Origin of the sequence: Sphingomonas sp. CCH9-E2 (genome assembly GCF_001557215.1) — a bacterium.
In the GTDB taxonomy this organism is placed as follows: Bacteria; Pseudomonadota; Alphaproteobacteria; order Sphingomonadales; family Sphingomonadaceae; genus Sphingomonas.
On sequence record NZ_LSJM01000441.1, the window covers coordinates 1 to 45,958 of the forward strand.

Genomic DNA, 45,958 nt, shown 5'->3' on the forward strand with positions numbered 1-45,958 from the left:
CCCCCTGGCGGGGGAGGATTGAATGGTCAGGCCGCCTGCGTCCAGCGGCCAGTTTCGTCCTGTTTCCAGTAGCGGCGCTCGACGTCGTCGCGGTCGGCGAGGGTCTTCCACGCGATCCGCGCCGCGCCGATGCTGTCTTCGCCGAAGAAGTGGAAGGCGCGGTCGAAGGTCAGGGCTTCGTCGCGCCATTCGCCGTCGATCAGCGCGACGTGGCGCGCGCCGTTGCCGGGGGCGACCGCTTCGCCGATCAGGACGGGCTGAAGGCTGTCGTCCCCTGCCCCGGCCTGGGCGTGCGGCAGGAAGCTGTCGGGGCGGAAGGTCCACAGCAGCTGGTCGATCCGGCGGCGCTGCTCGGCGTCGGCGGAGACGATCAGCAGGCGCTGGCCGGTTTCCACCACCTTGGCCGCGATTTGCGGAAGCGCGCGGTCGAGGGGGGTGGCGGTCAGATGGTAGAAATCGACCTGCACGACCTTAATCCTCCCCTGCAAGGGGAGGTGGCATCGCGCAGCGATGACGGAGGGGTATCGCGCTATCGAGAGCGGGACACCCCTCCACCACGCGCTTCGCGCGCGGTCCCCCTCCCCTTGCAGGGGAGGATTGCAGAACCGCGTTTTGCGTCACCGCTCGAAATTGTCGCGGATATAGCGGTCGAGCAGGCGCACGCCGTAGCCGGTTGCGCCCTTGTCGTAGTTCGGGCCAGGCTTGTCGGCCCAGACCATGCCGGCGATGTCGAGATGGGCCCAGCGCACGCCGGGCTCCACGAAGCGCTGGATGAACTGCGCCGCGGTGATCGACCCCGCGCCGCGCGGGCCGACATTCTTCATGTCCGCGATCGGGCTGTCGATCAGCTTGTTATAGGCGTCGCCGAGCGGGAAGCGCCACAGCTGGTCGCCGGTCGCGCGGCCGGCCGACAGCAGCTCTTCGGCGAGACCATCGTCGTTCGCGAACAGGCCGCCATGCTCGCTGCCCAGGCTGATGATCATCGCGCCGGTGAGCGTGGCAAGGTCGACGATCGTCTTCGGGCCATGCGTGCGCTGGACCCAGGTGATCGCGTCGCACAGGACGAGGCGGCCTTCGGCGTCGGTGTTGATCACCTCGATCGTCTGGCCGGACATCGAGGTGACGACATCGCCCGGACGCTGGGCGTTGCCGTCGGGCATATTCTCGACCAGGCCGCACACGCCGATGACGTTCGCCTTGGCCTTGCGCAGCGCGAGCGCCTTCATCGCGCCGGCCACGGCACCCGCGCCGCCCATGTCCCACTTCATGTCTTCCATGCCGGCGGCGGGCTTGATCGAGATGCCGCCGGTGTCGAAGGTCACGCCCTTGCCGACGAAGGCAACATCGACGTCGCCCGACCCCTTGCCGTTCCAGCGCATGGCGAGTAGGCGTGCTTCACGGCGCGAGCCTTGTGCAACGCCGAGCAGCGCGCCCATGCCGAGCTTTTCCATGTCGGCGCGGTCGAGCACGGTGATTTCGATGCCCAGCTCCGCGAGGTGGCGGCAGCGCTCGACGAAGCTTTCAGGGTAGATGATGTTCGGCGGCTCGGACACAAGCGTGCGGGTCAGCTCCATCCCCTTGGTCACCGCGTCGAGGCTCGCCCAGCTCGACTCGCTGTCGGCGGGGGCGTTGGCGAGGGTGAGGGTGTCGAGCGTCGGCTTCTGTTTGTCGGTCAGCTTGGTGCGATAGACGTCGTGGCGCCAGCTGCGCTGCACCGCGGCGGCGGCGAAGCGCGCGACGGCACGCGCGGTCGGGGCGCCGCCGAGCGCTGCAAAGTCGACCGTCACGCCGGTTACGCCCGAGGTCAGGAAACGCGCGGTCAGCGCGCCACCAGCCCGCTCATAATCCGCCTCGCTGCCCGCACCGACGCCGAGCAGCAGGACGCGGTTCGCCGCTTCGCCGCCGGAGACGAAGATTTCGGCGATGCCGCCCGCCTCACCCTCGAACCGCCCGGCGCGGGCGGCGCCGCGCACCAACGCCAGCGTCGCGTCGTCGAGCGTACCGGCGGGCATGCGATCCAGCCCGTCCTTTTCAACCGGGAGCGCGAGCACGGCTGCATCGGCGGGGCGGGTGGCGGAAAAAATGACCTGCATGAAGCTTCCTGTTCCTGTGGGCGTTAGCGGTTCGGATGGGCCGCTGTTCCGGCCTATCTAGGCGCGGCATCCGACCGGGGCAACGCCGGGCGATTGCGAAGCGGGCCGCGCAGTGCGATAGGGCTGCTTCGGCCCTGCGCGGGCGAGTATTGGTTCAAAGGGGTTTTCAAGGAACGTGACGCGCAAGGCTCTGCTGCTCGCCGGGGTCGTCCCGCTGGCCCTGTGTCTGGTCCCGGGGGCCAGTGCGACCGGCGTTCAGGACCTGCAGGACCGCGCGGTCGAACCGCCGCCGCCGTCCGAAACCCCGCTGCCTGACGATCCCAACCAGATCCAGTTTTCCGCCGATCTCGCCGAATATGATTCGAACGGCGATGTCGTGACGGTCAGCGGCGACGTGCGCCTGTTCCGTGAGGGCAACCGGCTGCGCGCGGACAAGGTGGTGTGGAATCGCAAGACCGGACAGGTCGTGGCGAACGGCAATATCGCGGTCACCAATCCCGAGGGCGACACCGCCTATGGCGACCGGATCGAGCTGACCGATTCGCTCAAGGACGGCGTGATCGAGAATATGCTCGTCGTGCTGGAGCAGGGCGGGCGCATCGCGGCGGAGCGCGGGACGCGCGAGTCCGGGGGTGTGATCCGGGTGGATCGCGCGGCCTATACCCCCTGCGCCGTCGTCGATTCGGGCAATTGCCCCAAGGAGCCGTCGTGGAAGATCACGGCGGTGCGCGTCGTCTATGACCCGGCGACGCAGCGCATCCGCTACACCGGCGCGCGCGTGTCGCTGTTCGGCATCGCCAGCCTGCCGCTGCCGGTGTTTTCGCACTCGGTCGGCGAGGGCAATGCCAGCGGCCTGCTCGCGCCCGAGCTGCGGTACGATGCGGTCAACGGGTTCGAAGTGGCCCTGCCCTATTATTTCAGCCTCGCGCCCAATCGCGACCTGACCGTCACCCCGCGCCTGTTCACCGGCGCGCTGCCGATGCTGCAGGCGCAATATCGCCATCTGCTCGACAAGGGCGCGTTCAGCGTCACCGGCTATGGCACCTATAGCCGCCGCAGCGACGATTTCATTTCGCCCACCCCGGGCGTGTCGAGCGAGAATGCGTTTCGCGGCTATATCGACGCGGTCGGCCGTTATCAGTTCGACGCGAACTGGAGCACCAGCGGATCGGTGCGGCTGGTCAGCGACCGCACGTTCCTGCGCCGCTACGACATTTCCAGCGACGACCGGCTGCGCAACAATCTGCGGGTCGAGCGGATCGACCGCGATTCCTATTTTTCGGTCAATGGCTGGTTCGTCCAGACGCTGCGCCCGACCGAAAGCCAGGGGCTGCAGGCGGTGGCGTTGCCCGAGATCGATTACAGGCTGCGCTTCGGCCAGGACCTGATCCCCGGCGGGCGGTTCGAGCTGCAGGCCAACAGCCTGGCGATCGGGCGCAGCGCGGGACAGGATACGCAGCGCGCCTTTGCGTCGCTGCGCTATGACCTGCGCAAGCTGACCGCATGGGGGCAGGAGGTCACGCTGACCGCCTATGGCCGTGGCGACGTGTACAACACGCAACAGACGGCGGCGACCAGCGTGGTCAGCTATCGCGGGCTGGAGGGGTTCCGGGGCCGCGCCATCGGCGCGCTGGCGCTCGACATCAAATGGCCGCTGATCGGCGATGCCTTCGGCGGGACACAGCGCCTGACCCCGCGCTTCCAGATCGTCGCCGCGCCGCGCATCGACAATTTCGACGTGCCGAACGAGGACGCCCGCTCGGTCGATCTGGAGGATTCGAACCTCTTCGCGCTCAACCGCTTCCCCGGTTACGACCGGTTCGAGGATTCGACGCGCTTCACCTTCGGCGTCGATTATGCGCTGTACCTGCCCGGAATTTCGATCGAGGCGAATGTCGGGCAGAGCTATCGCCTGAACGCGCGCCCCACGATCCTGCCGAGCGGAACGGGCCTGGACGACCGGATGTCGGACATTGTCGGGCGAACCGTGGTGCGGTATCGCGACTTCCTGTCGTTCACCCACCGCTACCGCGTGGACAAAGACAATTTCGCGGTGCGCCGCAACGAGATCGACGCGACCGTGGGCTCGCGCACGACCTTTGTCACGCTCGGCTATCTGCGGCTCAACCGCAACATCCCGTTCGCGCTGGAGGATCTGCAGGACCGTGAGGAAGCGCGGGTCGGCGCACGCGTGCAGATCTCACGCTTCTGGTCGGCATTCGGGTCGGCGGTGATCGACCTGACCGATGCCGAGGAGGATCCGGCATCGATCGCCGACGGATTCGATCCGATCCGGCACCGGCTGGGTGTCGAATATGAGGATGACTGTATCCGCATCGGCGTAACCTGGAAGCGCGATTACCAGACCACCGGCGACGCGCGGCGGGGCAATTCGTACCTGTTCACGCTGGCGCTGAAGAATCTGGGGCGTTGAGTTCTGCTCATCCTCACCTGCCCCGCAGGGGAGGTGGCATTGCGAAGCAATGACGGGGGGGCGTAGCTGCGATCATCGATATGCCGGGGGCATATCGCGGCAGCGGAGCCGGCTTGCGAAGCAAGCCGTTGGCCGCAGAGGGCGGTGTTTTGCCGAGCCGTTCACGGCCGTCTGCGCGGCCGCCCCTCCACCACCGCCTTCGGCGGCGGTCCCCCTACCCTGGGCAAGCTCAGGGGAGGAATGCGCCCCACCCCATCATGACCATTGCGGCCACGGATTACAGGCCGTAAGCCCCAGTTCAGGCACAATTGGCTAATAAGACGGCTCCGGTCACGAACATCGGACAGGTTTCAGGCACAGGTGAAGATGACGAACGTCGCGCGTTTCGGCCGTTTTGCGGCCCTTGTTCTGGGTATTGCGGGCAGCACCGCCATTGCGGCGCAGACCGTCGACGGCGGGGCGGTTCCGTCCACGGCGAACCTCAACCTGCCGGAAAATCTGCAGCTGTTCAGCAAGGCCGATCCCAATGTGCGCAAGCCCACAGCGATCGTGAACGGCTATGTGCTGACACGCACCGATGTCGATCATCGCGTCAATCTGGCGATCGCGATCAACCAGTGGAAGCTGTCCGACGAAGAGAAGGACCAGCTGCGCATGCAGGTGCTGCGCCTGTTGATCGACGAGACGATCCAGATCCAGCACGCCAAGGCCGAGAATGTGTCGATCGCCGCCGAGCAGATCGAGCGCAGCTTTGCCGGGATTTCGCGTCGCTATGGCCGTTCGCCCGATCAGATGCGCGCCTGGCTCAGGGAAATCGGATCGTCGGAACGTTCGTTCCGCCGCCAGATCGAGGGTGAATTGGCGTGGCAGGCGGTGATCCGCCGCAGCGTCGGCCCGTTCATCAACGTCGGCGATTATGAAATCCAGCAGATCATCGACACGATCGAGGCATCGAAGGGCACCAACGAATATCATCTGCGCGAAATCTATATCTCGGCGACGCCGGAGCGCGCAGGCGAGGTGTTCCAGGCGATGCAGCAGATGATCCAGCAAATGCAGCAGGGTCGCCCGTTCGAATATTTTGCGCGCTTCTCCGAAGCGACGACGAGTTCGCAGGGCGGCGATCTCGGCTGGGTCCGCACCGAAATGCTGCCCGCCGCGCTGTCGCAGGCGGCGCAGCAGATGCAGGTCGGTCAGGTCGCCGGCCCGATCGAAGTGCCGGGCGGCTTTTCGATCCTGTACCTCGTCGACAAGCGCCAGGTCGGTATGCCCGATCCGCGCGACGCGAAGCTGAGCCTGCGTCAGCTGACGGTGAAGTTCCCCGCCGGCATCACCCAGGCCCAGGCCACCGCCAAGGTCGCCGAATTCGCCGCGGTGCTGAAGTCGACCAATGGCTGTGGCGCGGTGGGCAAGGCGGCCGAGACGCTGGGCGCCGATGTCATCGACAATGATTCGGTGGTCGCGCGCGACCTGCCGCCGCAGTTGCAGGACCTGATCCTCAACCTGCAGGTCGGTCAGGCGACCCCGCCCTTCGGTTCGCCGACCGATGGCATTCGCGCACTGGTGCTGTGCGGTCGCGACGATCCCAAGACGGCCGCGGCACCTTCACCCGAGCAGATTCGCGACGGACTGGAAGAGCGCCGTACCAATTTGCGCGCCGCGCGGCTGCTCAAGGATCTGCGCCGCGACGCGATCATCGAGTATCGCTGAGCCGTGAGCGGCGCGCTGCGCCCGCTTGCGGTTGCGATGGGCGATCCCGCGGGGATCGGGCCGGAGATTATCGGCAAGGCGTGGCGCGCGCGCGAATTGCATGCGCTCGCGCCGTTCTTCGCGGTCGGCGAACCCGCCGCGATTTCGGCGGTATGGGACGGGCCAGTGGCGCGGATCGGCAGCCCGGACGAAGCGCTGCGCGTTTTCGATGACGCTCTGCCGGTGCTGGCGGTCGATTGCTCGGCGGCGGTGCAGCCGGGGGCTCCCGATGTCGCGGGCGCGCGCTGTGCGTTGAGCAGCCTGGAGCTGGCGACGGGGCTGGCGCGATCGGGCGCGGCGGGGGGCGTCGTAACCGGACCGGTGTCGAAGGCGCAGCTCTATGCGATCGGCTTCACCCATCCGGGACAGACCGAGTTCGTTGCGGAACGCTGCGGCGTCGCGCCGGAAAACGCCGTGATGATGCTGGCCGGGCCGACGCTGCGCGTCGTGCCGGTGACGACGCATATCGCGCTGGCGGAGGTCGCGCCGACGATCACGATTCCCTTGATCCTGGCCAAGGCGCGGGCGACCGCGCGCGGCCTTGCCCGCAATTTCGGGATCAGCGCACCGCGCCTGGCCTTTGCCGGGCTGAACCCGCATGCGGGCGAAGGTGGCGCGATCGGGCGCGAGGAGATCGAGTTGCTGATCCCGGCGATACAGCAGCTCCGCGCCGAGGGGATCGACGCGACCGGACCGTTTGCGGGCGACACGATGTTTCATGCGCGGGCGCGCGCGACCTATGACGCTGCGATCTGCCTGTATCACGATCAGGCGCTGATCCCGCTCAAGACGCTGCATTTCGACGAAGGGGTCAATCTGACCCTCGGCCTGCCGATCGTGCGCACCTCCCCCGATCATGGCACCGCATTCGGCATTGCCGGAAAGGACATGGCGGAACCCGGCGCGATGATCGCGGCGATCCGCATGGCGGCGCAGGCCGCCACGCATCGCGCCGCCTATGACGCCGAGCAGGCCGCGACCGCGTGACCAAGCTGCCCCCGCTGCGTGAGGTGATTGCGAAACACGGGCTCTCCGCCAGCAAGGCGTTGGGCCAGAATTTCCTGTTCGATTCGCAATTGCTCGACCGGATCGCGCGTGTGCCGGGCGATCTGAACGGCGCCGAGGTGTTCGAGGTCGGTCCGGGTCCGGGCGGCCTCACGCGCGCGCTGCTCGGCGCAGGGGCACTGGTGACGGCGGTCGAGCGCGACCGGCGCTGCATCCCCGCGCTGGAGGAACTGGGCGAGGCGTTTCCGGGTCAGCTCAAGGTGATCGAGGGCGATGCACTGGAGGTCGATGCCCCGGCGCTGTTCTCAGGAAAGCCGCATATCGCGTCGAACCTGCCGTACAATGTCGGCACGGCGTTGCTGGTCGGCTGGCTGTCCGCCGAGTGGGAGCCGTGGTGGGCGAGCCTGACGCTGATGTTTCAGAAGGAGGTCGCCGAGCGCATCGTCGCCGCGCCGGGGACCGATCATTATGGCCGCCTTGCCGTGCTCGCCCAGTGGCGCAGCAGCGCGCGGATCGCGATGCCGGTGCACCGCAGCGCGTTCACCCCGCCGCCCAAGGTGATGTCGGCGGTGGTGCATATCGTACCCGGCGACGAACCACCGGGGGTGAAGTTCAAGGTGCTGGAGAAGCTGACTGCAGCCGCTTTCGGCCAGCGACGCAAGATGCTGCGGCAGAGTTTGAAGGCGGTGCCGGGTGCGGTCGAGGCAGTCGAGGCGCTCGGGATCGACCCGACGCGGCGGGCGGAAACGGTGAGCGTGGCGGAGTTTGTGGAACTGGCGCGGGCATTGTCTTAATCTCCCCTCCCGCTTGCGGGAGGGGTCGGGGGAGGGCCTTGTCCAATCAGGCTGCACTCCCGGAGGACAGGCCCTCCCCTAGCCCCTCCCGCAAGCGGGAGGGGGACTTAAGGCGCTTCCGTTAGGAACTTTCAGTTCTTCTTCTCTTCGGCCTTCGGTGCCGGGACGACCTGCGCCGTGGCGGTCGCGGGCGGCCCCTTGGCGATCGCCGCGGCCAGCTGGGTCGCATCGGCGCAATTGCCGCACAGCGTCTTGAGCCGCGCGAGATTTTCCTTCGCGCGTTCGACCGCGCCCTTTTGCACCATCGCCTCACCCTGCCCGCGCAACGCCGCCTGGTCGTTCGGCTCGAGCGTCAGCGCCTCGCGGTAGAAGCGGATCGCCTTGCCCGGCAGACCCTGCGCCCGCGCGATTTCGGCGAGCGCCAGATAGCCCGCACGGTTGCGCGGGTCGACCGCGAGCGCGCTTTCGATCAGGCCGTTGGCGGTGTCGAGATCACCGGCAGCACGCGCAGCCTTGCCGCGTTCGAGCAAGGCGATCGAGCGGGCGTCGATCTGATCATCGGCGCGCTGGGCGTTGAGCGACGTCGAAACGCTGAGCAGCGCGAGTGCTGCGGCGGCCGACACGAGCGAGATACGCATGACAGTCTCCGGACGTGGAATGGATAGGGCTATCATGCGCGCACCAGCCGCGCGACAAAAAAGCCGTCGGTCGCATCGCTGAGCGGGGTGAGGCGCATGCCCGGTCCATGCGGCGTGCCGAGCGGCAGCGCAAGCGCTTCTGCACCGAAGGCAGGATTGCGCGCGAGGAAGGCGGTGACCTGATCCGCCCCCTCCGCATCGAGCAACGAGCAGACGATATGGATCAGCGCACCGCCGGGGCGGACCAGCGCCGCGCCGACATCAAGCAGCCGCGCCTGCGTCTCCACCAGCCGCGCGAGCCGCGCCGGGGTGAGGCGCCAGCGTGCCTCCGGGTTGCGGCGCCATGTGCCGGTGCCGGAACACGGCGCATCGATCAGCACGACATCGGCGCTGTCGGCCCAGTCGGCCAGCGCCGCCGCCTCCCGGTTCGGGTTGAGCAATCGGGTTTCGACGATGGTGGCGCCAGCCCGCTGCGCGCGCGGAGCGAGGCGCGAGAGGCGCGCGCGGTCGCTGTCGCTGGCAAGGATCGTCCCCTCCCCCGCCATTGCTGCGGCGAGCGCGAGCGTCTTGCCGCCCCCGCCCGCGCACAGATCGACCACGCGCATGCCCGGCGCTGCGGCGGCGGCGAGCGTCACCGCCTGGCTGCCGGCATCCTGCACCTCGAACCAGCCCTGAGCGTACGCGTCGCTCTTCTCCACTGGCGTGTCGGGGGGAAGCCGCAGCGCGAGGTCGAGGCCGGGGATCGGCGCGGCATCGGGGAAGAGGGCGGCGAGCTGGTCGTGGGTCGCCTTGAGCGGATTGGCGCGCAGGTCGAGCGGGGCGCGGTCGAGCAAGGCGGCGGCCTGTTCTCCATCCACACCCGAGGCAGCAAGCGCATCGATCAGCCACGCCGGGGCGACACCGGCTGGTGCGGCGGGTTCGTCGGGTGCGATCGGCGCAGGACCATAGGGCGATCCGTCGAAGGTCGCGGCGAGTTCGGGGCTGTCTGCCGCCAGCGCCAGCAAGGCTGCGCGGCCATTCGCCGGGATCTCGCCGCACCGCCGGATCGCTTCGTAAACGAGGCCGCGGATCGCGCGGCGGTCCTTCGACCCGGCATAACGCCGCGCCGCCAGCTCGCGCGCGATCAGCACGTCCGCCGACGCACCCCCGTCGCGCGCGGCGGCGATGATCGTGTCGAGCAGTTCGATGGCAGTGCGGGTGCGCGCGGCGGGTGTCATCGCCGCCCCTTAGGGGATCGACAGCGGTTCGGCGAGGGTCTGGGGGAAGGTACGGATGATCGCCGGGGCAAGCTTGGCGGCAAGCGTCGCGGGCACATCGGCGCGGGTGCCTGCAGCCTGCGCGGTCAGCGCACTGCCGCGCCACACGACCGTGTCGTCGGCGCGGCTGACCAGTTCGACCGTCAGCGTGGTGACGATCAGGCCGCGCAGCTGGCGCTTGTCGGACGGCAACGTCACGCTGACCCCGCCGCCCCAATTGCCGAGGCCCCCGGACGCGCCCGGCTCGCGTCCGTTCGACGCCACCGCGCCACGCTCGGCCCGGGTCACCGCGATGCGGGCGATATAGCGTCCGCGCGCCTGCGGCGGCAGCGCGGTGAAGCGCGCGTCGAGCAGTGCCTGTTCCACCGCGTCGGCGAAGACCTGACGGATTGCTGCGGGAGTCGCTTCGTCCGCCACCGCCTCGACGGTCACCGTGCCGGGGGTCAGCGCCGGCGCGTCCTGAACGCCGGAGGCCAGCAGGGCCAGAGCTGCAATCCACATTATTCCTATTCCTTCCAAACGGCCTACCGGACTCGTGTCGAGTCCAATTCATAGTCAATGCGGATCCGCACCCATTCGCCGACCTGATATTGTCCGCGCAATCGCGGCGGGCGGACACGGAACTGCCAGGCGGCGGCGAGGACCGCGCGACCGATCTGTGCGCCGTCGGGATATTCGTCGAGCAGCGCGCAATTGTCGACGCGGTAATCCTGCACCGTCCGACAGGCGATCAGCGCCCAGCCCGGCGGGCGCGCAGTCGACAGATAGCCGCGCAGCTCGCTGTCATAGGGCTCGCGGAACCAGGATGCGGCGTAGAGCGGCTCGCCATTGGGGCCGCGCCCTTCGACGCGGCGCGAATCCCCGGGATCGGGGCCGGGCGCGGGTGGCCCGGCGACGCGGCGCGCAGGCGCAGCGGGCTGACGCGGCAGCGCGCCGATATCGGGGACGCGGTTCAGCGGGATGTCGAGCAGCACCGGTGGCGCGGGCGGCGGATCGGCGACCACCGGGTTGGGCGGCGGCGGGGTGTCCGCGTCCTGAGGCTGGGCCCGTGTGCTCGACTGAGGCGCAGCCGCTGCGGGTCGCGCCTCGGACGGCGGCTCGGGCGCGGGTTCGGGCTCGGGACTGACCCCGAAGGTCGCCATCGGCACCGTTTCTTCGGGCGGCGTCAGAATCTTGGGCGCGAGCGTCAGCAACAGCAGCGCGATCAGCCCCTCGATCAGCAGCGCCAGCGTAATCGCCACCGCACGCGCGCCGAACCGGTCGCGCGCGCGCTGAAGCAGCGTGCGCGAGTCTTCGGGCTGGGGCGGGACGGCGATACTCGACAAGGCGCGGCCGGATTGCCCGCGCATTGCGTCGAAATGATGTCGGGCGACTTCCCCTCTCCCCGCCTGCGCAGGGGCGGGGGAGCAAGGCCCTATACCCGCTGCAGCATCGCGTCGCTAACAGCGCGTTCGAGATCGGCCTGGGTGAACGGCTTGTTGAGGCGGAGCAGATGCGCGGCGGCTTCGGCCGGGGTCTCGCCATAGCCGGTGGCGAGGATGATCGGCAGTTCCGGACGCCGCGCGCGGACCCGCGCGATCAGTTCGGTGCCGGTCATGCCGGGCATCGCCTGATCGGTGATCAGCAATGCGATATCTTCCCGCGCATCGATCGCGTCGAGCGCGGCCTGGCCCGACTCCGCCTCGATCGCCCGGTGCCCCAGATCGGTCAGCAGGTCGGCGGTGTTCATCAGCACCAGCGGATCGTCGTCAACCACCAGCACGACCAGCGCGCGCATCGCACTGCAACCGCCCTTGGCGCGCGGCGTGACGGTCGCGGCACGCGCCCCGTCCGGCGCGACCGGCAACCAGATATGGGCATGCGTGCCCTGCCCCGGTTCGCTTTCGATCTCCAGCATCCCGCCATTTTGCCGCGCAAAGCCATGGATCATCGACAGGCCCAGGCCAGTGCCCTTACCCACCCCCTTGGTCGTGAAGAACGGCTCGGTCGCGCGGGCCAGCGTCGCGGCGTCCATGCCGGTGCCCTCGTCGCTGACGGTCATGCGGACATAATGGCCGGAGGTCAGGCCGCGCACCTCGCCGATCACCTCACGCTCGACCCCGCGAATGCAGATCAGTCCGCCATCGGGCATCGCGTCGCGCGCATTCACCGCGAGGTTGACCAGCGCCATTTCGAGCTGGTTCACGTCGGCGGACACGGCGGGCAGACGATCAGGGAAGTCCATTTCGATCCGCCATGACGGGCCGATCGTCCGCTCCAGCAGCCCGCGCATGTCGGCGACTAGCGCGGGGACGTCGATCCGTTCGGTCTTCAGTTCCTGCCGCCGGGCAAAGGCGAGCATGCGCTGCGTCAGCGCCGCACCGCGATCCGCCGCCTGCATCGAATTGTCGATCAGGCGGGTGATCTGCGCGTCGCCTTCGGGCAGGCGTTTGCGCAGCAAGGTCAGGCCGCTCATGATCGCCATCAGCAGATTGTTGAAGTCGTGCGCGACCCCGCCGGTCAGCTGGCCGATCGCCTCGATCTTCTGGCTCTGGAACAGCGCCTCGCGCGCGACTTCCAGCTCGCGCTGCGCCTCTTCGCGCTCGGTGATGTCGCGCGTGATTTTGGCAAAGCCGATCAGCTTGCCGTCATCGTCATGGATCGCATCGAGCACCACGCTCGCGCGGAAGCGCACGCCGCCCTTGCGCATGCGCCAGCCCTCGGCGGCGAAGCGCCCCTGTCGCCGCGCGGTTTCGAGCGCGCGCTGCGGCTCCCCGGCGGCACGATCCTCTTCGGGGTAGAAGGTCGAGAAATGCGCCCCCATGATCTCGTCCGGGGTATAGCCCTTGATCCGCTGCGCCCCGGCGTTCCAGCTGGCGACCACGCCGTCGGGATCGAGCATGTAGATCGCATAATCGGTCACGCCCTGCACCAGCAGGCGGAACTGGGTACGGCTCTGCTCGAGCGCGGCGGCGCGTTCGTCGGCGCGGTGTTCGAGCTCGGCGTTGAGCTGGCGCAGCTGTTCGGCGGTTCTGCGCAACTCCGCAGCGGCGGCGGTGCGCTCGACATGCGCCCAGCTGCGGTCGGTCACCTCGCGGATCAGCGCGATTTCGTCCGGCGTCCAGACATGCGGTTCGGCATGGTGCGCCGCCATCAGCGCGATCAGGCGGCCATCCTTGACCAGCGGCACGCAGCAGGTCGCGGCGAGACCGATCGCGGCAAATGTCGCGGCTTCGTGCGGCGGCAGTTCATGGGCGATATCGTCGAGGATCAGCGGACGACCGGCGTTGAGTTCGCGCACCGCCTGCTGCCCGAACGCGGCAAGGCTGTAATGGCCGACGATCGACCGCAACCCGGGGCGCGCCCAATCGCCGCGAATGGTAAAGCCATCGCCGTCGGCATCCATGTCGGCATAAGCGCAATTGGCGGCATCGAGCCGGTCGGCGAGCATGCGCGTGGTGGTCGCCAGAATCTCGGACGGATCCTTCGCCGCACCGGTCTCGCGCGACAGTGCATCGAGGAACCGCAGCCGCGCCTCGCTTTCGCGCAGCGACGTTTCCGCGAGCACGGAGTCGGTCGTTTCGACCACCACCGCCATCACCCCCGCCGGACGCCCGGCATCGTCGAACACGGGGGAATAATCGAGGTCGAGCCAGCAATCCTCGAACGTGCCGGTGCGGTTGAGCTTGAGCTTGTGGTTGCGATAGGCGAGCGTCCCGCCGGCGAGACCAACGCGCATCACATGTGCGTTGAGATCGGCGACCTCGGGCCACGCCTCCAGCACCTTCATGCCCAGCAGCCCGGGGTGCCGTTCGCCAGCAAAGACCGAATAGCCGTCATTATAGATGAGGTGCCCGTCCTCGCCCCACAGCATCACGAGCGGCACGGGCGAGTTGACGAGAAACGCGACGATGCTGCGCAGGCTTTGCGACCAGTGTTCGATCGGACCGACGCTGGTCGTCGACCAGTCGAAGGCGGCGATGCGCGCGCCCATCTCTCCGCCATAGACCAGAAATGCCGGGACGTCCGCCACCCGTATCGCGCTCGATTCCACGCTTGCTCCGTCATTCCCCCAGCGATGCACATGCACCGGCCCGGAGGATTGAACGCGCGCGCGAAACGATCGGTTCCGGCCCCGCTAAATTTTTGAGATTACGCGGGTTTAGCCAGGGTCAGCGCGTCGGGTAGTTCGGGGCTTCGCGTGTGATCGTCACGTCATGGACATGGCTTTCGCGCAGGCCGGCATTGGTGATGCGGACGAACTTGCCCTTCTGCTGCAGCTCGGGGATCGTCGCCGCACCGGTATAGCCCATCGCCGCCTTGATCCCGCCGATCAGTTGGTGGATCACGTCCTTGGCCGGACCCTTGAACGCGACCTGCCCCTCGATCCCCTCAGGCACCAGCTTGAGCTGATCCTTGATATCGCCCTGGAAATAGCGGTCGGCCGAGCCGCGGCCCATCGCGCCGACGCTGCCCATGCCACGATAGGATTTGTAGGCGCGGCCCTGATACAGGAAGGTTTCGCCCGGTGCTTCCTCGGTCCCCGCGAGCAGCGATCCGACCATGCAGGTCGATGCCCCGGCGGCGAGCGCCTTGGCGAGGTCGCCCGAGGTGCGCAGGCCGCCATCGGCGATCACCGGCACGTCCGACTTGGCGGCTTCGTTGGCGGCGTCCATCACGGCGGTGAGCTGCGGCACGCCGACGCCGGCGACGACGCGGGTGGTGCAGATCGATCCCGGGCCGATGCCGACCTTCACCCCGTCCGCGCCCGCGTCGATCAGCGCGCGGGTCGCAGCGGCGGTGGCGACGTTGCCAGCGACGACCTGGACGCGGTTCGACAGCTTCTTCACCCGCTCGACCGCGCGCGCGACGTCCTTATTATGGCCGTGCGCGGTGTCGATCACGATCAGGTCGACCTCGGCATCGACCAGCGCCTCGGTGCGCTCGAAGCCCTTGTCGCCAACGGTGGTCGCGGCGGCGACGCACAGGCGGCCCGCGCCGTCCTTGGTCGCGTTGGGATAGTTCACCGCCTTTTCGATGTCCTTGACGGTGATGAGGCCGACACAGCGATAGTTTTCATCCACCACCAGCAGCTTTTCGATGCGGCGCTGGTGCAGCAGGCGGCGGGCCTCTTCCTGACCGACGCCGATCGACACGGTGGCGAGATTGTCGTGCGTCATCAGCTCGCTGACCGGCTGGCCCGGATTCTCGGCAAAGCGCACGTCGCGGTTGGTGAGGATGCCGACCAGCTTGCCGCCCGCTTCAGTGATCGGAATGCCGCTGATCTTGTGCCGCGCCATCAGCGCCTGCGCCTCGGCCAGCGTGCCGGTGGGGGACATCGTGATCGGGTTGACGACCATGCCGCTTTCGAAGCGCTTGACCGCGCGCACCGCCTCGACCTGTTCGTCGATCTCGAGATTGCGGTGGAGCACGCCCATCCCGCCGAGTTGTGCCATGACGATCGCCATGTCCGCTTCGGTCACCGTGTCCATCGCGGAGGAGAGGATCGGGATGTTGAGCGCGAGCGACTTGGTCACCCGCGTCCGCGTGTCGGCCATGCTCGGCAGCACCTCGCTCTCGCCCGGATAGAGCAGAACGTCGTCGAAGGTGAGGCCGAGCGGGATATCCATGGGGTGCGCCAATGTCCTGAGTCGAGAATTGGCGGCCCATGTAACCGCGCTGTGTGACGCGCGCTAGGGGGTGACGGGAGCGGAAGGCAGATAGCGCGCAAGCCGCGCTTCGAGCAGGCGAATGAGTCCCGGATCCATGAACTCATACTCATCTGGAATATCGAGACATACGATCCGCTTACCGTTCAGCGAGGAGCGGAAGCGCTTCTGCAACTTGTTGCGATGCTGACGCTCCATGACGAAGATCGTGTCGGCCCATTCAAGCAGCTCCGGTGTGACCGGATTTTCAGCATCGTGGTTCGTGCCGGCAGAGCTGACCTCGATTCCTTGACGGGTTGAAAAATCTGCTCAGCAGTCGGGCTCCGCAGCCTGTTCTGACTGCAAATGAACAGATAGTTGCTCACCGGCCTACCCCGCCCGCGCCAGCAGCGCCTTGGCGCGGTCGACGTGCATCTCCTCGATCATCGCGTCCTTGTAGCGTTCGGCGCCGCCGGAAAACGCCGCGACCAGCGCGCGTGCCTCGTCCAGTTCCGCGTCGGTCGGATCGAACGCGGCGCGGGCGATGTCGATCTGGTTGGGGTGGATCAGGCTCTTGCCGTCGAAACCGAGCAGCCGGCCCTCGGCGCATTCCGCCGCCAGCCCCTCGGGATCGTCGAGGCGATTGAACACGCCGTCGAGCACCCACAGCTCACGCGCCCGCGCCGCCAGCACCATCAGCTGCAGCGACAGCGCCATCTGCGCGCGGCCCGCCGCCGGGGGCAGCTTGAGCGATGCCGCAAGATCGTTGGTGCCTGCGATCAGGCCGGCCAGTTCGACGCCCCAGCCGGTGGTGCTGGCGATCGGGCCGACATTCATCACGCCTGCCGCAGTCTCGATCATCGCCAGCACGGGGCGGTCGGCGTAGAGCGCGGTGTGGGTGATCGCCTCGGGCGTCTCGACCTTGGGCAGGATGACATGCGTCGCAGCGGATTTCTTGACCGCCTTCACATCCGCCTTCCAGTGATCGCTGTCCTTGGCGTTGACGCGGACGCCGAACGGGCGATCGCCAAAGCCCTCGACCGCCTTCACCGCCTCACGCGCGGCTTCCTTGTCCTCCGCCTTCACCGCATCCTCAAGGTCGAGGATGATCATGTCAGCGTTCAACCCTTTCGCCTTTTCGATGGCGCGGGCATTCGATGCGGGCAGGAACAGCGCGGTGCGCGGCGGGGCGTAAATCGCTTTGCTCATGCCGCCTCTATGCTAGGATCGCAGCAACTAGGAAAGGCGGGCAATTCCCATGGAACTAACGGTCGGCGCATTTTTCATCCTGATGGTGCTGGTGCTGATGTACCTGTTCGCCAGCATCAAGATCGTACGGCAAGGCTATCACTACACGATCGAGCATTTCGGTCGCTTCACCACCGTCGCGACGCCGGGGTTCAACCTCTACCCGGCGTTCTTCTATCGCGTCGGCCGCCGGGTGAACATGATGGAGCAGGTGATCGATATTCCGGGGCAGGAGATCATCACCAAGGACAACGCCATGATCTCAACCGATGGCGTGGTGTTCTTTCAGGTGCTCGACGCGCCAAAGGCCGCCTACGAGGTCAGCGACCTCTACGTCGCGCTGCTCAATCTGGTGACCACGAACCTGCGTACCGTGATGGGGTCGATGGACCTCGACGAAACGCTGTCCAAGCGCGACGAGATCAACGCGCGGCTGCTCAACGTCGTCGATCATGCGACCACGCCATGGGGGGTGAAGATCACCCGCGTCGAGATCAAGGACATCCGCCCGCCCGCCGACATCGTCAACGCAATGGCGCGACAGATGAAGGCCGAGCGTGAGAAGCGCGCGAACATCCTTGAGGCCGAGGGCAGCCGCGCATCGGAAATCCTGCGCGCCGAGGGCCAGAAACAGGCCCGCATCCTCGAGGCCGAGGGTCGCAAGGAATCCGCCTTCCGCGACGCCGAAGCGCGCGAACGCGCGGCGGAGGCCGAGGCCAAGGCAACCGAGCTGGTCAGCCAGGCGGTGGAGAGCGGATCGGCCGCCTCGCTCAACTATTTCATCGCGCAGAAATATGTCGAGGCGGTCAGCAAGTTCGCGACCAGCCCGAATGCCAAGACGATCCTGTTCCCGGTCGAGGCAACGCAGCTGATCGGCACGCTGGGCGGCATCGGCGAGCTGGCGAAGGAAGCGCTGGGCGGCAAGGATACGCCGTCTGCGCCCCCCGCCCCGTCCGCGCGCCTGCGTCAGTCGCCATCGGGAGCGCCGCAGGAATGAGCGACTGGCTGGCCGACCAGGCGGGGTTCGTCTGGCTGATCATCGCGGCGCTGCTCGCGATCTGCGAGCTGATGATCCCGGGCGTGTACCTCACCTTCCTCGCGCTCGGCGCGGCGGCGACGGGCGTGCTGGCGCTGCTCTTTCCGGAGCTAGGCGCGATCGGACAGTTCATCAGCTTTGCGGCATGGTCGACGGTCGCGGTGCTGGTCGGCAAGCGCTGGTATGGCGCGAACCCGGTGCCGAGCGCCGACCCCGACCTCAACAACCGCGCCGCGCGGATGATCGGGCAGAGCGTCACCGTGGTGGATGCGATCAGCGGCGGCACCGGGCGGGTGCGCGTCGGCGACGGCGAATGGCCGGCGGAAGGCCCGGACCTGCCGGCTGGCGCGAAGGCGCGGATCGCTGCCGTGCGCGGCGGGGTGGTGGTGATCGAAGCGGTCCCGGCCCTGGCGGCGGATGGATCGCCGCGCTTACCGGATTGAAGGAATTTCGCCGCTAACCCTGCGCATCAGGGAGCGGATCGATGTACGTTGAGCGGATCGACTGGGCGGAGCAGCGCAACGGGGTCGCGGTGGCGCGGCATTCGGGGATCGACGGCGCCGTCGATGCGTTGACGCCATTCCTGTCCCCGCAGCACCGCTTTCTGCGCGCCGCCTGGTTCGGTGCAGCCGATAAAGGCGACGCCGCGACGCTGATCGCCTGGTGCGGCGACGACCGGCCGGTGGCGGCGATCCCGACGATCGGGTTCGGCCCGGCGCTGGTCGGTGCGCGCACCGTACCGGGCAGCTATTGGCCGTTCCGCGCGCTGCCGATCGCGGCGGATGCCACGGCGGAGGAACTGGCCGAGTTTCTGTCCCATCCGGTGACGCTCGGCGCGCTGGGCCAGGTGTGGCGGCTCGGCCCGACCTATGCCGAAGATCCCGCGACGCAGCTCTTCTCACGCGCCGCAGCGATGGCCGGGTGGACGGTGCTGTCGCGCCCGCTGGGCCAGACCTTCATCTTCGATCCTGCGACCGGCTGGCCGCGTGCATCGACGCGACGGCGGCTGGCCAATTATGCGCGGCAGCTGGAGCAACAGGGCGCGGTCACGATCGAGTCCGTGCGCGGGGCCGGGTGGAGCGCGGCGCTGCTCGACGATCTCGGCGCGATCGAACAGGCGAGCTGGGTCGGGCGCGCCACCGACGGCACGGGCGCCAAGTTCCTTTCGGAAACGCGCCGCGCCGACTGGCGCCGCGTGTTGAGCGATCCGGTACTGGCCGAGATGCTGATGGCGACCGTGCTGCGCGTCGACGGGCGGCCCATTGCCTTCTCGTTCGACCTGCTAACCCCGCCGGTCCAGTACAGCATCGCCAGCAGCTATGACGAAGCCTTCGCCACCTATCGCCCGGGCAAGCTGGTTACGGCGCATCTGGTGGGCCAAGCCGCGAAGCTGGGCATCGACCGGATCGATTTCGGCGCGGGCGATTCCGGGTACAAGCGCGAGATGGGGGCGGAAGCGGGATCGCGGATCGTCGACCTGTTGCTGGTGCGCAACCGCGCGGCTTCGTCGCTGCTCCAGCTGCGCTGGGGCCCGGAATGCGCCATCGCTGCCGAAGCCTATCGCACCGCGAGCCTGCTCCGCCACGCCGCCCGCGCGCGCAAGGGGCGCAGCCGGATCGACATGCTGATGGCGATGGGCGCCATCGCCGCGGCGGCGATCAGTTTCGGGGAGTAGGCGCGCTTAGCGGGTGGCGCTGGTCGTCCGCGCGGCTAAGGTAACGCCGGTAACCACCCCCTCCCGCGTATCCGGAGCCGTCATGATCGCCAGCCGCCGCCAGTTCCTCGCCTCGACCGCCACGCTTGCCGCGTTCCCCGCCCTGCCCGCCTGCGCGAAGGGCGCGGCGTCGGCGGACAGTGCAGCCGATGCGCTGTTGAGCGCGACCGCCGAACAGTTGCTGACCAACGCGCCCGAGAGCGCAACATCGCTCGGCATCGACAAGGGCGAGCGCGCGCATCTGCGATCGATGGTCGAGGATCGCAGCCTGGCGGGCCGCCAGAAGGTCGCGGACGGGCTGCGCGCGCGGATCGCGCAGCTCGACGCGCTCGACCGCAATGCGCTGTCGCCGGTGATGCAGACCAATGTCGATGTCGCGCGCACCGCGTTCCAGAACGGGCTGGACGGGTTCGCCTTCGGCTATGGCGATGTCGCCGTGGGGGGCTGGCGCAACACGCCCTATGTCGCGATCCAGAATGTGGGCGCCTATCTCGACATGCCGCGCTTCCTCGACAGCGAGCACAAGGTCGAGAGCGCAGCGGACGCGGCGTCGTGGCTCGCGCGGTTCGAGGGCTGGGCCGGACAGATCGACGGCGAGACCGAACGGCTCAAGATCGCATACGACAAGGGCGTCGTCGCGCCCGATTTCCTGCTCGACAAATGCCTGCGCCAGATCGCGCTGACTCGCGGCACCGATGCTGGCAAATGGGAGCTGGTGGAGAATTTCACCGGCAAGAAGGTCGTGACCGGCGATCAGGCGGTGGCGGCGGCGAAGCTGGCGGCGGGCAGGATCGCCCCGGCGCTCGACCGCCAGATCGCCGAGCTCAAGCGCCATCGTGCCAAGGCGACGTCGGACGCGGGCGTTTGGAAGTTCCCGGACGGCGAGGCCTATTACGCCTGGGCGCTGCGCGCGGCGACCACCACGACGATGACCCCTGACGAGGTGCACAAGGCGGGGCGCGAGGAACTGAAGGCGCTCCAGTCGGAGATGAACACGATCCTCAAGAAGCTCGGCTACAGCAAGGGCAGCGTCGGCGCGCGGATGACCGCGCTCGGCAAGGATCCGAAGTTCCTCTATCCCGACAATGATGCCGGGCGGCAAGAAATCCTCGCCTATATGACCAGGACGATCCAGGACATGAAGGCGAAGATGCCGCAGGCGTTCCACACGCTGGTGCGGGGCAATGTCGAGGTGAAGCGGCTGCCGCTCGCCGAGGAGCCGGGCGCGCCGGGCGCCTATGGCGGCGCGGGGTCGATCGACGGGACGGTGCCGGGCCGCGTGTGGCTGAACCTGCGCACCACGCATCTGCATACGCGCTACAGCCTCGCCACCCTCGCCTATCATGAAGGCATTCCGGGCCATGCGTGGCAGGGCGAATATACATTCAAGCTGCCGCTCGTCCGCTCGCTGCTCGCGTTCAACGCCTATAGCGAGGGTTGGGCGCTCTATGCCGAGCAATTGGGCGCGGAGCTGGGGGCGTATGACAGCGATCCGGTCGGGCGGCTGGGGTATCTCCAGAGCCTCGCCTTCCGCGCATGCCGTCTGGTGGTCGATACCGGGCTGCACGCCAAACGCTGGACACGGCAACAGGCGATCGAATGGTTCGCCACCGCCAATGGCTCGTCGGTCGAGGAAGTGAGCGGCGAGGTCGACCGCTATTGCAGCTGGCCGGGTCAGGCGTGCGGCTACAAGCTCGGGCACACCGCGATCAACCGGCTGCGCACCAAGGCACAGCGCGCACTCGGCCCGCGCTACGATTTCCGCGCGTTCAACGACGCACTGGTGCTCGGCGGCGGGGTACCGATGAGCGTGCTGGAAAGCGTCATCGACCGGCATATCGCCGGGCGGAAGGGGTAGTCCCCCTTCCAGCCGGCGCTGCTACTTCTTGCCGAACAAGCCCGAGGCAATGCCGCCCAGATCGTTGAGCGGGTTGCCGTCGCCATCGCGATCGAGCGCGCCGAAGATGCCGGCTGCACCATCGCTCTGCAGCATCGTCGCGAACTTGCCGAGCGCGCCTTCGCCGCCGATCTGGGTAATCAGCTCCTGCATCTTGTCGAGTGGCAGTCCGGTCGCGGCCGCCGCGCCCTCCGCTGTGTCACCCGCCATCTGGTGATGCTTGGCCAGCGCCTGCACCGCCGACTCGACATGCTCGGGCGACAGCCCGACCTTTGCCGCAAGGTTCGTCAGGCCGTCGCTGCCGCCGACCTGGCCCAGGATCGAATCGAGGATGCTCATCTGCGTCGCTCCTTGGAAGGGGAAAGCCCCGGGCGACCCTAACCCGCCGGGTGGAGCACGTCGAGGCGGGCGACGACGGCGCGGAACCCGGCATCGTCGGCGATGGCCAGATCGATCGGACGTCCGCCAAGCGAGGGGTCATGTGCGTTGAGGAAACTGGCGGCCGCGACGCTGTCCCGTAGTCGTTCCCACACCAGCGTCGCAACGCGTCCCTGTCGCGCAACCGCCGCCGGTGCCAGCAGCGGTCTGTGGCTATAGCGGCGGAACTGGCGCGTGCGCGGCTTGTCGGTTTCGAGCGGTGCCGGCGTCAACATGGCGCGCGCGTCAGCGAACCCTCTTCGCCCAAGGCGCTGCGCAGCACGCGGATGCGGTCGGCATAGCCCCTGGCAAGATCGCGGTGCGATCGGGTCGCGCACAGGCAATCCGATGCCTTGGCACGCATCAGCGAAACCTGATGTCGATAGAGGAGGTAGTTGAGGTCCATAGCGCGGCTCCCGTCATGTAAGCGGGAGCGCGAAGAATCTCTCAGCCGTCGGCGCCTACGGAGCGATGTGCCGACGATGAACCGGATATAGGGGCTCGTGCCCGAAATAGCCAGCGATGGCCCGACCGCAGCCGGGCCATCGCGGCGGATCAGGCGGGCTCGGTCGCGGTGCTGCGGCTGCGTGGTGCCGCGTCGCGGACCCCCGCGTCGACATGATCCGCGAACTGCGCGAAGTTGGCAACGAACTCGTCAACCAGCTTGGCGGCAGTCGCGTCATACTCCCCCTTGTCCGCCCAGGCGGCGCGCGGGTCGAGCATATTGGGGTCGATGTCGCCGACCGCGACCGGGACCATGAAGCCGAAATTGGGGTCCTGACGGAACTCGGCATCCTTCAGGCTGCCGTCGAGCGCAGCGTTGAGGAGTGCGCGGGTGACGCGGATCGGCATGCGCTTGATCCCCGGCATCGTCGCCTTGCCCCCGCTCCAGCCGGTGTTGACCAGCCAGCAATCGACCCCGCCCTTAGCGATCCGCTCCTTGAGCAGATTGCCATAGACCGACGGGTGGCGCGGCATGAACGGCGCACCGAAACAGGTGGAGAAGGTCGCGCTCGGCTCGGTCACGCCGATCTCGGTCCCCGCCACGCGCGCGGTATAGCCCGAGAGGAAGTGATACATCGCCTGTTCCGGCGTCAGCTTCGCGATCGGGGGCAGCACGCCATAGGCGTCGGCGGTGAGGAAGATGATGTTCTTCGGCACCGGGCCGAGATTCTTCTCGCTCGTGTTCGGGATGAAGTCGAGCGGGTAGGATCCGCGGCTATTTTCCGCCAGGCTGTTGTCGAACAGGTCGATCTCGCGCGTTTCGGCGTCCATCACGACATTTTCCAGCACCGTGCCGAAGCGCTTGGTCGTCGCGAAGATCTCCGGCTCGGCCTCGGCCGACAGGTTGATCATCTTGGCGTAGCAGCCGCCCTCGAAATTGAAGACCGCGGTGTCGGACCAGCCATGCTCGTCATCGCCGATCAGCGTGCGGCTGGCATCGGCCGACAGCGTCGTCTTGCCGGTGCCGGACAGGCCGAAGAACACCGCCGTGTCGCCGTTCGGGCCGATATTGGCCGAACAATGCATCGGCATGATGCCCTTCACCGGGAGCAGATAGTTGAGCAGGCCGAACACGCTCTTCTTCATCTCGCCGGCATAGGCGGTGCCGCCGATCAGGATCAGCTTCTCCGTCAAATTGACCGCGATCACCGTCTCGCTGCGGCAGCCATGTTTGGCCGGGTCCGCCTGGAAGCTCGGCAGGTCGATGATCGTATATTCGGGGTCGAAGCCGGGCAGCTCACCCGCTTCGGGCCGGCACAGCAAGGTGCGGATGAACAGGCTGTGCCAGGCATATTCGTTGACGACGCGCACGCGCACGCGATGCTCAGGCTGCGACCCGCCATACAGGTCCTGGACGAACAGCGTGTCCTTGGTCCCGAGATGCTTGAGGAAATCCGCCTTGAGCGCCGCGAAATGCTCCGGCGTCATCCCGACATTGGTGCTGCCCCACCACACGCTGTTCTCGGTCTCGGCATCGCGGACGATGTACTTGTCCTTGGCACTGCGCCCGGTGTGCTTGCCGGTTTCGACGACCAGCGGCCCGTCCTTGGCCAGGCGGCCCTCACCGCGCTGGACGGCGTGCTCGACCAGCGGCGCGGTCAGCAGGTTCCAGTGAATGGCGGTTTCCGCCCCGACGCCCAGCGCGTCGAGGCCGATCTTCGGGGTACGATCGGTCACGTCTCTCTCCTCACGCCGCGCCTCTCCGCACGGCATTGCATTCGTATGCGTGGAGTCGCGCATAGGCAGCGGCGGAAACGGGGGTCAACGCCAGTAACCGGTGTCAAAAGCGCGGTAACCGTCTATTTTTGGGTGACAACGCTGACGTGTTGCATCGTTGTGCGCACCGACCCGATCAGCCCGAGTTCGAGCCAGTGGGCGAGCATCGCTCCCGCTGCCGCAGCGGCCTCTTCCGGGGCGAGGCGCTCGGCCAAGTGGGCACAGATGTCGGCAAAAGTTTCGCCCTCCAGCGCCATGTTCAGTGCTTCGCCCTCATGGTCGGGGAGCAGCGCGAACACCGCCTCCTCGCCCTCGCGCCACACCAGCAGCCAGTGGGGTGCCGCCAGCCGTTCGACGGTCGGTTGATCCGCGTCGTCCGCCAGCGACCGCCAAAGACGGGGCAGATCATGGGTCACCGGGCGCAGCGCCGTCCCTGCGACCGGATTCAGAACCAGCCGCTCCCAATCCGCCGCATCGAACGCCGCCGTCGCTGCAGCGAAGCCGACATGCGTCAGCGGCGCTGCGTCGGCAGCGGTGAAAGTGCTTTGCATCGCCCATTCGAGCCAGGCGAGCTCCGCCACATCGGGGTCATGGGCGAACAGCTCGGCGCAGGTTTCGGCGAACCCCTCTCCCGCCCGATCGATCGTCCAAGTCGATGGCGGGTGCGCGATCAGATGGTGCGCCGCCGCCTGATGAAACGCCTCAGCACCCACCAGCCGCGCGGTGCGCGCATAGCTGTCGGCCAGCACGTCGAGCAGCCGCGCGCGATAGCCGTTGCGATACACCGCCATGCCCGCCGCGCGGGTGGCGTCGAGGCCGGGCGGCAAGGGCGCGTCGTCATCGTGCAAGCAGGCGAGGAACGCGTCCTGCAATCGGGCGAGCGCGGTCATGCCGCCGCCTCCAGCCGCGCGGTCGCGGCGAGGCTGCGTGCCCGATCCAGCTCGGCGAGCAACTCCGCCAGCGGCGGGATCGCGTCGTCGCGCTCGATCATCACCGCGACCGGCCCGAGCAGCGCCATCGCTCGCTCGAACAGCGCCCAGACGGCATCGCAGACCGGGCGGTCATGCGTGTCGATCACGATCTCCCCCGGCGTGTGTCCGGCGAGATGCACCTGCCGCACCCGCTCGGCAGGGATGCCCGCGAGATAGTCGAGCGGGTCGAAGCCGTGGTTGCATGCGCTGACGTAGATGTTGTTGACGTCGAGCAGCAGGTAACAGCCGGTGCGGCGGCTCATCTCGTTGAGGAACTGCCATTCGGTGAATTCGTCCTGCGGATAGGACAGATAGCTCGACGGATTTTCGAACAGCAGCGCGCGGCCCAGCGCATCCTGCGCGCGGTCGATATTGTCGCACACCAGCTCGAGCGCATCGCGCGTCAGCGGCATCGGCAGCAGGTCATGGCTGTTATGCGCGCTGGTCCGCGTCCAGCAGAGATGGTCCGAGACCCACAGCGGATCGATCCGGTCGGCCAGCACCCGCAAGCGCGTGAGATGGTCGCGGTCGAGCCCGTGCGCCGACCCGATCGACATCGACACGCCGTGCAGGATCACCGGCAGCTTCGCCCGCACCTGCTCCAGGATGCGCAACGGGCGGCCGCCATCGATCATGAAGTTTTCGGAGATCACCTCAACGAAATCGACCGCGACCTCGCCCTCCAGGAAATCGCGATAATGGTCGCGGCGCAGGCCAAGGCCGAAGCCGCCAAAGGACGTGACTGGGGGCATTGCTTCGCTCCTTGGCGGCAATAGTGGATCCGGCGGGCCTTGCGGTTGCGGGGGGAGCGACCCGCCGGATCGGGGCAAGATCAGCCGAGGTCGCCGATCGTGCCACCCTTCGAAAGGCATTCGCCGGCCTTCATTGCCTTGAAGCCATGGCCCTTGCAGGCATTGTTCCCCTTGCACTGATGCTCGGCGGTGGCGCAGTCCGACTGGCCCTTGCAGCTGTGCAGGCCATAGCAATGGACGGTGTCGTTGGCGCTGATCGCGCGGCCCTTGCTGCCTGCGGGCGTGTCGGCGGCGAAGGCCGCGACCGAACCCAGTGCGATGGCAGCGGCGGTGGCGGCGATGGATGCGGCAGTGCGCGTTGCAGTCTTCATGTCGCTATTCCTTTCAAGCGGATCGTCGTGCGAAAGCGCACATCGGTGAGTTCGCCGCACCGGTCGCCGCGGTTACACCCGAAACAATTTTTCATCCGCTGTAACGATTGCCGACACGGCGCCGAATGAGCCGCTGTGCCGATGATGATCCTACGCATCGGCATCGCACCCTTATTTGGAGACGATGACGATGAACGCTTCGACGATTGCACGCCTCGCCGGGCTCGCCGCCACTGCAGGCCTCGCCGCTGCCCTGAGCACCGCCCCGGCCGCCGCGCAGAAGCCCGAGATGGAAAAATGCTATGGCATCGCCAAGGCGGGCAAGAATGACTGTGCCGCCGGCCCCGGCACCAGCTGCGCCGGCACCTCGACCCGCGACTATCAGGGCAATGCCTGGAAGCTCGTCGCCAAGGGCACGTGCGAAAAGACCGAAACGCCCAAAGGCAAGGGTTCGCTGACCCCGGTCCAGCGCTGATCCATTCGCATACACAGGATATCGACATGCAGCGCATCGCATCTTTGTACGACCGAGCCGTCATGCTGGTCAGCTCGCGCACGGCAGAGGGCGTTGCGCTGCTGCTGGTACGGGTCGCGCTCGCCGGCGTGTTCTGGCGCGCGGGCCGCAGCAAGGTGGTGGAGGGCAGCTGGTTCACGCTCAGCGACTCCACCCGCTATCTGTTCGAAAATGATTACAGCGCGGTCCCCCTGCCGCCCGAATTTGCCGCGCCGATGGCGCTGATGGCGGAGCATCTGTTTCCCGCCTTGCTGCTGATCGGGCTTGCGACGCGCTTCTCGGCGCTGGCGCTGCTCGGCATGACGCTGGTGATCCAGATTTTCGTTTACCCCGACGCCTGGTGGGCCACGCATATCCTGTGGGTCGCACTGGCCGGCATCCTGATCGTGCGCGGCGGCGGCCTGCTGTCGCTCGACGCGGCCATCGCCGACTGGCACCGTCGGCAGGGCTGATCGCGGACAGGACGGGCGGGGGCGTCGATGATTGCAGACGAAGCCGGCTTGGTACGGCTGATGATTGCCGCGCAAGCGGGCGACGGTCGTGCCTACACCGTCCTGCTGACCGAAGTGCAGCTGTGGCTGGAACGCTATTTCCGCCGCCGCGTCGCGCCCGCTCAGCTGGACGATCTGGTGCAGGACGTGCTGCTGGCGCTGCACGCCAAGCGGGCGACATGGGACGAGACGCGCGCGTTTCTGCCCTGGCTCGCGGCGATCGCGCGCTATCGCTGGATCGATCATCTGCGCCGCGTCTACCGGACCGCCGAAGACGCGCTGGAGGATCAGGATTCGGCCGAGGATAGCGACGAAGAGGCGGTGCTGGCGAGGATGAGCCTGGAGCGGCTGTTCGTGCACCTGCCACAGGGCCAGTGCGAAGCGATCGAACTGGTCAAGATCAAGGGGCTGTCCATCACCGAGGCAGCCGAACGCAGCGGTCAGAGCGAAAGCCTGATCAAGGTAAATATTCATCGCGGTTTGAGAAAGCTCGCCGCGCTCGTAGAAGAGGCCGATTGAAATGACCCGCCCGCCGTCCCCCCTGATCGCGCAGCTCGCCAGCGAGCTGGAGCCGGTGCGCCCGGTGCGCATGGCGCATGGCCGCGCATTGCTGGCCCTGTCCATGCTCGCCACGATCGGCGCGGTCGCACTCGGGCTGGGCCTGTGGGCCGGTCCGCTGCATGGCGAGGCGGCGGGGATGTTCTTCGTCGCCAATGCGCTGATCGGGCTGGTCGGGCTGGTGTCCGCGCTCGCGGTCATCCGCATGGCTGGCCCGCGCGTCGGTGCACGGCAGGACGGCGCACGCTGGTTGCTCGCGGCGCTGGCGATTCTGCCGCTGGCCGCCGTGCTGCTCGCCGCGATCGAAGGGCAGATCGACTGGCACGAACATGCCACCCATGGTCCGGAATGCTTCATCGCCGGAACCTGCGCCGGATCGCTGGTCGCAGCGGCACTGATCGCCTGGCTGCGCCGCGGCGCGCCGGTCGCGCCCAAGGTTGCCGGATTCTACACCGGCGTCGCCGCCGGCGCGCTGGGCAGCTTTGCCTATGGCCTGTCCTGCCCGGTGGATTCGATCGGCCATCTGGGCATCTGGCACGTCGCCCCCGTCGCGGCGATGGCGGGGCTGGGGCGGCTGTTCGTACCGCGCTGGGTGCGGTGGTAAGGGGAGGCCCCCTCCCCCGTTGAGCCGGGCGGCACATTCCGCTACCCCCTGCGCATGACCGCAACGATTGCGCTGGTCGATGACGACCGCAACATCCTGACGTCCGTGTCGATCGCGTTGCAGGCCGAGGGGTTTGTGACGCGCGTCTATTCGGACGGTGAGGCGGCGCTGAAGGCGCTGGTCGACAATCCGCCCGAGCTGGCGGTGCTCGACATCAAGATGCCGCGCATGGACGGGCTGGAGCTGCTGCGGCGGCTGCGTGAGAAGAGCCAGATCCCGGTGATCTTCCTGACCAGCAAGGATGATGAGCTGGACGAGGCGCTGGGGCTCGCCATGGGCGCGGACGATTATATCGCCAAGCCGTTCAGCCAGCGGCTGCTGATCGCCCGCATCCGTGCGATCCTGCGGCGGACCGAACTGGTCGCGGCGACTGCGCAGGGCGAAGAGGAGGCAGCGACCGAGGCGCAGCCGGTGATCGAGCGCGGCCCGCTGACGATGGACCCGGCGCGGCACAAGGTTACGTGGAAGGGCGACAACGTCACCCTCACCGTCACCGAATTCATGATCCTCGAAACGCTTGCCCAGCGGCCCGGCATCGTCAAGACGCGCAACCAGCTGATGGATGCGGCGTATCAGGACGACATCTATGTCGATGACCGCACCATCGACAGCCATATCAAGCGCGTGCGCCGCAAGTTCCGGCAGGTCGATCCCGAATTCGACGCCATCGAGACGCTCTATGGCGCCGGATACCGATTCTCCGACGAATAGGCCCGCCCCCGCCCGGGAGGAGCGCGACCTGTCGCTGCGCTGGTCCGGCCGGGTCAGCCTGACGCCGCGCATCCTGGCGGTGAACATCTTTGCGCTGGTGATGCTGGCGGGCGGGTTCTTCTACCTCGACAGCTATCGCGCGCGGATCGTCGACAGTCGCGTCGAACAGGCGAGTCGCGAAGCGCGGCTGATCGCGCAGGCGGTGGCGATGACCCCGCCGGCCGATCGCACCGCGCTGATCCGGCGGGTGGCGAGCGAGGCGGATATCCGCATCCGCCTGTATGATCGCGCCGGGCGGATGACGCTCGACACGCGCGCGCTGGGACTCAACAATTTCGTGCTGCGCGATCCCGACAAGGATCCGTGGAACCAGAGCGCGGCGCGGTTCCTCGACGCGGTAATCGACACCGTGGCGGGGGCCGATCGCGACCAGCAGTTTCGCGAGCGTGCGCCGACCAAGGGCCTGGATTGGCCCGATCTCGCCGCTGCGCTGCGCACGGGAGAGGCGAGCGCGACCGTGTGGCGCGCGCCCGACCGCACGCCGGTCATCACCGCCGCCGCGCCCTATGGCCCGGAGGGGGCGGTGTTCACCAGCTCCAACGCGCGCGACATTACCCAGCGCGTGCGGATCGAGCGGTTCCGGCTGGGGCTGGTGCTCGCCTTCACCGCCGGGCTGTCGATCTTTCTCTCGCTGTTCCTCGCCCGCACCATCGTCCGCCCGCTGCGCCGCCTTGCCCGCGCGGCGGTGCGGGTGCGGCTGGGGCGCGCGCGCGAAGTGGTGGTGCCGCGCCTGCCCGAACGGCGCGACGAGATCGGGCACCTCGCCCGGTCGCTGTCGGACATGAGCCTCGCCCTGCGCGCGCGGATCGACGCGACCGAGGCCTTCGCCGCCGATCTGGCGCATGAGATCAAGAACCCGCTCGCCTCGCTCCGCTCCGCCGTCGACAGCCTGATGGCGGTGCGCGACCCGGAATTGCAGGCACAGTTATTGGCGGTGGTGCGCGACGATGTGCTGCGGCTCGATCGGCTGATCAGCGACATCTCCGAAGCGTCGCGGCTCGATGCCCAGCTGTCGCGCGCCAAATTCGATCCGGTCGATCTGTCCGCGATGCTGGCCGCCATGGTCGAGCAGCGCACCGCGCGCGGGGTCGAGCGCGGTATCCGCCTGCGTTTCGATGCGCCGATCGGACCGATGCCGCGCGTGATGGGCGAAGGCGCGCGGCTGGAGCGGGTTTTCGCCAATCTGATCGACAACGCCATCTCCTTCTCCCCCGATGGCGGCACGGTGGCGCTGTCGATCATCGCGTCGGGCGAGATGCTGGAGGCGCGGGTCGAGGATGAGGGGCCGGGCGTGCCCGAGGAAGCGCGCGAGGCGATCTTCCGCCGCTTTCACACCGACCGGCCGGAAGGCGAGGAATTCGGCAAACATTCCGGACTGGGACTTGCGATTGCGCGGACCATCGTCGAAGGTCACCAGGGGACGATCGGGGTAGAAACGCGCGAGGACCGCATGCGCGGCGCGCGCTTCGTCGTCCGGCTGCCATTCGTGCAGGCGGGTTGAGCGTACGGGGAGTTCGAAGCGTGGCGATCCTGTCTTCCGAAACGCTGCACGCATCCTGCGTCGCGATCGATGGGCGCGCGGTGCTGATCGAGGGGCGATCGGGCGAGGGCAAGTCGGACCTGGCGCTGCGCCTGATCGACCGCGGCGCGGCACTGGTCGCCGACGATTACACGATCTGCACGCGGCGCGACGGCGTGCTGCATGCCAAGTCCCCGGCGACGATCGCCGGGAAGATCGAGGTGCGCGGGATCGGCCTGGTCACCCTGCCCCATGCCGACAGCGCGCCGATTGCGCTGCTCGTCACCATCTTCGACGATCCGCCGCGCATGCCGGAGGGGCCGCAATCGCGAAAGATCGCCGGCGTCGACGTGCCGGTGGTCGCCCTGCCCGCGCTCGAACCCTCCGCGCCGATCAAGGTCGAGCTGGCGCTGCGCCACCTGACGGGAGCGGCCCGATGAACAAGCGTCGGCCCAAGCAGATCCTGCTGGTCACCGGCATGTCGGGCGCGGGCAAGTCGACCGTGCTGCGCACGCTGGAGGATCTGGGCTGGGAAGTGGTCGACAATTTGCCGCTGCTGCTGCTCAATCGCCTGCTCGACACCGACCCGCCCGAGGGGAGCGATGGCGACGACCGTCCGCTCGCGCTCGGCATCGGTACGCGCACGCGCGGCTTCGACGCCGACAGCATTGTGCGCCGGATCAAGAAGCTGCGCGACGAACGCGGCTATGACATGGGAACCTTGTTCCTCGACTGTTCGGGCGCGGAGCTGGAGCGGCGCTATTCGGAGACGCGCCGCCGCCATCCGCTCGCGCTTGATCGGCCCGCGACCGACGGGATCGTTCGCGAGCGCGAGCTGCTGCAGCCGCTGCGCCGCTGGGCCAACCGGGTGATCGACACGACCAGCCTGTCGTCGAACGAACTGGCGCAACAGATCCGCACGACCTTTTCCGGCCCGGGGCTGGGCGAGACGGTGGTGTCGGTCATGTCGTTCGGCTTTGCGCGTGGCGTGCCGGCCGGGGCCGATCTGGTGCTCGACATGCGCTTCTTGCGCAATCCGCACTGGGTCGAATCGCTGCGCCCGGGTACCGGCAAGGACGCCGATGTCGCCAACTATGTCGCCGGAGACCGCGCCTATCCCGAAGCGATGACGCGGATCGAGGAGCTGCTGCTGCTCCTGCTCCCGCGCTATCAGGCGGAGGGAAAATCCTATGTTACCATCGCCTTTGGCTGTACCGGCGGGAGACATCGGTCCGTGCATGTGGCCGAACGCGTCGCTGCCCGGTTGCGCGACGCGGGTTTTTCGCCCACGGTGACGCATCGTGACTTGCAAACCGCGCCGCAGGACTCGCTAGAAGGCCCGCCGGTCGGCAAATGAACCGCATGGGACAAGCGTAAAGACATGATTGGACTGGTACTCGTGACGCACGGGCGGCTCGCGGAGGAGTTCGTCGTCGCGATGGAGCATGTCGTCGGTCGTCAGGACCGCATCGCCACCATCTGCATCGGCCCCGAGGACGATATGGAGGAACGGCGCGCGGACATCGCCAAGGCGATCGTCGCGGTCGATGGCGGACGCGGGGTGATCCTGCTCACCGACCTGTTCGGCGGCACCCCGTCGAACCTCGCCATCTCGCTGCTGGAGGCGGGCAGGGTCGAGGTGATCGCGGGGATCAACCTGCCGATGCTGATTCGCCTGGGCGGGGCGCGCAAGACGATGAAGGTGACCGAGGCGGTTGCCGCCGCGCGGGAAGCCGGGCGCAAGTACATCACGGTCGCCTCCGAAGTGCTGGGCGAGGCTGCCGCTTGAGCCGGGTCAGCCGCACCGTCCTGATCGGCAACCGCCGCGGCCTGCACGCGCGGGCGAGCGCCAAGTTCGTCACCCTCGCCTCGTCCCAGCCGTGCGAGCTGACCGTCGAGAAGGACGGCAACGCCGTCACCGGCACGTCGATCATGGGCCTGATGATGCTGGGCGCCGCGATGGGCGACACGATCACGATCAGCGCCGCTGGCGACGGTGCCGAGGACGCAGTGCTCAAGCTGGTCGAACTGGTCGAGGACCGCTTCGGCGAGGATTGAGCCGGTGCGCGAAATAACCGCCTTTTCCAATCCGCTGGTCAAGCGGGTCCGCAGCTTGCGCGACAAGAAGCATCGTCGTGACGAGGGGCTGTTTCTGGCCGAGGGGCTGCGCATCCTGACCGAGGCGCGTGAGGCGGGGCATCTGCCCGCCTATCTGTTCTTCGCCAAGGGCCATGACGGCCACCCGCTCGCTCAGGAGCTGATTGCGGCAACCGAGGCTGCGGGAGGCGAGGTCATCCAGACCGACAGCGACATCCTGTCCAAACTGTCGGGCAAGGACAATCCCGGCGCGGTCGTGGGTGTGTATCGCGAGCTTTCGACCGACCTCGCCCGCATCAATCGCACCACCGCCCCGCTGTGGCTGGTGGCCGAGCGGCTGCGCGATCCGGGCAATCTCGGCACGATCCTGCGCACCGCCGATGCGGTCGGCGCGGGCGGGCTGATCCTGGTCGACGAGTGCGTCGATCCGTTCAGCGTCGAGGCGGTCCGCGCGAGCATGGGCGCGCTGTTCACGATTCCTTTGGCACGTGCGCCGTGGGATGAATTCCACGCCTGGCTGCGCGCCGGACCCGGCCAACTGGTCGGCCTCGCGCTCGAAGGTGCAGTCGATTACCGCGCGCCCGACTTTGCCGCGCCGGTGTTCCTGCTGACCGGGAACGAGGCGCAGGGGCTTCCCGCCGACTATGCCGCGGCATGCGATGTGCGCGTGAAAATTCCGATGCTGGGCAAGGCGGATAGCCTGAATGCCGCGGTCGCGACCGCCGTCATGGCCTATACCGTGCTCGACCGGATCCGCCCGCACGCCTGACCGGACTGTTGCCGATCGGCGACAGTCCCGCCGCGCCGTCGATACGCGCTTGGAACAAAATCGCGAATCCGTGCGTCGAACCGGGCAAGTCTGGAGACGAGCCGATGTTTTACGACGCGACCCCCTTCACCGCCGCCAATAGCGGCTATCGCATTGCCTTCCGCCCCGGCGAGCAGAATGTCTGCCCCGGATGCGGCCAGTCGCACTGGATGATCGGGCGCATGACCGCCGAATGCGCCTTCTGCGCGACGGCGCTGCCGATCAACCATGGCGGCAGCTTCGGCGCGGGCCTGTTCACCGTCAGCGAGAAGCCCAAGCCACTCGCCGCATGATTCCCGCGCGGGGAGGTTGGTAAGCCGCCTCCCCCGCGCTATGGCGCCGCACATGACTGGCGCCACGCTCACCCTCTACAACAGCCTCACCCGCGCGACCGAAGCCTTCGCGCCGATCGATCCCGCCAAGAGCGTGCGCGTCTATTCGTGCGGACCGACGGTCTATAGCGACCCGCATCTGGGCAATCTGCGCGCCTATGTCTTCACCGATACGCTCAGCCGCGTGCTGCGGTGGAAGGGGCATGCCCTCACCCATGTCATCAACATCACCGATGTCGGCCACCTGACCTCCGACGCCGATGCGGGCGAGGACAAGATGGAAGCGGCGGCGAAGCAGCGCGGCCTGAGCGCCTGGGACATTTCGCGCCACTATGCCGATGTGTTCCGCCGAAACTTACGCGACCTCAACATCCGCACCCCCGATCACATGCCGCTGGCGACCGATTACGTTGAGAAGATGATCGAGTTCGCCAAGGGCATTGCCGACCAGCATTGCTACCAGCTCGACAGCGGCCTCTATTTCGACAGCAGTACCGTGCCCGATTACGGCAAGCTGTCCGGCGGTCAGGACGATGCCGGTGAAGGCCGGATCGAGAGCGTCGCGGGCAAGCGCCATCCGCAGGATTTCGCGATCTGGCGCACCACCCCGCCGGGCGAGACGCGGCAGATGGAATGGGACTCACCCTGGGGCCGCGGCGCGCCGGGCTGGCACCTCGAATGCTCGGTGATGAGCGCCGAGCTGCTCGGCCTGCCGTTCGACATCCACACCGGCGGGATCGACCATCGCGAGATCCACCACGTCAACGAAATCGCGCAGAACCAGGCGCATTGCGGCTGCGCGAATTCGGGCGCGAAGATCTGGATGCACAACAACTTCCTGGTCGATCGCGGCGGCAAAATGTCGAAGTCCAAGGGCGGCATCGCCACGCTCGACGCACTGGTGGCAAAGGGCGTCCACCCGCTCGCCTATCGCCTGATGTGCCTCAGCGCGCATTATCGCAGCGAGCTCGAGTTCAGCGGCGAGAATTTGATGGCGGCGCTGGTGCGGCTGCGGCGGCTGGTGCTGGCGGCGGAGAAGTTCCGTGCGGCCGAGGGCCCAAAGGACGGTAAGCCTGGCGGCAATGCGGCGAGCTATCTCGAGCGGCTCGACGCGGCGGTGTCCGACGACCTCAACACCCCCAAGGCGCTGCCGGTGCTGGAGGAATTGCTCGCCGACAAGCATCTGGGGCAGGAAGCGCGGCTGATGACGCTGGCACAGTTCGACACCGCCCTCGGCCTCAACCTGCTCGACCTGTCCCGCGCCGACCTCCGCGTCCGTCCGGCAGATGCACTGGTCACCGAAGCAGAGATCGAAGCCCGCCTAGCCCAACGCAAGGAAGCCCGCGCCGCGAAGGACTTCGCCCGCTCGGACGCGATCCGCGACGAGCTGATCGGCGCGGGAGTCGAGGTGATGGACGGCGACCCGATCGGGTGGGACTGGAAGGTCGAACTCTGACCTCAACCGTCGCCCCGGCGGAGGCCGGGGCGACGGCCTCTCAAACAAACCCCAGATTCGTCGTCGAATAATTCCCGATATTCGGCAGCACCGTCGACATGTTCCCCGCCGACACCCCGAACCAGCTCGCCAGCGTCGCGGCGTACTGATCGACCGAGGTGGTCGGGAGCAGCCGCCCCTGCCCGACATCGCTTGGCGTATTGTGCCCGAAATCGGGCGGGGTGCCATAGATGCGGCCGCCCTGCACCGCGCCGCCCAGCACGAAATGCATGCTGCCCCAGCCATGGTCGGAGCCGTCGTCATTCTGCGTCAGCGTGCGGCCGAAGTCCGACGCGGTGAAGCTGGTCACCTTGTCCGCGATGCCCAGCGCGGCGGTGGTGTCGTAGAAGGCGCGCATCGCATCGGCGACGCGGCCCACTAGGGTCGGGTGATCGCGCAGCAGGAAATCGTGCATGTCCCAGCCGCCGATCGACACGAAGAACACCTGCCGCTTCGCGCCCAGTTCCTGTGACACCGAAATCAGCCGCGCGACGATCTTGAGCTGGTCCGCCAGCGTATTGCCGGTCGGGAACAGCGTGAAATTCGCCGCCGGGGCGCTCGCCAGCGCGCCGTTGACCTGCGTGTAGAGATCGAGCGCGCGTTTCGACACGGTGGCGTGTTCGTTGGCGATGAGATTGGCCTGCGCCCCGCCCATCAGCGTGCGCAGCGTGCTGGCAGCGGTCGCCGATCCGAACAGCGTCGACGCGCCGTTGATCAGCGCGGTCGGGCCATTGGTGCCGGTGACATACTGGATCGCGCTGCGCCCCGACAGATAGGTCGCATTGCCCGATGCGCTGATACAGGTCAGCGCGCTGGTTCCGTTGCCGCTCTGCAGCAGGTCGCCAATCCGCCCGCCCCAGCCCGATGTCGCGCCCTCCGCGCTCGATGCCTGCCAATAGCTTTGCTGGTCGTTATGGCTGAACAGCTTGGGCGGCAGCGCCACCGATGCCGCCTGATACTGCGCCTTGGTCGTCGGGCGCACCAGCGTGCCGACATTGAGCACCGGGGCCAGCTTGCCCGCGTTGAACAAAGGCAGCAGCGACGCCATCGTCGGTGCCAGCGCAAATTGCCGCCCGCCGAGTGAATTGGCCGGGTTCAGCAGGGTCGCGGTCAGGCTGTCGCGCGCATGGCCCAGCGTCGGACGCTGCGCGAGATAGGCGGCATGCGTCGCACTGTCATAGGGCGGCAGCGTGTTGGCGTAATCATTGCCGCCATAGAGGAAGATGCACACCAGCGCCTTGTAATCGCTGGCGACCGCCGCCGATGCCTCGCCGATCGCGGCGAGCTGGGTGACGAAGGGCGCGGCGGCGCCCGCTGCACCCAACGCGGCGGTGCGCTTGAGGAAGGCGCGGCGCGATTGGTTCTGATCCATGTCCCGGCCCCTCACTTCAACGTCAGAAATTCGGGCGATGCCATCGTCAGCAGGACGGCGATCGCGATGCGGTTTGAATTGCTGCTCGAACTGTCGACCGCGGTGCGGATCGCGGTCACCGTGGCGCTCGACAGCTGTCCAGCCGCGAGCCACAGGTTGATCCGGTCGACCAGCGCCGCGCTGTCCGCCACCAGTGTCGACAGCGACCCGTAATCGGTGCGCAGGTCGGTCGTGTTGTTCACCACCGACTGCATGTAATTCACATAGCCGACGACGCTGATCTCGTTGGTGATCTGCAACTCCGGCGCGACCAGCCCCGCGCTCGCGATCGGGGTATTGGGCGGGGTGTAGCCGGGGCGGAAGAAGTTGAAGACCGACGGGCTGCGGCCCATCGCCTGCGCCAGCCGGTTGATCGAGCTGCTGGTGTCCCCCGTCGTCCAGTTGCCCGAGTTCGACGTTGCCCCGAACGCGCGCGCCCAGCCGGTCAGGCGCATCACCGGTTCGCGCAGCTTGCCCGCGCTGGTCGCGGTCGGTTCGGTCCGCGCCTCGCTGTCCATCAGGATCGCGCGGATCACCGCCTGCATGTCGCCGCGCACGCCCGATCCATTGTCGGCAAACTTCGCCGCGACGCGCCCGATATAGCCAGCCGAGGGATTGCTGGTCACCAGCCGCTGAATCAGCTGCTTCGAAACAAAGGGCGGCACATTGGGGTGCGCGAAGATCGTATCGAGCGCTTGGCGTATCGCATCCGCGCCCGCTGCCCCGGCGGGGACGGTCGTGCCGAGGAAGGTCGATGCCCCGGTCTCGTGCAGCGTGGCGTTGATGATCATCGGGCGGCGGTAGCGATCGGGCGTCGTGTTATCCGATCCGTCGACCACCAGTCCCGTGAACACCCGCGCCAGTCCCGATACGTCCGCCGGCGTATAGGTCTCGACCGGCTGCCCGCCCGATGTCACGACGCTGCCGTCCATGTTGAGCCGCACCAGGCCGATGGTAAAAAGCTGCATCAGCTCGCGCGCATAATTCTCGTCCGGGACCGACCCGGTGCTGGCATTCGCCTTGCGGTTGCCCAGGAAGGTCAGGAACGACCCCATGGCGGCGTTATAGGTCACGCGCTCGATCAGCGTGCGGAAATTGCCGAACGCATTGTCCATCAGCACGTCGACATAGGCGGCCATGGAGAATTGCCGCCACGACAGGTTCACACCGCCAATCCCGACCACCAGCATTTCGAGCAAAGCCATGCCCACGCGCTGGCGCAGCTGATCGCCCGCGCCAATCAGCTGGCTCCACATCGCATTGTCGAAGCCGTTCTCGTTGTTGACGAAGCTGGCGTCATTATAGCCCTTGCTTACCAGCCAGTCCCACAGGCTGGTCGGGCGCGGCTTGGCGAATTCGGCGGTGATCCATGCGTCGAAACCGCGCGCCTGGACATCGGCGATGTCAGCGGCGGTCGCGCCCATCGTTGCCTGCGACAGGAAGCGGCTGGCCTGTGCGGCCGTGGGCGGTGGCGGGGTCGGGCTGGGCGTCGGCGTCGGGCCGGGGGTCGAGACGACGCCGCCTCCGCCGCCGCCCGAGTCACATGCAGCGAGGGCGAGTGCGAGCCCGCTGACCCCGACCGCGCTAAAGCTGCCGCCGACACGTGCGACATCGCCCGCGGCCGCCGGTTGCGGCGCGAGCGGTTCATCCACCGCGATCAGCGGCGATTCCAGTTTGTCCATCGGTCCCCACCCCGGGCGTACGGAGCCTCCCGCGCCATGTCGCCCGTATCGAACATTCCTCTTTCCGCTGCCGGGCGCCAGTCAAAAAGAGTATCAATTTGTCGCAAACCACCTTCCCGCGCCGCGATTGCCCCGGCGCGCGGATCGCGCCATCCTGCGCAGCATGAAAGCCGTCCTGCCTGCGCTCGCCCGCCCGCTGATCGAACCCGGCCTGCCCGCCGGGATCGACGCGCATTGGTTCACCAGCCGCGAAGAGGCGCTGGCGCTGATCGGCGATGCGCAGATCGGCTGGGTCGACATGAACCGGCCGGGCTGGACCGGAGAGATCGCGGCGGCGGGCGAGCGGCTCCAATGGCTGTCGACCATCTATGCCGGGATCGATGCGTTCGACACCGACCTGCTCAAGGCGCGCGGCACGATCCTGACCAACGGCGTCGGCATCAATGCGATTGCGGTCGCCGAATATGCGATGCTGGGCATCCTCGCCGCAGCCAAGCGCTTCGATGAAGTGGTGCGGATCGCCGACCGGCACGAATGGCCCGGCGACGCGCCGGGCAAGGTCGAGCTGTTCGAAACCCGCGCGCTGGTGATCGGATACGGCACGATCGGGCGGATGATCGGGGAGCGACTGGCGGCGTTCGGCGTCGCGGTGACCGGCGTCACCCGTTCCGGCCGCGACGGCACGCTGACGCCCGACCAGTGGCGCGACCGGATCGGCGACCATGACTGGGTCGTCCTTGCCGCCCCCTCGACCGATGCGACGACGGCGATGATCGGCGCAGACGAACTGGCGGCGATGAAGCCCGGCGCGTGGCTCATCAACGTCGCGCGCGGCGACATGGTCGATCAGGACGCGCTGATCGCCGCGCTGCACAAAAGGCGGATCGGCGGCGCGTTCCTCGACGTGGTGCATCCCGAGCCTCTGCCCCCCGACCACCCGCTCTGGACCGCGCCCAACACGCTCCATTCGATGCACTTGTCGGGCCGCTCGCAGACCAAGATGTTCATGCGCGCCGCCGCCCTGTTCCTCGACAATGCGCGTGCCTTTGCCGAAGGGCGGCCGATGAAGAATGTCGTCGATCTCGACGCAGGCTACTGACGCGGCTAATCCCCCTCCCCATGATCCTCGTCATCGACAATTACGACAGCTTCACCTGGAACCTCGTCCATTATCTGATGGAGCTGGGCGCGGAGGTGAAGGTGGTGCGCAACGACGCGCTCACCGCGGAGGAGGCGATTGCCAGCAACGCGCAAGCGTTCCTGCTCTCCCCCGGCCCGTGCACCCCGAACGAAGCGGGGATCAGCCTCGACCTCGTCGCCGCCTGCGCCGATGCGGGCAAGCCGCTGCTCGGCGTGTGCCTCGGCCACCAGTCGATCGGCCAGCATTTCGGCGGCAAGGTCGTGCGCGGTGGGCTAATGCACGGCAAGACGTCGCCGGTCAGTCATGACGGCACCGGCCTGTTCGAAGGGCTGCCCAGCCCCTTTACCGCCACCCGCTACCATTCGCTGATCGTCACCGACATTCCCGACGCCCTGGTGGTCAACGCCACGGCATCCGACGGCAGCGTCATGGCGTTCCGCCACCGCGACTTGCCCATCCACTCGGTCCAGTTTCACCCGGAAAGCATCGCCACCGAACATGGCCACGCGATGCTGGCGAATTTCCTCAGGATCGCGGGCATTGCGGCGAAGGCCCCGGCATAAGCCCGGCAGCCGGAATCAAGACCCGGTTAACCCGTTTTGGTTAGGGTCGCGTCGAGCCATTCTCACATCCTGTCCCTTGGGCAGGCCGCAAGGGGACCCATGGACCAAGCCGCCACGCGCGATTCTCTGATCCCCCGGATACCGCGCCAGCAGGTTCTGCTCGGCGCGGAGATTTGCGGTTTCGGCGGCGGCGCGCCGACCAGGCATCGGGTCAAGGATTTGTCGGTCGCGGGTGCCAAGGTCGACCGCGCGGGCATGCTGCGCCCCGGCGCCACCGTGCTGGTGTCGGTCGGCGTGCTCAACGCGATCGGTGCGACGGTGATCTGGGTCAAGGACGACTTCGCAGGCCTGCGCTTTGCCGAAACGATCGACCCCGATGCGGCCCGGTCGAAGGCCATGATCGCCCCGCCCAAGCCGCGCCCCACGACGGTCGTGGATCGTGGTGCGACGGCAGGCTGGATCAGGGACCTCAACAGCCCGTACCGCCGCTAAGCGGATCTCGGCAAAGGCCTGCAGTTCATTGCGGGTCTGAAACTATCGGTTGCATCGATGCCCAGCGTTTTCCACCATCGCGGCGGGAGAACGCATATGCCGCAAGCCCCTTATCGCCTGGCGTTCGATATTGCCGGTCAGCCGTCCGACCCGATGATCCTGTGGATCGAGGTGGCGGGCGCAGTGCTCGCGCTGATCGTGCTGGCGCTCGGCGTCCGGATCGTGCGGGGCTATCGTGGGATGCAACCACGTGCGGGGCGGATGACCTGGTTCGTAACGCTGTTCGCCACACTGTCGTCCGCCGCCTTCCTGTTCGGCAGCCTCCACCAGCATGCAAGAGAACGGGCGCTCGACGCTGAACTGGCGGCTGGCCGGGTGCGGACGGAGGAGGGCTGCCTCGACCATTTTGTGCCCGAACAGCGATCGCGCGCGCTCAGCACCTCGACCGCGACCGACGCGCATTGGCGCGTCGGCGGGCAGGAGTTCCGCTATGGCAGCGGCGATATGGGACGCGCCTTCAAGACGTCGGCGGGCGATGACGGCCCGGTGCGCGCCGACAGCCGCGTCAAGCTGCGCTATATTGTCGATCCACTGACCGGCATGAACCGGATCGTGCGGCTTGAGGTGGCGGACGGTGCCTGTCCTCCTGCGCCCGCGAGGGCTGATTTCAGACGCGCATTGCCGATCCGCAACAGGAATTGCTCGACTTGGCGTTCGCGCCCCGGAATAGAGGCGGCGTGACCACATTCAGCCTCCTCCCCGACCCCGTCAGCCCGCTCGCCCGCGAAAGCGCGGCGCAGGCATTTGCCGACATCCTCGACGGCCGCGCGGCCGAGGATGAGATTGAGGCATTCCTGATCGCCCTGTCCGACCGCGGCGAAACCAGCATCGAGATCGCCGAAGCCGCCCGGGCGATGCGCGCGCGGGTGATCCCGGTCCGCGCCCCCGCCAGTGCGATCGACGTGTGCGGCACTGGCGGCGACGGGCACCACACGCTCAACGTCTCGACCGCCGTCGCCATCGTCGTCGCGGCGGCGGGCGTGCCGGTTGCCAAGCATGGCAACCGCGCCGCCAGCTCCAAATCGGGCGCGGCGGACACGCTGGAGGCACTCGGCCTCGACCTCGACCGCGCCGCCGCCAACGCCGAAACGCACCTCAACGACCTCGGCATCGCCTTTCTGTTCGCGGCGAAGCACCATCCGGCGATGGCGCGCGTTGCCCCGATCCGCAAGCGCATCGGGCGGCGCACGATCTTCAACCTGATGGGCCCGCTCGCCAACCCCGCCGGAGTACAGCGCCAGCTCATCGGCATCGCCCGCCCCGATTATGCGCCGATCTATGCCGAGGCGCTGGCCCAGCTGGGCGTCAAGGGCGCCGCGATCGTCGCGGGCGAAGAGGGGCTCGACGAATTGTCGCCCGAGGGCGGGTCGCTGGTGGTCAGCATCGGCGATGTCAGCCTGCCCGCGCGCGTGACCCCTGCCGACGCCGGCCTGTCCGCCCACCCGCTCTCCGCGCTGCGCGGCGGCGACGCGCAGGAGAATGCCGCAGCGCTCCGCCGCCTGCTCGATGGCGAGCGCGGGGCCTATCGCGACGCGGTGCTGCTCAACGCCGCGGCGGCTTTGGTCGTGGCCGGTGAAGCGATCGATCTCCGCGAAGGTGCGGAGGAAGCGGCGGAAACGATCGACAAGGGGCTTGCCAAAGCTTTGCTCGACTGCTGGATCGCCGCCGCATGAGCACGATGCTGGACGAAATCATCGCGGTGAAGCGCGGCGAAGTGGCGGAGCGCAAGGCGACGACCTCGCTCGCCGAGCTGCAAGCGCTGGCGATGGCGCAGACCCCGCCGCGCGGCTTTCGCGCAGCGCTGGATGCCAAGGCCGCAGCCGGATACGGGCTGATCGCGGAGATCAAGAAGGCATCCCCCTCCAAGGGGTTGATCCGCGCCGATTTCGATCCCCCCGCCCACGCCCGCGCCTATGCCGCCGGCGGCGCGGCGTGCCTGTCGGTGCTGACCGACGCGCCATTTTTTCAGGGGCATGAGGAGTATCTGATCGCCGCCCGTGCCGCCTGCAGCCTGCCGGTGATCCGCAAGGATTTCATGATCGACCCGTGGCAGGTGCTGGAGGCACGCAGCATCGGCGCCGACGCGATCCTGATCATCGTCGCCGCACTCGAAGACGCGCAGATGGCAGAGATCGAGGATGCGGCACTCGGCCTCGGCATGGATGTGCTGGTCGAAGTCCACGACGCCGCCGAGCTCGACCGCGCGCTGGCGCTGCGCTCGCGGCTGATCGGGGTGAACAACCGCAATTTGAAGGACTTCACCGTCTCGTTCGATCGCACCTATGAACTGGTCGGTCGCGCGCCCGAAGGCTGCACCTTCGTCGCCGAAAGCGGGCTCACCAGCCGCGCCGATCTCGACGCGATGGCGCAGCATGGCGTGCGCTGCTTCCTGATCGGCGAGTCGCTGATGCGCCAGGACGATGTGGAGGCGGCAACGCGGGCGATGATCGGGTGAGCGGCGCGTCAATCAACTCCTTCTCCCCCTGTGGGAGAAGGAAGGGGCCCGCGCGCGGAGCGCGTGGGAAGGATGAGGGGGCTTTGCGCCCGGCCCCCTCACCCTTCCGCGCCTGCGGCGCTCCCTCCCTCTCCCACAGGGGGAGAGGGAAATGACGAACCTCACCCATCTCGACGAAACCGGCGCAGCGCGCATGGTCGATGTCGGCGCAAAGGCCGAGACCGAGCGCGTCGCCATCGCCACCGGGCGGATCACCATGTCGGCCGAGGCCGCCGGCGCGATCCGCAACGGCCTGCTCAAAAAGGGCGATGTCATCGCCGTTGCGCGCATCGCCGGGATCATGGCGGCAAAGAAAACCAGCGACCTGATCCCGCTGTGCCACCCGCTGACGCTCAGCAAGGTCAGCCTCGACCTCGTCCCCGATGACAGCGGCGTCACCGCCACCGCTACCGTTGGCCTCACCGGCCGCACCGGGGTGGAGATGGAAGCTTTGACCGCCGTCACCGTCGCGCTGCTGACCGTCTACGACATGGCCAAGGCACTCGACCGCGCGATGGAGATCGGCGCCGTCCGCCTGATCGAAAAGCGCGGCGGCAAGTCCGGCGACTGGCACGCGACCTAAGCGAATCCTCCCCCGGCAGGAGGAGGATTTCGAAACTGGCACGTCACACAGGGTTAACTCGCCCCTTACCGCGCTCGATCAGCGAATCTTGACGGCGCTGGGCCCACAGCATTTTCGTTCAGTTGTGGGGCGTTATGTCGGGTTCAGGGCGGTCGGCCATCTTTTCTCTGTCGGGCGGGCTCGACCCCGTCCAACCGGGCTCCGGGGAGAATGCGGCGCACGGCAGGCTGATCGGCAGCACCGGCGCGCGCGACTGTTTCGTTCACCGCATCACCTCGGCTGGCGCGACGCTGACCGTGACCGGCCCGATCACCCATGGCGAACGCGCCACGATGGAGCTGCCGTTCGGCGTCAGCGCGGAAGGATCGGTGGTCGGCGACGACCCCAATGCGCTCGCCTTCCGCTTCGACGCACCGCTGGATGTGGTCGCCGCGCTCGCCCGCTGTCTCGCCGCACTCCCCGCCGAACGCCGCCAGATGCCGCGCATCGAACTGCGCCAGCGGCTGTGCATCCGGCATGGCGAAGAGGTCGATTTCGCCTGGACCCGCAACCTCTCTCCCGCCGGTCTCGGCGTCGAGACGCGCGCGGCATTGCGCGTGGGTGAGGCGGTCGAGATCACGCTCGACGGGCTGCGCCCGATCGCGGGCGAGATCCGCTGGACCGAGCGCGGCCAGGCCGGCATCGCCTTTGCCGAGGAACTGGGCTGGCAGATCCTGATGCCGTGGTTGCGTCAGGTCGCCAACCGCCGCCCGCCGGTAGCGCAGGAGCCGATGGCGGGCAGCGCATCGCCGCTCGGCGCGGTCAAGAACGCGATCAAGCTCGACGCCGCCACGCTCGTCCGCTCGGGCAGCAGCTGGTGGAACGCCCAGATCACCTCGCTCAGCAATGCGCTGGTCGAGTTCGAAAGCGATACCGAATTTGCGCCTTTGTGCGGCCTGTGGCTGTCGCTGCCGCAGATCGGCGGCTGGCCGATCCGCGTGCTCGAATGTCACGGCGCGCGCCACGTCGCCGAATTCCGCCTGCCGCTGCGCCCGCACGAGATGAGCCGGTTGAGCGAAGCCGCCCGCCCACGCTGACATCTCGACCGGTTGAAGGCTCCTCGTTAATCGGGAGCATGGCCGAGATGATTTCCGTCGCCGAAGCGCAAGCCCGCCTGTTCGCCCTCGCCGAACCGGTAGCGGTCGAGCGGGTGCCGCTGCGCGACGCCGCAGGCCGCTGGACTTCCGCACCGGTAGCAGCACTGCGTACCCAGCCCGAACTGCCGCTGTCGGCGATGGACGGCTATGCGATCCGCTTCGCCGACCTGCCCGGCCCGTGGCGGGTGATCGGCGAAAGCGCGGCGGGGCGTCCGTACACTGGCATGGTCGCGCCGGGCGAAGCGGTCCGCATCTTCACCGGCGCGGCAGTACCCGATGGCGCGGACACGATCCTCGTCCAGGAAGAAGCGGCGCGCGATGGCGACACGCTGACCCTGACCGGCGAAGGCACACCGCATGTCGGCGCGCATGTTCGCCCGGTCGGGCTCGACTTCACCGATGGCGAGACACTCATCGCCCCCGGCGCGCGCCTGACCCCGGCGCGGATCGCGCTCGCCGCGATCGCCGGCCACGCCACCCTCCCCGCCCGCCGCCGCATCCGCGTCGCGATCGCCGCCACGGGCGATGAGCTCCGCGCACCCGGCGCACCGCTGAGCCCCGGCGCAATCCCCGAGAGCAATGGCGCGATGCTCGCCGCACTGCTCGCGACGCTACCGGTCGAGCTGATCGACCTCGGCATCCTCCCCGACCGCATCGACGCGCTCACCGCCGCCTTTGCTGCTGTCGACGCCGACCTGCTCGTCACCAGCGGCGGCGCTTCGGTCGGCGACCATGATCTCGTCCGTCCCGCGCTCGAGGCTGCAGGCACCGCCATCGATTTCTGGCGGATCGCGATGCGCCCGGGCAAGCCGCTGATGGCCGGGCGAATGCGCGATATTGTCGTCATCGGACTGCCCGGCAACCCGGTGTCGGCGCATGTCACTGCGCTCCTCTTCGTCCTGCCGATGGTCGCGCATCTCTCGGG

At 67.8% G+C, this 45,958-nt stretch carries 49 protein-coding genes; 30 read left to right on the plus strand and 19 right to left on the minus strand.

Features of this window, described 5'->3' with window-relative positions:
• Nucleotides 1-26 precede the first annotated feature (26 nt).
• A complete protein-coding gene (locus tag AX681_RS19605) occupies nt 27-467 on the minus strand; it encodes a DNA polymerase III subunit chi (protein WP_066664730.1) in 441 nt (146 codons plus the stop codon).
• A 150-nt stretch (nt 468-617) separates the two neighbouring features.
• Nucleotides 618-2,093, minus strand: a complete 1,476-nt coding sequence (locus tag AX681_RS19610; RefSeq protein ID WP_066682663.1) for a leucyl aminopeptidase — start codon at nt 2,091-2,093, stop codon at nt 618-620.
• A 175-nt stretch (nt 2,094-2,268) separates the two neighbouring features.
• On the opposite strand from AX681_RS19610, the gene AX681_RS19615 reads away from it, so the two are divergent.
• From AX681_RS19615 to rsmA, 4 genes are all read left to right on the plus strand, one after another.
• On the plus strand, nt 2,269-4,527 hold the full coding sequence (locus AX681_RS19615; RefSeq protein ID WP_066660937.1) for an LPS-assembly protein LptD: 2,259 nt from the start codon (nt 2,269-2,271) through the stop codon (nt 4,525-4,527).
• A 366-nt stretch (nt 4,528-4,893) separates the two neighbouring features.
• Nucleotides 4,894-6,237: a peptidylprolyl isomerase gene (locus AX681_RS19620; protein ID WP_066658079.1), complete on the plus strand. Its 1,344-nt coding sequence runs from the start codon at nt 4,894-4,896 to the stop codon at nt 6,235-6,237.
• Between the two features lie 3 nt (nt 6,238-6,240).
• Nucleotides 6,241-7,263: a 4-hydroxythreonine-4-phosphate dehydrogenase PdxA gene (pdxA, locus tag AX681_RS19625; RefSeq protein ID WP_082737877.1), complete on the plus strand. Its 1,023-nt coding sequence runs from the start codon at nt 6,241-6,243 to the stop codon at nt 7,261-7,263.
• A complete protein-coding gene (gene rsmA, locus AX681_RS19630; protein WP_066658077.1) occupies nt 7,260-8,075 on the plus strand; it encodes a 16S rRNA (adenine(1518)-N(6)/adenine(1519)-N(6))-dimethyltransferase RsmA in 816 nt (271 codons plus the stop codon). Before pdxA ends, rsmA begins: the two co-directional genes overlap by 4 nt.
• 131 nt (nt 8,076-8,206) lie before the next feature.
• Here rsmA and AX681_RS19635 read toward each other — a convergent pair whose 3' ends face one another.
• The 8 genes from AX681_RS19635 to AX681_RS19670 form a co-directional block, all read right to left on the minus strand.
• Nucleotides 8,207-8,713: a tetratricopeptide repeat protein gene (locus tag AX681_RS19635; protein ID WP_066661072.1), complete on the minus strand. Its 507-nt coding sequence runs from the start codon at nt 8,711-8,713 to the stop codon at nt 8,207-8,209.
• A 32-nt stretch (nt 8,714-8,745) separates the two neighbouring features.
• On the minus strand, nt 8,746-9,930 hold the full coding sequence (locus AX681_RS19640; RefSeq protein WP_066682665.1) for an RsmB/NOP family class I SAM-dependent RNA methyltransferase: 1,185 nt from the start codon (nt 9,928-9,930) through the stop codon (nt 8,746-8,748).
• Nucleotides 9,931-9,939: 9 nt separating this feature from the next.
• Nucleotides 9,940-10,470, minus strand: coding sequence for a hypothetical protein (locus tag AX681_RS19645; RefSeq protein ID WP_066659109.1), 531 nt, complete (start codon nt 10,468-10,470; stop codon nt 9,940-9,942).
• A 23-nt stretch (nt 10,471-10,493) separates the two neighbouring features.
• Nucleotides 10,494-11,294: a hypothetical protein gene (locus AX681_RS19650; RefSeq protein WP_231735035.1), complete on the minus strand. Its 801-nt coding sequence runs from the start codon at nt 11,292-11,294 to the stop codon at nt 10,494-10,496.
• An 89-nt stretch (nt 11,295-11,383) separates the two neighbouring features.
• Nucleotides 11,384-14,002: a PAS domain S-box protein gene (locus AX681_RS19655; RefSeq protein ID WP_231733705.1), complete on the minus strand. Its 2,619-nt coding sequence runs from the start codon at nt 14,000-14,002 to the stop codon at nt 11,384-11,386.
• A gap of 118 nt (nt 14,003-14,120) precedes the next feature.
• Nucleotides 14,121-15,578: an IMP dehydrogenase gene (guaB, locus tag AX681_RS19660; protein ID WP_066659115.1), complete on the minus strand. Its 1,458-nt coding sequence runs from the start codon at nt 15,576-15,578 to the stop codon at nt 14,121-14,123.
• 63 nt (nt 15,579-15,641) lie between these two features.
• Nucleotides 15,642-15,815, minus strand: coding sequence for a hypothetical protein (locus tag AX681_RS23475; RefSeq protein ID WP_331710037.1), 174 nt, complete (start codon nt 15,813-15,815; stop codon nt 15,642-15,644).
• 171 nt (nt 15,816-15,986) lie between these two features.
• The gene (locus AX681_RS19670) at nt 15,987-16,805 is read right to left on the minus strand and encodes an HpcH/HpaI aldolase/citrate lyase family protein (RefSeq protein ID WP_066659116.1); all 819 of its coding nucleotides are present in this window, start codon (nt 16,803-16,805) and stop codon (nt 15,987-15,989) included.
• A 49-nt stretch (nt 16,806-16,854) separates the two neighbouring features.
• On the opposite strand from AX681_RS19670, the gene AX681_RS19675 reads away from it, so the two are divergent.
• The 4 genes from AX681_RS19675 (at nt 16,855) to AX681_RS19690 (ending at nt 21,452) form a co-directional block, all read left to right on the plus strand.
• A complete protein-coding gene (locus AX681_RS19675; RefSeq protein ID WP_066659117.1) occupies nt 16,855-17,841 on the plus strand; it encodes an SPFH domain-containing protein in 987 nt (328 codons plus the stop codon).
• Nucleotides 17,838-18,323 (plus strand): NfeD family protein, encoded by a 486-nt coding sequence (locus AX681_RS19680; protein WP_066659118.1) that lies wholly within the window; start codon nt 17,838-17,840, stop codon nt 18,321-18,323. The genes AX681_RS19675 and AX681_RS19680 overlap by 4 nt, the downstream gene beginning before the upstream one ends.
• A gap of 41 nt (nt 18,324-18,364) precedes the next feature.
• The gene (locus AX681_RS19685; RefSeq protein ID WP_066659120.1) at nt 18,365-19,555 is read left to right on the plus strand and encodes a GNAT family N-acetyltransferase; all 1,191 of its coding nucleotides are present in this window, start codon (nt 18,365-18,367) and stop codon (nt 19,553-19,555) included.
• Between the two features lie 82 nt (nt 19,556-19,637).
• Entirely contained in the window at nt 19,638-21,452 is a 1,815-nt protein-coding gene (locus AX681_RS19690; RefSeq protein ID WP_066659121.1) for a DUF885 domain-containing protein, read from the plus strand.
• Between the two features lie 21 nt (nt 21,453-21,473).
• Here the strand turns inward: AX681_RS19690 and AX681_RS19695 are convergent, their stop codons facing one another.
• The 7 genes from AX681_RS19695 to bufA2 form a co-directional block, all read right to left on the minus strand.
• Entirely contained in the window at nt 21,474-21,830 is a 357-nt protein-coding gene (locus AX681_RS19695; protein ID WP_066659123.1) for a hypothetical protein, read from the minus strand.
• Nucleotides 21,831-21,868: 38 nt separating this feature from the next.
• Nucleotides 21,869-22,144 carry an antitoxin Xre/MbcA/ParS toxin-binding domain-containing protein gene (locus tag AX681_RS19700; protein WP_066682667.1) on the minus strand — a complete coding sequence of 92 codons (276 nt, stop codon included), beginning with the start codon at nt 22,142-22,144 and terminating at the stop codon, nt 21,869-21,871.
• Nucleotides 22,138-22,314, minus strand: coding sequence for a hypothetical protein (locus tag AX681_RS22690; protein WP_197421923.1), 177 nt, complete (start codon nt 22,312-22,314; stop codon nt 22,138-22,140). Before AX681_RS22690 ends, AX681_RS19700 begins: the two co-directional genes overlap by 7 nt.
• Nucleotides 22,315-22,463: 149 nt before the next feature.
• Nucleotides 22,464-24,089 (minus strand): phosphoenolpyruvate carboxykinase, encoded by a 1,626-nt coding sequence (locus tag AX681_RS19705; protein ID WP_269450358.1) that lies wholly within the window; start codon nt 24,087-24,089, stop codon nt 22,464-22,466.
• 122 nt (nt 24,090-24,211) lie between these two features.
• Nucleotides 24,212-25,018, minus strand: coding sequence for an HvfC/BufC family peptide modification chaperone (locus AX681_RS19710; protein ID WP_066682668.1), 807 nt, complete (start codon nt 25,016-25,018; stop codon nt 24,212-24,214).
• The gene (gene bufB, locus AX681_RS19715; protein WP_066660283.1) at nt 25,015-25,851 is read right to left on the minus strand and encodes an MNIO family bufferin maturase; all 837 of its coding nucleotides are present in this window, start codon (nt 25,849-25,851) and stop codon (nt 25,015-25,017) included. Before bufB ends, AX681_RS19710 begins: the two co-directional genes overlap by 4 nt.
• Nucleotides 25,852-25,931: 80 nt before the next feature.
• Nucleotides 25,932-26,222: a BufA2 family periplasmic bufferin-type metallophore gene (gene bufA2 / locus AX681_RS19720; protein ID WP_066660286.1), complete on the minus strand. Its 291-nt coding sequence runs from the start codon at nt 26,220-26,222 to the stop codon at nt 25,932-25,934.
• A gap of 190 nt (nt 26,223-26,412) precedes the next feature.
• On the opposite strand from bufA2, the gene AX681_RS19725 reads away from it, so the two are divergent.
• From AX681_RS19725 to cysS, 13 genes are all read left to right on the plus strand, one after another.
• Nucleotides 26,413-26,697: a BufA1 family periplasmic bufferin-type metallophore gene (locus AX681_RS19725; RefSeq protein WP_066660330.1), complete on the plus strand. Its 285-nt coding sequence runs from the start codon at nt 26,413-26,415 to the stop codon at nt 26,695-26,697.
• Nucleotides 26,698-26,723: 26 nt separating this feature from the next.
• Nucleotides 26,724-27,188: a DoxX family protein gene (locus AX681_RS19730; RefSeq protein WP_066660290.1), complete on the plus strand. Its 465-nt coding sequence runs from the start codon at nt 26,724-26,726 to the stop codon at nt 27,186-27,188.
• Between the two features lie 27 nt (nt 27,189-27,215).
• Complete coding sequence (locus AX681_RS19735; protein ID WP_066660292.1) at nt 27,216-27,746, plus strand: sigma-70 family RNA polymerase sigma factor; 531 nt, start codon at nt 27,216-27,218, stop codon at nt 27,744-27,746.
• 1 nt (nt 27,747) lies between these two features.
• A complete protein-coding gene (locus AX681_RS19740) occupies nt 27,748-28,389 on the plus strand; it encodes a DUF1109 domain-containing protein (protein WP_082737956.1) in 642 nt (213 codons plus the stop codon).
• Between the two features lie 54 nt (nt 28,390-28,443).
• The gene (locus AX681_RS19745) at nt 28,444-29,160 is read left to right on the plus strand and encodes a response regulator transcription factor (protein WP_066660294.1); all 717 of its coding nucleotides are present in this window, start codon (nt 28,444-28,446) and stop codon (nt 29,158-29,160) included.
• A complete protein-coding gene (locus AX681_RS19750) occupies nt 29,129-30,721 on the plus strand; it encodes a sensor histidine kinase (RefSeq protein ID WP_066660296.1) in 1,593 nt (530 codons plus the stop codon). The genes AX681_RS19745 and AX681_RS19750 overlap by 32 nt, the downstream gene beginning before the upstream one ends.
• A 20-nt stretch (nt 30,722-30,741) precedes the next feature.
• Entirely contained in the window at nt 30,742-31,179 is a 438-nt protein-coding gene (locus AX681_RS19755; protein WP_066660298.1) for an HPr kinase/phosphorylase, read from the plus strand.
• Entirely contained in the window at nt 31,176-32,096 is a 921-nt protein-coding gene (rapZ, locus tag AX681_RS19760) for an RNase adapter RapZ (protein ID WP_066660300.1), read from the plus strand. Before AX681_RS19755 ends, rapZ begins: the two co-directional genes overlap by 4 nt.
• A gap of 24 nt (nt 32,097-32,120) precedes the next feature.
• The gene (locus AX681_RS19765) at nt 32,121-32,528 is read left to right on the plus strand and encodes a PTS sugar transporter subunit IIA (protein WP_066660306.1); all 408 of its coding nucleotides are present in this window, start codon (nt 32,121-32,123) and stop codon (nt 32,526-32,528) included.
• Complete coding sequence (locus tag AX681_RS19770) at nt 32,525-32,797, plus strand: HPr family phosphocarrier protein (RefSeq protein WP_066660312.1); 273 nt, start codon at nt 32,525-32,527, stop codon at nt 32,795-32,797. The genes AX681_RS19765 and AX681_RS19770 overlap by 4 nt, the downstream gene beginning before the upstream one ends.
• Before the next feature lie 4 nt (nt 32,798-32,801).
• Complete coding sequence (locus AX681_RS19775) at nt 32,802-33,605, plus strand: TrmH family RNA methyltransferase (protein ID WP_066660314.1); 804 nt, start codon at nt 32,802-32,804, stop codon at nt 33,603-33,605.
• Between the two features lie 104 nt (nt 33,606-33,709).
• Nucleotides 33,710-33,937 carry a hypothetical protein gene (locus tag AX681_RS19780; protein WP_156442745.1) on the plus strand — a complete coding sequence of 76 codons (228 nt, stop codon included), beginning with the start codon at nt 33,710-33,712 and terminating at the stop codon, nt 33,935-33,937.
• A gap of 52 nt (nt 33,938-33,989) precedes the next feature.
• A complete protein-coding gene (cysS, locus tag AX681_RS19785) occupies nt 33,990-35,432 on the plus strand; it encodes a cysteine--tRNA ligase (RefSeq protein ID WP_231733744.1) in 1,443 nt (480 codons plus the stop codon).
• Nucleotides 35,433-35,472: 40 nt separating this feature from the next.
• Here the strand turns inward: cysS and AX681_RS19790 are convergent, their stop codons facing one another.
• Nucleotides 35,473-36,843, minus strand: a complete 1,371-nt coding sequence (locus AX681_RS19790) for a DUF1501 domain-containing protein (protein ID WP_066660323.1) — start codon at nt 36,841-36,843, stop codon at nt 35,473-35,475.
• An 11-nt stretch (nt 36,844-36,854) separates the two neighbouring features.
• On the minus strand, nt 36,855-38,564 hold the full coding sequence (locus AX681_RS19795; RefSeq protein WP_082749630.1) for a DUF1800 domain-containing protein: 1,710 nt from the start codon (nt 38,562-38,564) through the stop codon (nt 36,855-36,857).
• Between the two features lie 163 nt (nt 38,565-38,727).
• On the opposite strand from AX681_RS19795, the gene AX681_RS19800 reads away from it, so the two are divergent.
• The 9 genes from AX681_RS19800 to AX681_RS19840 form a co-directional block, all read left to right on the plus strand.
• Nucleotides 38,728-39,663 (plus strand): D-2-hydroxyacid dehydrogenase, encoded by a 936-nt coding sequence (locus AX681_RS19800; protein WP_066658251.1) that lies wholly within the window; start codon nt 38,728-38,730, stop codon nt 39,661-39,663.
• Between the two features lie 20 nt (nt 39,664-39,683).
• On the plus strand, nt 39,684-40,268 hold the full coding sequence (locus tag AX681_RS19805; protein ID WP_066658249.1) for an anthranilate synthase component II: 585 nt from the start codon (nt 39,684-39,686) through the stop codon (nt 40,266-40,268).
• A 99-nt stretch (nt 40,269-40,367) separates the two neighbouring features.
• Nucleotides 40,368-40,760, plus strand: a complete 393-nt coding sequence (locus AX681_RS19810; protein WP_066658247.1) for a PilZ domain-containing protein — start codon at nt 40,368-40,370, stop codon at nt 40,758-40,760.
• Nucleotides 40,761-40,856: 96 nt separating this feature from the next.
• The gene (locus AX681_RS19815) at nt 40,857-41,501 is read left to right on the plus strand and encodes a hypothetical protein (RefSeq protein ID WP_066658242.1); all 645 of its coding nucleotides are present in this window, start codon (nt 40,857-40,859) and stop codon (nt 41,499-41,501) included.
• Nucleotides 41,498-42,493, plus strand: a complete 996-nt coding sequence (gene trpD / locus AX681_RS19820; protein ID WP_066658239.1) for an anthranilate phosphoribosyltransferase — start codon at nt 41,498-41,500, stop codon at nt 42,491-42,493. Before AX681_RS19815 ends, trpD begins: the two co-directional genes overlap by 4 nt.
• Nucleotides 42,490-43,275: an indole-3-glycerol phosphate synthase TrpC gene (trpC, locus tag AX681_RS19825; protein ID WP_066658236.1), complete on the plus strand. Its 786-nt coding sequence runs from the start codon at nt 42,490-42,492 to the stop codon at nt 43,273-43,275. The genes trpD and trpC overlap by 4 nt, the downstream gene beginning before the upstream one ends.
• Nucleotides 43,276-43,426: 151 nt before the next feature.
• Nucleotides 43,427-43,897 carry a cyclic pyranopterin monophosphate synthase MoaC gene (gene moaC, locus AX681_RS19830; RefSeq protein WP_066658233.1) on the plus strand — a complete coding sequence of 157 codons (471 nt, stop codon included), beginning with the start codon at nt 43,427-43,429 and terminating at the stop codon, nt 43,895-43,897.
• Between the two features lie 134 nt (nt 43,898-44,031).
• Complete coding sequence (locus tag AX681_RS19835) at nt 44,032-44,973, plus strand: PilZ domain-containing protein (protein ID WP_066682669.1); 942 nt, start codon at nt 44,032-44,034, stop codon at nt 44,971-44,973.
• A gap of 38 nt (nt 44,974-45,011) precedes the next feature.
• A partial coding sequence (locus AX681_RS19840; protein ID WP_082749631.1) for a molybdopterin molybdotransferase MoeA occupies nt 45,012-45,958 on the plus strand: 947 nt, incomplete at its 3' end.

What these genes read in the sequence shown, in the direction of transcription:
- AX681_RS19680 (WP_066659118.1), top strand. Translation starts at nt 17,838, where the DNA reads ATGAGCGACTGGCTGGCCGACCAGGCGGGGTTCGTCTGGCTGATCATC.
- AX681_RS19810 (WP_066658247.1), top strand. Translation starts at nt 40,368, where the DNA reads ATGGACCAAGCCGCCACGCGCGATTCTCTGATCCCCCGGATACCGCGC.
- AX681_RS19795 (WP_082749630.1), bottom strand. Translation starts at nt 38,564, where the DNA reads ATGGACAAACTGGAATCGCCGCTGATCGCGGTGGATGAACCGCTCGCG.
- AX681_RS19635 (WP_066661072.1), bottom strand. Translation starts at nt 8,713, where the DNA reads ATGCGTATCTCGCTCGTGTCGGCCGCCGCAGCACTCGCGCTGCTCAGC.
- AX681_RS23475 (WP_331710037.1), bottom strand. Translation starts at nt 15,815, where the DNA reads ATGGAGCGTCAGCATCGCAACAAGTTGCAGAAGCGCTTCCGCTCCTCG.
- AX681_RS19685 (WP_066659120.1), top strand. Translation starts at nt 18,365, where the DNA reads ATGTACGTTGAGCGGATCGACTGGGCGGAGCAGCGCAACGGGGTCGCG.
- AX681_RS19670 (WP_066659116.1), bottom strand. Translation starts at nt 16,805, where the DNA reads ATGAGCAAAGCGATTTACGCCCCGCCGCGCACCGCGCTGTTCCTGCCC.
- AX681_RS19780 (WP_156442745.1), top strand. Translation starts at nt 33,710, where the DNA reads ATGTTTTACGACGCGACCCCCTTCACCGCCGCCAATAGCGGCTATCGC.
- trpC (WP_066658236.1), top strand. Translation starts at nt 42,490, where the DNA reads ATGAGCACGATGCTGGACGAAATCATCGCGGTGAAGCGCGGCGAAGTG.
- AX681_RS19805 (WP_066658249.1), top strand. Translation starts at nt 39,684, where the DNA reads ATGATCCTCGTCATCGACAATTACGACAGCTTCACCTGGAACCTCGTC.
- AX681_RS19790 (WP_066660323.1), bottom strand. Translation starts at nt 36,843, where the DNA reads ATGGATCAGAACCAATCGCGCCGCGCCTTCCTCAAGCGCACCGCCGCG.
- guaB (WP_066659115.1), bottom strand. Translation starts at nt 15,578, where the DNA reads ATGGATATCCCGCTCGGCCTCACCTTCGACGACGTTCTGCTCTATCCG.
- AX681_RS19690 (WP_066659121.1), top strand. Translation starts at nt 19,638, where the DNA reads ATGATCGCCAGCCGCCGCCAGTTCCTCGCCTCGACCGCCACGCTTGCC.
- AX681_RS19815 (WP_066658242.1), top strand. Translation starts at nt 40,857, where the DNA reads ATGCCGCAAGCCCCTTATCGCCTGGCGTTCGATATTGCCGGTCAGCCG.
- AX681_RS19835 (WP_066682669.1), top strand. Translation starts at nt 44,032, where the DNA reads ATGTCGGGTTCAGGGCGGTCGGCCATCTTTTCTCTGTCGGGCGGGCTC.
- rapZ (WP_066660300.1), top strand. Translation starts at nt 31,176, where the DNA reads ATGAACAAGCGTCGGCCCAAGCAGATCCTGCTGGTCACCGGCATGTCG.
- AX681_RS19735 (WP_066660292.1), top strand. Translation starts at nt 27,216, where the DNA reads ATGATTGCAGACGAAGCCGGCTTGGTACGGCTGATGATTGCCGCGCAA.
- AX681_RS19710 (WP_066682668.1), bottom strand. Translation starts at nt 25,018, where the DNA reads ATGACCGCGCTCGCCCGATTGCAGGACGCGTTCCTCGCCTGCTTGCAC.
- AX681_RS19800 (WP_066658251.1), top strand. Translation starts at nt 38,728, where the DNA reads ATGAAAGCCGTCCTGCCTGCGCTCGCCCGCCCGCTGATCGAACCCGGC.
- AX681_RS19695 (WP_066659123.1), bottom strand. Translation starts at nt 21,830, where the DNA reads ATGAGCATCCTCGATTCGATCCTGGGCCAGGTCGGCGGCAGCGACGGC.
- AX681_RS19745 (WP_066660294.1), top strand. Translation starts at nt 28,444, where the DNA reads ATGACCGCAACGATTGCGCTGGTCGATGACGACCGCAACATCCTGACG.
- bufB (WP_066660283.1), bottom strand. Translation starts at nt 25,851, where the DNA reads ATGCCCCCAGTCACGTCCTTTGGCGGCTTCGGCCTTGGCCTGCGCCGC.
- moaC (WP_066658233.1), top strand. Translation starts at nt 43,427, where the DNA reads ATGACGAACCTCACCCATCTCGACGAAACCGGCGCAGCGCGCATGGTC.
- AX681_RS19610 (WP_066682663.1), bottom strand. Translation starts at nt 2,093, where the DNA reads ATGCAGGTCATTTTTTCCGCCACCCGCCCCGCCGATGCAGCCGTGCTC.
- AX681_RS19675 (WP_066659117.1), top strand. Translation starts at nt 16,855, where the DNA reads ATGGAACTAACGGTCGGCGCATTTTTCATCCTGATGGTGCTGGTGCTG.
- AX681_RS19765 (WP_066660306.1), top strand. Translation starts at nt 32,121, where the DNA reads ATGATTGGACTGGTACTCGTGACGCACGGGCGGCTCGCGGAGGAGTTC.
- AX681_RS19750 (WP_066660296.1), top strand. Translation starts at nt 29,129, where the DNA reads ATGGCGCCGGATACCGATTCTCCGACGAATAGGCCCGCCCCCGCCCGG.
- cysS (WP_231733744.1), top strand. Translation starts at nt 33,990, where the DNA reads ATGACTGGCGCCACGCTCACCCTCTACAACAGCCTCACCCGCGCGACC.
- AX681_RS19620 (WP_066658079.1), top strand. Translation starts at nt 4,894, where the DNA reads ATGACGAACGTCGCGCGTTTCGGCCGTTTTGCGGCCCTTGTTCTGGGT.
- AX681_RS19700 (WP_066682667.1), bottom strand. Translation starts at nt 22,144, where the DNA reads ATGTTGACGCCGGCACCGCTCGAAACCGACAAGCCGCGCACGCGCCAG.
- AX681_RS19730 (WP_066660290.1), top strand. Translation starts at nt 26,724, where the DNA reads ATGCAGCGCATCGCATCTTTGTACGACCGAGCCGTCATGCTGGTCAGC.
- AX681_RS19725 (WP_066660330.1), top strand. Translation starts at nt 26,413, where the DNA reads ATGAACGCTTCGACGATTGCACGCCTCGCCGGGCTCGCCGCCACTGCA.
- bufA2 (WP_066660286.1), bottom strand. Translation starts at nt 26,222, where the DNA reads ATGAAGACTGCAACGCGCACTGCCGCATCCATCGCCGCCACCGCCGCT.
- AX681_RS19640 (WP_066682665.1), bottom strand. Translation starts at nt 9,930, where the DNA reads ATGACACCCGCCGCGCGCACCCGCACTGCCATCGAACTGCTCGACACG.
- AX681_RS22690 (WP_197421923.1), bottom strand. Translation starts at nt 22,314, where the DNA reads ATGGACCTCAACTACCTCCTCTATCGACATCAGGTTTCGCTGATGCGT.
- AX681_RS19645 (WP_066659109.1), bottom strand. Translation starts at nt 10,470, where the DNA reads ATGTGGATTGCAGCTCTGGCCCTGCTGGCCTCCGGCGTTCAGGACGCG.
- AX681_RS19740 (WP_082737956.1), top strand. Translation starts at nt 27,748, where the DNA reads ATGACCCGCCCGCCGTCCCCCCTGATCGCGCAGCTCGCCAGCGAGCTG.